General features: G+C 50.8%; 44 protein-coding genes and 1 pseudogene (1 of these 45 running past the window's edge). 32 read left to right on the top strand and 13 right to left on the bottom strand.

The genetic code is table 11. The features are described from left to right. Positions 1-163 carry the final stretch of a methylenetetrahydrofolate reductase [NAD(P)H] gene (gene metF, locus ACYU87_RS08755; protein WP_461133683.1) on the top strand. 797 nt of this gene lie to the left of the window's left edge, so the window shows 163 of its 960 coding nt (coding positions 798-960); the start codon falls outside the window, past its left edge; it ends in the stop codon at positions 161-163. 123 nt (positions 164-286) lie between these two features. On the opposite strand, the gene ACYU87_RS08750 is transcribed toward metF, so the two are convergent. After that, positions 287-1,411, bottom strand: coding sequence for a ligand-binding sensor domain-containing protein (locus ACYU87_RS08750; protein ID WP_461133682.1), 1,125 nt, complete (start codon positions 1,409-1,411; stop codon positions 287-289). 170 nt (positions 1,412-1,581) lie between these two features. On the opposite strand from ACYU87_RS08750, the gene ACYU87_RS08745 reads away from it, so the two are divergent. Together ACYU87_RS08745 and ACYU87_RS08740 are read left to right on the top strand one after the other, a co-directional pair. Continuing rightward, positions 1,582-2,430 (top strand): winged helix-turn-helix domain-containing protein, encoded by an 849-nt coding sequence (locus ACYU87_RS08745; RefSeq protein WP_461133681.1) that lies wholly within the window; start codon positions 1,582-1,584, stop codon positions 2,428-2,430. A 211-nt stretch (positions 2,431-2,641) separates the two neighbouring features. Next, positions 2,642-3,094: a nuclear transport factor 2 family protein gene (locus ACYU87_RS08740; RefSeq protein ID WP_461133680.1), complete on the top strand. Its 453-nt coding sequence runs from the start codon at positions 2,642-2,644 to the stop codon at positions 3,092-3,094. A gap of 117 nt (positions 3,095-3,211) precedes the next feature. Here ACYU87_RS08740 and rhaT read toward each other — a convergent pair whose 3' ends face one another. Then, positions 3,212-4,249 (bottom strand): L-rhamnose/proton symporter RhaT, encoded by a 1,038-nt coding sequence (gene rhaT, locus ACYU87_RS08735; protein ID WP_461133679.1) that lies wholly within the window; start codon positions 4,247-4,249, stop codon positions 3,212-3,214. A 190-nt stretch (positions 4,250-4,439) separates the two neighbouring features. On the opposite strand from rhaT, the gene ACYU87_RS08730 reads away from it, so the two are divergent. From ACYU87_RS08730 to rhaM, 5 genes are all read left to right on the top strand, one after another. After that, positions 4,440-6,545, top strand: a complete 2,106-nt coding sequence (locus tag ACYU87_RS08730; protein ID WP_461133678.1) for a bifunctional aldolase/short-chain dehydrogenase — start codon at positions 4,440-4,442, stop codon at positions 6,543-6,545. A 20-nt stretch (positions 6,546-6,565) separates the two neighbouring features. Beyond that, positions 6,566-7,840, top strand: a complete 1,275-nt coding sequence (locus ACYU87_RS08725) for a sugar isomerase (RefSeq protein ID WP_461133677.1) — start codon at positions 6,566-6,568, stop codon at positions 7,838-7,840. Positions 7,841-7,942: 102 nt separating this feature from the next. Next, complete coding sequence (locus ACYU87_RS08720) at positions 7,943-9,358, top strand: FGGY-family carbohydrate kinase (RefSeq protein WP_461133676.1); 1,416 nt, start codon at positions 7,943-7,945, stop codon at positions 9,356-9,358. A gap of 27 nt (positions 9,359-9,385) precedes the next feature. Then, positions 9,386-10,522, top strand: coding sequence for a glycoside hydrolase family 88/105 protein (locus ACYU87_RS08715; protein WP_461133675.1), 1,137 nt, complete (start codon positions 9,386-9,388; stop codon positions 10,520-10,522). Positions 10,523-10,650: 128 nt separating this feature from the next. Continuing rightward, a complete protein-coding gene (gene rhaM, locus ACYU87_RS08710) occupies positions 10,651-10,965 on the top strand; it encodes an L-rhamnose mutarotase (RefSeq protein ID WP_461133674.1) in 315 nt (104 codons plus the stop codon). Positions 10,966-11,063: 98 nt separating this feature from the next. On the opposite strand, the gene ACYU87_RS08705 is transcribed toward rhaM, so the two are convergent. After that, complete coding sequence (locus ACYU87_RS08705) at positions 11,064-12,008, bottom strand: YihY/virulence factor BrkB family protein (protein WP_461134356.1); 945 nt, start codon at positions 12,006-12,008, stop codon at positions 11,064-11,066. Positions 12,009-12,243: 235 nt separating this feature from the next. Here ACYU87_RS08705 and ACYU87_RS08700 point away from each other — a divergent pair, with 235 nt between their 5' ends. The 3 genes from ACYU87_RS08700 to ACYU87_RS08690 are packed head-to-tail and all read left to right on the top strand — an operon-like array spanning position 12,244 to position 16,066. Continuing rightward, the gene (locus ACYU87_RS08700) at positions 12,244-12,783 is read left to right on the top strand and encodes a (2Fe-2S)-binding protein (RefSeq protein ID WP_461133673.1); all 540 of its coding nucleotides are present in this window, start codon (positions 12,244-12,246) and stop codon (positions 12,781-12,783) included. Next, the gene (locus ACYU87_RS08695; RefSeq protein ID WP_461133672.1) at positions 12,780-13,820 is read left to right on the top strand and encodes an FAD binding domain-containing protein; all 1,041 of its coding nucleotides are present in this window, start codon (positions 12,780-12,782) and stop codon (positions 13,818-13,820) included. The genes ACYU87_RS08700 and ACYU87_RS08695 overlap by 4 nt, the downstream gene beginning before the upstream one ends. Then, positions 13,817-16,066: a xanthine dehydrogenase family protein molybdopterin-binding subunit gene (locus tag ACYU87_RS08690; protein WP_461133671.1), complete on the top strand. Its 2,250-nt coding sequence runs from the start codon at positions 13,817-13,819 to the stop codon at positions 16,064-16,066. The genes ACYU87_RS08695 and ACYU87_RS08690 overlap by 4 nt, the downstream gene beginning before the upstream one ends. A gap of 89 nt (positions 16,067-16,155) precedes the next feature. Here the strand turns inward: ACYU87_RS08690 and ACYU87_RS08685 are convergent, their stop codons facing one another. Continuing rightward, a complete protein-coding gene (locus tag ACYU87_RS08685) occupies positions 16,156-17,748 on the bottom strand; it encodes a serine hydrolase domain-containing protein (RefSeq protein WP_461133670.1) in 1,593 nt (530 codons plus the stop codon). 178 nt (positions 17,749-17,926) lie between these two features. Between ACYU87_RS08685 and ACYU87_RS08680 the strand changes: the two genes are divergently transcribed. Next, complete coding sequence (locus ACYU87_RS08680; protein WP_461133669.1) at positions 17,927-18,427, top strand: YybH family protein; 501 nt, start codon at positions 17,927-17,929, stop codon at positions 18,425-18,427. 9 nt (positions 18,428-18,436) lie between these two features. Here the strand turns inward: ACYU87_RS08680 and ACYU87_RS08675 are convergent, their stop codons facing one another. Together ACYU87_RS08675 and ACYU87_RS08670 are read right to left on the bottom strand one after the other, a co-directional pair. Next, complete coding sequence (locus ACYU87_RS08675; protein ID WP_461133668.1) at positions 18,437-18,883, bottom strand: DUF6036 family nucleotidyltransferase; 447 nt, start codon at positions 18,881-18,883, stop codon at positions 18,437-18,439. Between the two features lie 294 nt (positions 18,884-19,177). Continuing rightward, a complete protein-coding gene (locus ACYU87_RS08670) occupies positions 19,178-20,905 on the bottom strand; it encodes a glutamine--tRNA ligase/YqeY domain fusion protein (RefSeq protein ID WP_461133667.1) in 1,728 nt (575 codons plus the stop codon). A 376-nt stretch (positions 20,906-21,281) separates the two neighbouring features. Here ACYU87_RS08670 and ACYU87_RS08665 point away from each other — a divergent pair, with 376 nt between their 5' ends. The 8 genes and pseudogenes from ACYU87_RS08665 (at position 21,282) to ACYU87_RS08630 (ending at position 34,408) form a co-directional block, all read left to right on the top strand. Further along, positions 21,282-22,628 (top strand): TolC family protein, encoded by a 1,347-nt coding sequence (locus tag ACYU87_RS08665; RefSeq protein WP_461133666.1) that lies wholly within the window; start codon positions 21,282-21,284, stop codon positions 22,626-22,628. Between the two features lie 113 nt (positions 22,629-22,741). Beyond that, the gene (locus tag ACYU87_RS08660) at positions 22,742-23,902 is read left to right on the top strand and encodes an efflux RND transporter periplasmic adaptor subunit (RefSeq protein WP_461133665.1); all 1,161 of its coding nucleotides are present in this window, start codon (positions 22,742-22,744) and stop codon (positions 23,900-23,902) included. 114 nt (positions 23,903-24,016) lie between these two features. Then, a complete protein-coding gene (locus ACYU87_RS08655) occupies positions 24,017-27,238 on the top strand; it encodes an efflux RND transporter permease subunit (RefSeq protein ID WP_461133664.1) in 3,222 nt (1,073 codons plus the stop codon). 183 nt (positions 27,239-27,421) lie between these two features. Continuing rightward, positions 27,422-27,757, top strand: coding sequence for a PadR family transcriptional regulator (locus ACYU87_RS08650; protein WP_461133663.1), 336 nt, complete (start codon positions 27,422-27,424; stop codon positions 27,755-27,757). A 12-nt stretch (positions 27,758-27,769) separates the two neighbouring features. Next, entirely contained in the window at positions 27,770-30,397 is a 2,628-nt protein-coding gene (locus ACYU87_RS08645) for an ABC transporter permease (protein ID WP_461133662.1), read from the top strand. 13 nt (positions 30,398-30,410) lie between these two features. Beyond that, a complete protein-coding gene (locus ACYU87_RS08640) occupies positions 30,411-33,137 on the top strand; it encodes an ABC transporter permease (RefSeq protein ID WP_461133661.1) in 2,727 nt (908 codons plus the stop codon). A 194-nt stretch (positions 33,138-33,331) separates the two neighbouring features. Then, positions 33,332-33,523 carry a hypothetical protein gene (locus ACYU87_RS08635; RefSeq protein ID WP_461133660.1) on the top strand — a complete coding sequence of 64 codons (192 nt, stop codon included), beginning with the start codon at positions 33,332-33,334 and terminating at the stop codon, positions 33,521-33,523. Between the two features lie 9 nt (positions 33,524-33,532). Beyond that, positions 33,533-34,408, top strand: a pseudogene (locus tag ACYU87_RS08630) (DUF4421 family protein). 56 nt (positions 34,409-34,464) lie between these two features. Here ACYU87_RS08630 and ACYU87_RS08625 read toward each other — a convergent pair. Further along, positions 34,465-36,750 carry a GH92 family glycosyl hydrolase gene (locus ACYU87_RS08625; RefSeq protein WP_461133659.1) on the bottom strand — a complete coding sequence of 762 codons (2,286 nt, stop codon included), beginning with the start codon at positions 36,748-36,750 and terminating at the stop codon, positions 34,465-34,467. A gap of 299 nt (positions 36,751-37,049) precedes the next feature. On the opposite strand from ACYU87_RS08625, the gene ACYU87_RS08620 reads away from it, so the two are divergent. From ACYU87_RS08620 to ACYU87_RS08590, 7 genes are all read left to right on the top strand, one after another. Further along, positions 37,050-38,309 (top strand): efflux RND transporter periplasmic adaptor subunit, encoded by a 1,260-nt coding sequence (locus tag ACYU87_RS08620; RefSeq protein WP_461134355.1) that lies wholly within the window; start codon positions 37,050-37,052, stop codon positions 38,307-38,309. Positions 38,310-38,477: 168 nt separating this feature from the next. Beyond that, positions 38,478-39,914 carry a TolC family protein gene (locus ACYU87_RS08615; protein ID WP_461134354.1) on the top strand — a complete coding sequence of 479 codons (1,437 nt, stop codon included), beginning with the start codon at positions 38,478-38,480 and terminating at the stop codon, positions 39,912-39,914. A gap of 2 nt (positions 39,915-39,916) precedes the next feature. Further along, positions 39,917-40,594, top strand: a complete 678-nt coding sequence (locus ACYU87_RS08610) for an ABC transporter ATP-binding protein (protein ID WP_461133658.1) — start codon at positions 39,917-39,919, stop codon at positions 40,592-40,594. Between the two features lie 95 nt (positions 40,595-40,689). Further along, positions 40,690-41,937 (top strand): ABC transporter permease, encoded by a 1,248-nt coding sequence (locus ACYU87_RS08605; RefSeq protein WP_461133657.1) that lies wholly within the window; start codon positions 40,690-40,692, stop codon positions 41,935-41,937. A 5-nt stretch (positions 41,938-41,942) separates the two neighbouring features. Beyond that, on the top strand, positions 41,943-43,115 hold the full coding sequence (locus tag ACYU87_RS08600) for an ABC transporter permease (protein WP_461133656.1): 1,173 nt from the start codon (positions 41,943-41,945) through the stop codon (positions 43,113-43,115). A 104-nt stretch (positions 43,116-43,219) separates the two neighbouring features. Beyond that, complete coding sequence (locus ACYU87_RS08595; protein WP_461133655.1) at positions 43,220-44,596, top strand: sigma-54-dependent transcriptional regulator; 1,377 nt, start codon at positions 43,220-43,222, stop codon at positions 44,594-44,596. Beyond that, positions 44,593-45,873 carry a sensor histidine kinase gene (locus ACYU87_RS08590; protein WP_461133654.1) on the top strand — a complete coding sequence of 427 codons (1,281 nt, stop codon included), beginning with the start codon at positions 44,593-44,595 and terminating at the stop codon, positions 45,871-45,873. Before ACYU87_RS08595 ends, ACYU87_RS08590 begins: the two co-directional genes overlap by 4 nt. A 46-nt stretch (positions 45,874-45,919) precedes the next feature. On the opposite strand, the gene ACYU87_RS08585 is transcribed toward ACYU87_RS08590, so the two are convergent. Next, on the bottom strand, positions 45,920-46,423 hold the full coding sequence (locus tag ACYU87_RS08585) for a molybdopterin-dependent oxidoreductase (protein WP_461133653.1): 504 nt from the start codon (positions 46,421-46,423) through the stop codon (positions 45,920-45,922). 259 nt (positions 46,424-46,682) lie between these two features. Between ACYU87_RS08585 and ACYU87_RS08580 the strand changes: the two genes are divergently transcribed. Further along, on the top strand, positions 46,683-47,735 hold the full coding sequence (locus ACYU87_RS08580) for a spore photoproduct lyase family protein (protein WP_461133652.1): 1,053 nt from the start codon (positions 46,683-46,685) through the stop codon (positions 47,733-47,735). 93 nt (positions 47,736-47,828) lie between these two features. Here ACYU87_RS08580 and ACYU87_RS08575 read toward each other — a convergent pair whose 3' ends face one another. Continuing rightward, the gene (locus ACYU87_RS08575; RefSeq protein ID WP_461133651.1) at positions 47,829-48,224 is read right to left on the bottom strand and encodes a DUF779 domain-containing protein; all 396 of its coding nucleotides are present in this window, start codon (positions 48,222-48,224) and stop codon (positions 47,829-47,831) included. A gap of 108 nt (positions 48,225-48,332) precedes the next feature. Further along, positions 48,333-49,847 (bottom strand): aldehyde dehydrogenase family protein, encoded by a 1,515-nt coding sequence (locus tag ACYU87_RS08570; RefSeq protein WP_461133650.1) that lies wholly within the window; start codon positions 49,845-49,847, stop codon positions 48,333-48,335. Positions 49,848-49,965: 118 nt separating this feature from the next. On the opposite strand from ACYU87_RS08570, the gene ACYU87_RS08565 reads away from it, so the two are divergent. Continuing rightward, on the top strand, positions 49,966-50,901 hold the full coding sequence (locus ACYU87_RS08565) for a helix-turn-helix domain-containing protein (protein WP_461133649.1): 936 nt from the start codon (positions 49,966-49,968) through the stop codon (positions 50,899-50,901). 21 nt (positions 50,902-50,922) lie between these two features. Here ACYU87_RS08565 and ACYU87_RS08560 read toward each other — a convergent pair whose 3' ends face one another. The 3 genes from ACYU87_RS08560 to ACYU87_RS08550 are packed head-to-tail and all read right to left on the bottom strand — an operon-like array spanning position 50,923 to position 53,797. After that, entirely contained in the window at positions 50,923-51,639 is a 717-nt protein-coding gene (locus ACYU87_RS08560) for a LytR/AlgR family response regulator transcription factor (protein WP_461133648.1), read from the bottom strand. Then, on the bottom strand, positions 51,636-52,700 hold the full coding sequence (locus ACYU87_RS08555; protein ID WP_461133647.1) for a sensor histidine kinase: 1,065 nt from the start codon (positions 52,698-52,700) through the stop codon (positions 51,636-51,638). The genes ACYU87_RS08560 and ACYU87_RS08555 overlap by 4 nt, the downstream gene beginning before the upstream one ends. Continuing rightward, a complete protein-coding gene (locus ACYU87_RS08550; RefSeq protein WP_461133646.1) occupies positions 52,697-53,797 on the bottom strand; it encodes a DUF4932 domain-containing protein in 1,101 nt (366 codons plus the stop codon). Before ACYU87_RS08550 ends, ACYU87_RS08555 begins: the two co-directional genes overlap by 4 nt. Before the next feature lie 140 nt (positions 53,798-53,937). Here ACYU87_RS08550 and ACYU87_RS08545 point away from each other — a divergent pair, with 140 nt between their 5' ends. The 3 genes from ACYU87_RS08545 to ACYU87_RS08535 all read left to right on the top strand — a co-directional run bounded on the left by ACYU87_RS08545 (position 53,938) and on the right by ACYU87_RS08535 (position 56,583). Beyond that, the gene (locus ACYU87_RS08545; protein ID WP_461133645.1) at positions 53,938-54,648 is read left to right on the top strand and encodes a DUF2461 domain-containing protein; all 711 of its coding nucleotides are present in this window, start codon (positions 53,938-53,940) and stop codon (positions 54,646-54,648) included. Between the two features lie 653 nt (positions 54,649-55,301). Next, positions 55,302-55,844: a hypothetical protein gene (locus ACYU87_RS08540; RefSeq protein ID WP_461133644.1), complete on the top strand. Its 543-nt coding sequence runs from the start codon at positions 55,302-55,304 to the stop codon at positions 55,842-55,844. Positions 55,845-55,959: 115 nt separating this feature from the next. Then, entirely contained in the window at positions 55,960-56,583 is a 624-nt protein-coding gene (locus ACYU87_RS08535) for a hypothetical protein (protein ID WP_461133643.1), read from the top strand. Positions 56,584-57,671: the final 1,088 nt, after the last annotated feature.

The raw sequence follows: 57,671 nt of genomic DNA, 5'->3' as shown, positions 1-57,671 counted from the left end.
GGCCGTTGAAGCCTGCGAAAACGATCAGCAGGCCCGGCAGGTAGGTATTGAGTGGTGCACGCAGCAATGCCGTGAACTGATCGCGTATGGCTCACCCGTCATGCACTTCTACACCATGGGTAAATCCGACAACGTCATGAAAGTGGCGAAGGCGATTTTTTGATTGGTCGGTCCGCCGGAGCGGATGATTTTTTTGGGACTTTATCCAACCTTGATCGTTTTGTCCAGGATGATCAAGGTTAGATAAAGCCTCAACAATAGGGCGTTTTGAAGAGCCGCTTACACCTTATTTCTCGCCCCCTTTGCCTTTATAGTCTGAATAACTACTAAATATTTTTCCGTCGAAACGGTAGAGACCTGTTGCTCTTGTACCCACCCAAAGTTTTCCAGTTTTATCTTCCAGGATTGACCAAATCCAGGGATTGACAAGTCCATTCTTGAAACAGGTGAATGATTGGCCATCGTACCGGCAAAGCCCGGCAGCACCACCAAACCAAAGGTTTCCGTTCCTGTCCTCTATAATTCGCGTAATAGCACCAATCGTTAAGCCATCGCTTGCCGTAAAACTGGTAAATGATTGGCCATCATATCGGTAGGCACCACCCCAGTTGCTGAACCAAATAGCCCCGTTTTTGTCTTGCCATTGAGGCCAGGCCCAATTTTGACCAAGTTGAGTCGAATCCGTACCCCTGTGGTAACGTAGTTCGTTTGGTTTAAGGTTGATCACTGATTTACCATCATACCGGTACACCCCTTCGTTACCTCGCCCACCTAACCAGATAGTACCCGCTTTGTCTTCTAAAAGATGTTCTACGTTATTGTTGCTGCTCGTAAAGCCACCTGCGTCTTTATCAACGATAAACGGTGTAAAGGATTTGCCGTCGTAGATATAAACACCATCAATTGTTGCGAACCACAGTTTCCCGCTTTTTGCCTGCATGATACTGAATACCCAATGCGAGTTGCGATATAATTGATTCGTATTGGGAGGTAGGTTTTTTGGTAAGGGAATCTGGATGTTGGCAAAGGATTTACCATCGTAGAGACAAAGTCCCGCTTCAGTACCGATCCATATTTTTCCCGCTCTATCTTCCACCAGGCAACAGACATTATTACTGATTAACCCATCGATCACTAAAAATTGGTTAAACGATTTGCCGTCATATTTATAAAGTCCATTCTCAGTGGTGCCGAACCACAGGTTACCCGCTTTGTCCTGCAGCGCACACTGAACATTGCCATAGTTGGGTGAGCCGATGGTTTTTACAAGTTTTGGATGGTCACCAGATAGGAGGGTTGAATCACTTACGTTTTCCTTTTTAGCTGGTCCGTTGCAGGCTGGGATAAAGACAGCCAGCATCAATAAAGCACATACGTGCAGGAGATTAGCTCTTTTTCTCTTTATGTTCATACTACAGCAATACGATTGAGCAACCGCAGTGGACGTTTTTCCTGTCTGCGTTTACTGGTTCGGGTCAAACCTAACGGCCAACTTTGTTAAACGGGTAAATCGCTTGTAAAAAAGTGTTAACGAAGTGTAAAGGCTGAAATTTATCGCTGGGCAAGGCCTATTTTTGGGCTATGAGACACGTGATGCTGATCGTATTGATCTTACTAGTCACCGGCCTGCCTGGCTATAGCGACGGGGGAAAGGTGCTGGTAACCATGCGTACGATCGGTCATGAACTACTGCTGGCTTCAGGCGATTCCGTGTCCTGGGTAGCACCCATTGAAGAAGTCGATGACCGCACGTTTCTAATTCGGTTTCAACGACCTTTTGCCTTTAAACCAGCCTCACTCGTCGAGATCGTTGACCGGAAGTTGCGGCAAAACCAAGGTTCCCTAAACTACCTTGTGGAAGTCAGGCAAGAACAGCGGAACACCGTAGTGTACAGCTATGAAGTCCGTCAACCGCTCAATCACCGGGCCATTGCCTGTTTAACCAGAATACCTCCCCAGGGGGCTTACTATATCAAAATTCAGTTTGCCCAGCCGCTGGTTCAACTGGCCTCGACCAGTCGTGTAGCGCAGGTAGCCTGGCTTCTTCTCGCCATTCTATTGACCGGAATAGGCTGGCGTTTTATAGACCGGAAAACTCCTGGTCTACCCCCGGTTGCCGCTGCAACCCCGCTCAATTTGGTTCAATTAGGCCCCCTCACGTTTTGCCTGGACAAGCAGCTTCTGCGGTTGGGCGATGATCGCATTGAGCTATCGGCCAAAGAGTCCAAGTTGTTGACGGTATTCGCTACGTCTCCCAATGCTGTGATTGATCGGGACCGGCTGATGGAACAGGTTTGGGGGGAAGAGGGTGTGATTGTGGGGCGCAGTCTGGATGTGTTTGTGTCTCGGCTACGTAAAAAGCTCCAGCCCGCCCCCACAGTACGCATTGTTAATAGTCACGGGCGAGGGTATAAACTGGAAATCGACTAGCACCAGGAGAACTGTCTGGGCGAGCCGACAAACTGGCTGGGAGCAACCGTGAATGCCGGGTAACGATCGGGGGCTATTGTGGAATCAATAACGCTCTTTTAACCTACCAGTCAAACCGGCAGTTAACCCTCTGTCGACCCGCAAACCAAGTCTTTCTCTGGGTCAAAAATAGAATCGCTGGAAGTTACTTACCCTGTTACGTGCTAACCTCATGTATCATCGCATTGTCAAACAAATCGTCCTCCAGAACTTCGAGCGCTTAAGCCAGGGCGACTACGAATTCATGCTCAAGGGTATGTCGCCTTCGATCACCCATACGTTTAGCGGCCAGCATACCTTAGGGGGGACCCGCCATAGCGTTCCTGCCATGCGGGAATGGTTTGCCCGCTTGTTTCGGCTTTTTCCGGGGCTCAACTTTGAGATTCGTAGTGTAGCCGTTAGCGGATGGCCTTGGATGACGACGATCGCTGTAGAATGGACTGACCGGGCAACCCCCGCCGACGGATCTGCTTACGTTAATGAGGGGATGCACCTGATCAAAATGCGCTGGGGTAAAGTGGTGTACCTACGGGCCTATCTGGATACCGCCGTTCTGATAACAACGTGTGAGAGGTTAGCTGCTTATGGTCTTAGCGAGGCTGTAGCCGCCCCCATCGAAGATTAGTTGGGTTGTCTCCGTCTTCAGATGCGCCAACCTGAGACGAAGGAGATTCTAATCGTTCAAAAAAACGGCTGGCAATCTGCATTAAGGCTGGCATTGCTAATGGCCGGTATCTGAATTCTACTCGGCCAGATAGTTACCAATACCAACTACAACCGTTGAGAGCACAACCATCATGATTCCCAGTGTGATGGTGCGCATGGTGGACTTGTTGGCTCCTCGCCACTCGTGCAGGTATAAGCCCCAGAAGCTACTGAAAGCAATAATGAAGGCCATGTGAAGCGTCCAGCCCGAGAAGCGGTATTCACCCATCTTACTGTCGCCCATACCGTAGAAGAAAAACTGGAAATACCAGGTAAATCCAGCCATCGCGCAGAAAACGATGTTCCTGACAATGGGCGTCGACATGTTGCCGTAATCGGTATACGTACGGTTGCGGATGTTCAGATAAATCGTCCAGATGGCGTTCGTGGTCAGTCCGCCCAGCAGAATAATAACCAGAGCCGCATTGTTCATGTACAGCGGGTCGGTCCCGTTTTTAACGGCTAGTTCAGCGATGGGTTGCCCGGCCGTAAGCCCGAACGAAAAACAGGCGCTCATAATCCCCGAAAAAACAGCGACCAGCAACCCTTTGCGAATATCGAATTCGGCGATAACGGCTTTTTTCTGCTCATCCGACAACGAACGTTCCTTCATCATACCGGCAATACCGCAGATGGAGATACCCAACACGCAAACGCCCAGCCCAAGAATAATGACCTGGCCCGACGTCGTGCTGATCAAATGCCCGAACTGACCCAGCCAGATGGGGGGTACCAGCGTTCCGAATACGGCACAAAGGCCCAGTGTTACAGCCATACCGAGCGATAAGCCCAAATAGCGCATGGCCAGACCAAAGGTTAGGCCCCCAAAGCCCCACAGAACGCCCCAGAAATAAGTCCACAGAATTGTTTCGCGGGGAATCTGCCCCAGTACGCCAAACAGATTCGTTACGGTGAGTGAACCCAGCAGCAGCGGGGCGGCCAACCAGGAAAATAACCCACCCACGAGCCAGTAGCTTTCCCAGGCCCACCCGCGAACTTTCTGATACGGTATGTAAAAACTGCCGGAGGCAAAGCCCCCCAGCGCATGAAAAAAGACACCCAGTAATACAGCCACTTTATCTATGTTTTTTCAAATTTATTCCAGGCATCGTTAAAAACTTTCCTGTTCTCTCCTGTTTGATCAGTAAATAAGAGTCCCTTATTTTTTAATAAGGCTAACAGGAGAGTACATGAAGCAGGAGAAAAGCAAAAACGCTTACTTTGTCTAAAACAAGATCACGGAAGATACTACTTACTAACTATTTATGAATACGACGCAAGCGTTCAACTATGTGAGCTACCTCTGGGATGACAAAAAGGCGGCAGAACTGGCTGGTGACGAAGTTGCCCTGTTTATATACCGGTCTAATCTGCTTGGAGCCGATCTGCGCCTGACGAATTATGCCGGAGGAAATACGTCGGTTAAATTGATGGAAACGAACCCTTTAACCGGTGAGCCCGTCGAGGTGATGTGGGTAAAAGGGTCGGGGGGGGATATTGGTACGCTAACCAAAAAGGGATGTGCCAATCTTTATGTAGACCGTCTGCATGCGTTGAAAAACCGTTACCGGGGGCTGGAATTTGAAGATGAGATGGTTGGACTGTTCGATCATTGCCTGTTCGACCCCAAGTGCGCGGCTCCTTCCATTGATACTCCACTACATGGGTTGTTACCGTTCAAACACATCGACCACCTGCATCCTGATGCGCTGATCGCGATTGCGGCCAGCCGCGACGGCGAAGCCATCATGCACCAGATCTGGGGCGATCAACTCGCCTGGTTACCCTGGCAGCGGCCCGGTTTCGACCTGGGTCTGAAACTGGAGGAAACGGTTCGCAACAACCCGAACCTGCGCGGTGTGATTCTGGGTGGCCACGGGTTGTTTACCTGGGGAAATACGTCCTACGAGTCGTACATCAATACGCTGGAGGTGATCGAGCAGGCATCCGAATACCTGGCCGCCAACTACGGTAAGAAACGTGCGGTTTTTGGCGGACCGGCCCGTGAAAACACGGATGCGGATACGCGGAAGAAACAGGCGGCTTCGTTGATGCCCGTTCTGCGTGGACTGGCGTCGGGGCACCGGCGAATGGTGGGGCACTTCACCGACGACGAGCGTGTGCTGGAGTTTGTCAATTCGCACGATTTACCCCGTCTGGCCCGGTTGGGTACCAGTTGCCCTGACCATTTCCTGCGCACCAAAATTCGACCGCTGGTGCTGGACCCGATTCAACTGTCATCGGCTGACAGTGAGACCTATCTGGAAAACGCATTCGCTGATTACCGCGCTGATTATGCGGCTTACTACGAACGCAACAAGCACGATAATAGTCCGGCCATTCGTGACCCGAATCCGGTCGTTATTCTGTGGCCAGCGGTTGGCATGTTCACCTTTGCGAAGGATAAGCAAACGGCGCGCGTGGCGGCTGAATTCTACACCAACGCCATCAACGTGATGAAGGGAGCCGAAGCCGTATCGGACTATGTTGGTCTGCCCGAGCAGGAGGCTTTCGATATTGAATACTGGTTGCTGGAAGAAGCCAAACTACAGCGAATGGCAAAGCCCAAGCCGCTGTCGGGGAAGGTGGCGCTCATTACGGGTAGTGCCGGAGGCATTGGAAAAGCCATCGCCAAAACATTTCTGGCCGAAGGGGCCGTGGTCATTATCAACGACAACGACGCCGACCGGCTGGCCTCCGCCAACGAAGAGTTTCAGAATCAATATGGTAAGGATGCCTACACAGCGGTCCAGTTGGATGTTACCAATGCCGAGACCATTGCCAACGCGTATACGGCGGCTTCGCTGGCTTTTGGTGGGGTAGATATCGTCGTTAACTGCGCCGGGTTGAGTATCTCCAAGCCTATCGAAGAGCATACCGAAAGTGATTGGGATTTGCTATATGACGTACTGGTGAAAGGTCAGTTTTTGGTTACTCAACAGGCCGTGGCAGTTATGCGTAAGCAAAAACTGGGGGGCGATGTGATCAACATCGTCAGTAAAAATGCCCTGGTCTCTGGACCGAACAACGCGGGATACGGGTCGGCAAAAGCAGCTCAATTACATCTTAGCCGACTGAATGCCGCCGAGCTAGGTAAAGATCATATCCGGGTGAATGTCGTCAATCCCGACGCCGTTATTTCCGATTCCAAAATTTGGGCCGGTGCCTGGGCCGAAGGGCGCGCCAAAGCGTACGGAGTGACGGTCGCTGAATTACCCGCCTATTATGCCAAGCGTACCTTGCTGAACGAAGTTATTTTACCCGATGATATTGCCAATGCCTGCCTGGCGTTCGTCAATGGATTGCTGGCCAAATCGACCGGCAACGTCCTGAACGTTGATGGCGGGGTAGCCATGGCCTTCGTCCGGTAAACACATAACCCCTAAACCTAATGACTCTTAACCCCGAACATATCGATGCGTACAACCAGGCGCACCTGGAAGGCCATCAGCGGAAGCTATCCTACTGGACGCAGGAGGTCGCTCTGGCTGAGCCGATCATCAGAAAACTGATTGATTTTCAGATTGCCATTCCAAGCTGGGCGCTGGGAACGGGCGGCACCCGTTTCGGGCGGTTTCCGGGGGGGGGTGAACCCCGCAGCCTGGAAGAAAAGATTGCCGATGTGGGCCTGCTGCACGCCCTGAACCGCGCGAGTGGCGCGATCTCACTGCACATTCCGTGGGACATTCCAACCGATCCCGACGCGATCAGGCAATTGGCGGCTCAGTACGGACTGCGCTTCGACGCGGTGAACTCCAACACGTTTCAGGATCAGCCCGACGCCGGGCAGAGTTACAAATTCGGCTCGCTGCAACACACCGATCCGGCCGTCCGTCGGCAGGCTATTGAACACAATATTGAGGTGATCCGGCATGGCGTGGCACTGGGCTCCGACGCGTTAACCGTCTGGTTGTCGGATGGATCCTGCTTTCCTGGCCAGCTCAACTTTCGCAAGGCGTTCGACCGGACGCTGTCGAGTCTCGAAGAGATTTATGCGGCTTTGCCCAATGACTGGAAACTGTTTGTGGAATATAAAGCCTTCGAACCTAACTTCTATTCAATGACCGTTGGCGATTGGGGGAGTAGCTTCCTGTACGCCAACAAACTCGGGCCGAAAGCCTATACACTCGTCGATCTGGGCCACCACTTGCCTAATGCCAACATCGAGCAGATCGTCGCGATTTTGCTGCACCAGGGTAAACTGGGCGGCTTCCATTTCAACGACTCCAAATACGGTGATGACGACCTGACGGCGGGTAGTATTAAACCCTACCAGTTATTTCTGATCTTCACCGAACTGGTCGATGGACTGGACGCCCGGGGTATGAACCACGCAACCGACCTTGGCTGGATGATCGACGCCAGTCATAACGTAAAAGACCCCCTCGAAGATCTGCTTCAGTCGGTAGAGGCTATACAACTGGCTTACGCTCAGGCGCTGTTGGTTGATCGGGACGCGCTGGAAGATGCTCGCGAAGCCAACGACCCGGTTCGGGCGCAGGAAATTTTGCAGGACGCCTTCCGAACCGATGTACGCCCATTGGTTGCCGAAGCCCGTCGCCGGGCCGGTGCTTCACTAAACCCGCTGGGTCTGTATCGGCAGTTAGACGTTCGCCAGCAGCTTATTGGCGAGCGGGGTGCCAAGACGGTAGCCACAGGGCTTTAATTAAAAGCGAAAGAATGAAAGAGCGAAAGAGTGGGGAAGCGCTCCCGTGCGCCGAATCTGTAAATCGCTCTTTCGCTCTTTCATTCTTTCACTCTTTGTTACATGAAACAAACTTCCGCTATTGCCATCTTCGACATTGGGAAGACCAACAAAAAGCTGTTCCTCTTTGATGAGCATTACCGAATAATCCGGGAAAAGTCGGAGCAGTTTGTCGAGATAACCGATAACGATGGCGATGCCTGTGAAGATCTTGATCAGCTAATTAGCTGGATAACAGCCTCGCTGGCGGACGTGCTGGCCTTGCCTGATATCTCGGTTCAGGCGGTCAATTTTTCAACGTATGGGGCTAGCCTGGTCCTGATTGATCGGGAAGGAAAGCCGTTATGTCCATTGTATAACTACCTCAAAGCGTATCCGCCCGCTTTACTTCAGCAATTCTTCAGTACGTACGGCCCTGAATCAGAAATCACCCGGCAAACGGCTTCTCCATCGCTGAGCAGCCTGAACTCCGGGCTTCAGTTGTACCGGTTCAAATATGAGCAGCCCGATTTGTTTAAACGGCTGAGTTATGCCCTGCACCTGCCGCAGTATGCCGGCTATTTGATTAGCCACTGGCCGGTTTCAGATCTGACCAGCATCGGGTGCCACACCATGCTCTGGGATTTCGACCGACGAGATTATCATGACTGGGTAAAAAAAGAGAATCTTGATACAAACCTGGCACCCATTGTTCCGTCGGACTCCGCCCGCCTGGTTGTTATCAACGATACATCCATTCAGGTGGGCGTTGGGCTTCACGACAGCTCGGCGGCCTTGATTCCCTATCTGGCGTCGTTTCAGGAACCGTTCGTGCTGATCTCGACCGGAACCTGGTGCGTGAGCATGAACCCGTTCAACAGCAGTCCGCTGACTCCGGAAGAATTGCAATACGACTGCCTCAACTACATGCACTACAAAGGACAGCCGGTCAAATCGGCCCGTCTGTTTGCGGGCTACGAGCATGAGCACCAGGTGAAACGCCTGGCTGACCATTTTCAGGTACCCATCGATTCGTATGTTCGTGTAGCCTACGAACCGGCGCTGATCGAGCAACTGCGCCAGCATGTGAGCCAGGTAACAACGGAGAATGACGCCAAAGGAAAGCAACTGCTGTCCATGCAGGGGTCTTTGTTCGGGCAGCGTAACCTGGCCGATTTTGCTACCTACGCGGAGGCTTATCACCAACTGATGCTGGATATCGTGGCCCAGCAATTGATTTCGACGAACCTTGTGCTCGCCGACACATCAGCCAACCGGGTCGAGGTGAAACGACTTTTCGTGGATGGTGGCTTCGGAAAAAACTTTATTTATATGAACCTGCTGGCCAAAGCCTTCCCTGATATCGATGTGTATGCCGCATCGGTGGCTCAGGCATCGGCGCTGGGGGCGGCTTTGGCCATTCATACCTACTGGAATACGCAGCCGCTGCCGGGCGATTGTGTCGAACTGAAAAAGTACACGGTTTCGGTTGCTGCCTAGACAATCCTTTTTATCTACCTACCGCAAATGAAAGTCAACTCGTTGGTTGGTCGCCTTGTGCTCCTGCTTGTCGGTTTCGCGCAGGTCGCGCCCGCCCAGAAACTCCCGCCGAAAAAAGATATTCTGGCAAAGATGACGTTGGCCAACGCCTACTTCATGAAGACCTGGCCTGATCCCGGCAAAGACATTGTGACCAACAAAACACGGCCCAGCAATATCTGGACGCGGGCAGTTTACTACGAAGGACTGCTGGCCCTGTATGGCATTGATCAACAGAAAGCCTACTACGATTATGCCGTCGACTGGGGCAACAAGCACCAGTGGGGGCTGCGGAGCGGCATCGCCAGCCGTAACGCCGACGACCAGTGCTGTGGTCAAACCTACATCGACCTGTATCAGATTGATCGGAAACCCGACCGATTGCACGACATTAAGGCATCTATCGACGCGATGGTAGCCAGTGGCAAAGTAGACGACTGGAGCTGGATCGATGCGCTGCAAATGGCGATGCCGGTGTTTGCTCAACTGGGCGTTCTGGAAAAGAATCCGGCTTATTTCGAGACGATGTACCAGATTTACGTATACTCGAAAACCCGGCACGGTGGCAACGGCCTTTATAATCCGAACGATGGTTTATGGTGGCGGGATAAGGATTTCGTGCCGCCCTATAAAGAGCCAAACGGAAAAGACTGCTATTGGTCGAGGGGGAATGGCTGGGTCGTAGCCGCCCTCGTTCGGGTGCTCGACATCCTGCCGAAAGACGCTCCCCACCGGGACGAATACCAGCAAACATACCTGGAGATGATGAAGGCGCTGCCGCCGTTGCAACGACCGGATGGTTACTGGAATGTTAGTCTGCATGACCCGACAAACTTTGGGGGGAAAGAACTCACGGGAACGGCTCTTTTCATCTATGGCATGGCCTGGGGTGTCAGTCAGGGTTTGCTGGATGGTCGTGTGTACAAGCCCATTATCACGAAAGCCTGGACCGCCATGGCTACCGAGTCCGTACATCCGAACGGGTTTCTGGGCTATGTGCAGGGAACCGGCAAAGAACCAAAAGACGGCCAGCCCGTCACCTACGACAGTAAGCCGGATTTCGAGGATTATGGTCTCGGCTGCTTCCTGCTGGCCGGTACGGAATTGTATAAAATGAAGCGGTAAGAATGGCATTTGGTTTACGGTTTTTGGTTGCTGCCGCCGGTGCACTTGACGCGCCAGTCAACCGTGCGACGGACCGCCGTATACCAAAAACCGAATACCGTAAATGACAAACCGCAACCCAGGAACTGATGGAAGAAATAGCGTTTACGATGAAATTGAAGCCAGGTGTTGAGGCAGAGTACCAACGCAGGCATGATGAGATATGGCCGGAATTAACGGCGGCTCTCCAGGCAGCTGGTGTCCGGGACTATTCGATCTACCTCGCTCGCTCGTCGGGAACCCTGTTTGCCATTCAGAAACGCCTGCCAGGCCACACAATTGAAGCGTTACCCGAGTTACCCGTTATGCGACGCTGGTGGGCATACATGGCTGATCTGATGGAAACAAACCCCGATAATTCGCCGGTTACCGGACCATTAACCCGCGTGTTTCATCAGGATTAGCGTTGTTCGGGAGGTACTGCTTTACCTAAAAAAGAAAACGGGCCAGACACCTTGTGCCTGACCCAGAGAAAACGCCATACGTGAAGTCGCGCCGGTATCTATTTCTTCGTTGGCAACGCAGCCACATCCCGTTCCCGTTCTGTCTGTTCGACATAAACGGCATAATCGGCCGGTTCTATTTTTATACCTAGGTGGTTGGCGTAGGCCTGCGTAAACTCGGCACCAAAGTAGAGAATAGCGGATGTGTAGTAGATCCACGTCAGGATAACAATCAGGGAGCCAGCCGCTCCGTAGGCCGAACTGGTGCTGGTCGTTTCGATGTACAAACCAATCACGTACCGACCGAGCATAAAGAGCAAGGCTGTAAAAAAGGCTCCCCAGCGCACATCCTTCCAGGCAATCTTAGCGTCGGGCAGTACTTTGAAAATGATGCCGAAAAGGGCAGTCACAACCGCCGTACTGATCGCAAAATTAAGGGTAGTGATCAGAATGAACCCGATGCCGGGTATGTAGCGGGTGATGATATCGCTCATGGCCAGAATAAGTCCGTTGATAACCAGCGACACCAGCAACAGAAAACCCAGACTGACAACCAGGGAAGATGAGAGCAATCGATCTTTAATCAGCTTGAGCCAACCCCGCTTTGGCTTGGCTTTAACGCGCCAGATCATATTTACCGAGTCCTGAATTTCGACGAAAATACTCGTTGCGCCGATAACCAGGGTGACAATGCCGATTGCCAGTGCTGTGTTTGTTTTGCCGGATAACCCGACATTTTTGATCATGTCCTGAATTTGTTTGGCGGCTTCATTGCCCACCAAGCCATTTATCTGAGAAAAAATTTGTCCCTGAATAGCTTCCTGCCCAAGAAAAATACTCATCACCGAGATGATCAGCACGAGTAGGGGAGCCAGTGAGAAGACAGTATAGTAAGCCAGAGCAGCGCTTAGTTTTAAACATCGGTCGTCCAGAAAACCATTAAATGCATCCCGGACGATAATCCACAGGTCTGAAAAGAAAGATTTTTTTGTCGTGGCGGTCATATATAGTGAGTTGTCGTGTGTACCAGCCATAAGCACCAGCAGGCGACTGATGGCAACCGGTGTGTAGGGAAGACTGCTTAACCAAAATTCAGTCAAGTTGTTGGCGAAACCTCGGTTAAACCAGATAATGGGCCGGTCGGTTATATTTTCCCGTTTGACGGGATTTTGAAACAACCACTGCTCCATAGGGTTCTTAACTATACATTTCAACTAGACATAACGTACTCAACAGTCTATGAACCCTGCTGTAGAATCGTACCCAATCGACAAGCGACCTCCCTCGCTGCCGCCCATTCACTCCGTAAAGCTGACGGTCAATGGAAAAGACACTGAATTACAGATTGCTCCCTGGACAACCCTGCTCGACGCCCTGCGGGAGTACATGGATTTGACGGGTACCAAAAAAGGCTGCGACCACGGCCAGTGCGGAGCCTGCACGGTGCTGATAAACGGGAAACGCATCAATTCCTGCCTTACGCTGGCTATCATGCAGGAGGGCACCGACATCACTACCATTGAAGGAATAGCCCAACAGGAAGGTAGTTCGTCGGGCAGTCTTCACCCGCTTCAACAGGCTTTTATTGAGCATGACGCCTTCCAGTGCGGCTACTGCACACCAGGGCAAATCTGCTCGGCAGTCGGTCTGATGAATGAAGGGAAAGCCAAATCAACGGCTGATATCCGCGAATTAATGAGCGGCAATATTTGCCGTTGCGGAGCATACACGAATATCGTGGATGCTATTGAAGACGTCCTTAACCAGAAAACGGCATGAATAGCTTTACCTATACCCGAGCCGATGCCGTAGATACCGCTGTGCGCGAACGGGCATCCGAACAAACTGCCAAATTTGTGGCCGGTGGCACCAACCTCATTGACCTGATGAAGGAAAATGTGGAACGTCCCACGCGCCTGATCGATATTACCCGCCTTCCTTTAACCGCCATTTCTGACACCGTAAACGGTGGTCTTCGGCTGGGCGCGCTGGCAACCAATGCCGATACCGCGTACCATGAGCAGATCATTCAGCGATATCCGCTGTTGTCGCAGGCTATTCTGGCCGGTGCGTCGCCCCAGTTGCGTAACATGGCCACCGATGGGGGTAACCTGTTGCAACGGACGCGTTGTTATTATTTCTACGATACGGCTACGCCCTGCAACAAACGGGAACCCGGTTCTGGGTGTTCGGCCATCAACGGCTACAACCGGATCCACGCGATTCTGGGAACCAGTGATCAGGGCCGCACCGGCGGCTCAACGGAACTATCCTGCATCGCTACCCATCCGTCGGATATGTGCGTTGCCTTGGCGGCTCTGGAAGCAGAGGTTCGCGTGAAAGGCAGCAACGGTGAGCGGACCATTCCTTTCGCCGACTTTCATCGGCTTCCCGGTAATACCCCTCATCTGGACAACACGCTGGAGCCTGGCGAACTGATCACGTCGATTGACTTACCCGCCCGAGGATTCCCCGAATTTCATACCTACCTGAAACTCCGCGACCGGGCTTCGTACGCTTTTGCGCTGGTATCCGTAGCAGTTGGATTAGAAATGGATCAAAGCGACGGTCGCGGCAACACCATCACAACGGCCAGAATTGCCCTGGGTGGCGTAGCACACAAGCCCTGGCGCAAGCCCGAAGCCGAAGCTCTGCTGGTTGGCAAACCGGCAACCAAAGAAAACTTCCAAGCTGCCGCCGAGTTATTGCTGGCCGGTGCTCAGGGATTTGGTCACAATACATTCAAAATAGAACTGGCTAAACGCGCGATTGTCCGGGCGTTGGGACAGGCTGCTAAACTCGAACCTACCGCATGAGTACGCCACCAGTAGTAAATCAATCAATCGGAAAGCCCATTAACCGCGTCGATGGCGTGGATAAAGTAACGGGTAAGGCGAAGTATGCCGCCGAGTTCAATGTGCCTGGTCTGGCTTACGGCGTTGTTGTATCCAGCGCCATTGCCAAAGGTAAAATCAAACTCCTCGACGCGAGCGATGCGCTGGCGCTCGAAGGTGTTCTGGCCGTATTCACGCACGAAAACCGGCCCAAACTGGCCTGGTTCGACATTAGCTACAAAGATCAGGACGCTCCACCGGGTTCGCCCTTTCGGCCGTTGTACGATGCCACGATAAAATACAGTGGTCAGCCTATTGCGCTGGTCGTTGCTGAAACGTTTGAGCTGGCTCGTTATGCCGCTACCTTGATTCGGGTCGAGTACAAGGAGGAAGCCCATGAAACCAGTCTGGAAACCAACCTGCACCAGGCTCGCAAGCCAAAGTCGGGCATCGCATCGTTACTAAAGCCGCCACCACCAAAACCCCGTGGTGATTTTGAAAAGGCTTACGCGGAGGCCCCTGCGACCATGAACGGTCGGTATATTCATGCCGCCGAGCACCACAATCCAATGGAACTGTTTGCGACAACGGTAGCCTACGAGAAAGGTGGCAAGCTGACGATTTACGACAAAACGCAGGGCGTAACCAACAGCATTCTGTACGTAACGCAGGTGTTCAACATTCCTTTCAAGGATGTACGGGTACTCTCGCCCTACATGGGTGGCGGATTTGGTGCCGGCCTGCGTCCTCAATACCAGTTGTTTATGGCTGTTATGGCCGCTCGAGAGCTGAAACGCTCGGTACGGGTATCGCTGACACGCCAGCAGATGTTTACGTTTGGTCACCGTCCTGCTACGGTGCAGAATGTGGCGCTAGGCGCGTTATCGGATGGCACGATGAGCGCGCTTTATCATGACGCCGTAGGCGAAACGTCGCAGTTCGAAGATTATACCGAAGTTGTCGTTAACTGGGGCGGTATGCTTTACCCCACGGAGAACGTCAAACTGGATTATAAAGTGGTGCCGCTGGATATGTACAGTCCGCTCGATATGCGTGCCCCAGGGGGCGTAACGGGTATGTCGGCACTGGAGGAAGCCATGGATGAACTGGCGTACAGTGTAGGGATGGATCCGCTGGAGCTTCGGCTTAAAAACTACACGGATCTGGATCACAGTCAGCAGTTGCCGTATTCCAGCAAGGAGCTTAGAGAGTGCTTCCGGCAGGGAGCCGAACGATTTGGCTGGTCGGCCCGCCGTGCGGAACCTCGTTCCATGAAAAAAGACCACAACCTGATTGGGTGGGGGATGGCAACTGGGATCTGGGAAGCGAACCAGATGCCGGCCCGCGCCGAAGCTACCCTGATGGTAAATGGAAAACTACGGGTAAGCAGTGCCACCGCCGAAATAGGCACGGGTACCTACACCATCATGACGCAGATTGCGGCCGACACGCTGGGTATGCCGGTGAGTGACGTGCTGTTTAAACTGGGTGATACTGATATGCCGATTGCCCCGATTGCGGGTGGTTCCTGGACGGCTGCCACCGTAGGGTCCGCGGTGCAGGCTGCCTGTCAGGAGGTTGGAAAGACGCTGCTCAAGCTCGCGAAGAAGATGCCCAACTCGCCATTTAAAGGAGCCAAATGGGATGACATCACGTTCTCTGACAAGCACATGCGCCTGAAAAGCGACCCATCCGTTGCCCTGTCGTTGCAGACCCTCGTAGATCAGAACGGAGGCAAAGCGGTCCGGGAAACGACGGGTGCGTTGCCTAACATGCTGAAGCAAAAAAATTACACGCGCAGTGCGCACTCCGCTGTTTTTGTCGAAGTCATGATCGACGAAGAGTTGGGTACGGTGAAAGTGACCAGGGCCGTAACTGCCGTGGCCGGTGGCAGAATCCTGAATCCGAAAACAGCCCGCAGCCAGATACTGGGCGGTATGGTTTGGGGTATCAGTAAAGCCCTCGAAGAGGAGAGCGTTCTGGATCATAATTTCGGGCGTTTCATGAACCACAGCCTGGCCGAATACCACATGGCTGTCAATGCGGATATCCATGACCTCGACGTTATCTTCGTGGAAGAACACGATGACATTGTCAACCCGCTGGGGGTGAAAGGTCTGGGTGAGATTGGTATTGTCGGCATGCCCGCAGCCATCGCCAATGCTGTTTTTCACGCAACGGGCCGTCGTGTCCGCGATTTACCCATCACGCTGGACAAATTGTTGTAAGTAGCTTTCTGACAGGATTTACCGGATGAACAGGATTAGCTTATCGCCCAAAATCCTGTTCATCCGGTAAATCCTGTCAGAAAGCAAATTTAGGCCACGGCTTTGCCTGCCAGTACAGGACGTTTGTCCTTTGTTTTATTGATGACGCTCAAGCTACTTTGCCAGTCCACCTGAACGCCATCTTTGCCGAATCGGCAGGTAACGGTGTCATAGTGAGCCGTCTCAATAAAGCGCCAGATCATAACAAACGTGTTGGCGTCCTGCCAGCTACCACTGCCCGCTACTTTACGGACCGGACCTCCCGGAACAACCGTTGGGGTTAATAGAAGAGGAGCAATGGAAAACGTCGTTGTGCCGTCCCGAAAACGCCCAACGCCACATAACACTTGGTGATCGCCCTGATCATCGCGGAGTTTGAAAATACAACCATCTTTGCCGAATGTCAGCGAAACATCCTTGACGTGCAGGGAGTTTTCGGCAACCGCAAAGGTCTTGCCGCTTACCTGATTCATTACCGTCGATGTGGCTTGCGACGTTGGCGGGGGGAGCGCTAGAGTTGTCAGTTTCTGGGTTAGCGCGGCCTGTTTGAATTTGTCGGCGGGAAGGCTATTTTCCTGAAAAGCGGGCAAAATATGATCCCAGACTGCGTTCAGGATGCCCTGCATGTCGGCCGATTCGGACGTAATCGCCACGACGGCGTCTTCCTTGGGTAGCACGATGCAAAACTGCCCGAAAGCACCATCGCCCCGGTAGGCGTCGTGACGACACCGCCAGAACTGATACCCATATCCCTGAATCCAGTCGTTCACACTGGCGTCGCCTTTACCGCCTTTAGAATCAACCTCGGCACGGGTTGCCTCGGCGATCCAGTTTTCTGCGATCAGCCGTTTTCCGTTCCAGATCCCTTTTTGCAGATAAAGCTGCCCAAATTTGGCAATATCTTCGGTACGCAGCCGAAGCCCCCACCCGCCGGTATTGATGCCATTGGGATCGACTTCCCAGTCTTCACCTTCAATGCCTAGTGGTCCAAACAGGCGGGGCTTGAGGTACTCGACTACGGGCATCCCTGCGAGCTTCTGCACAATGGCCGAAAGCATGTAGGTGGCTCCGCTGTTGTACACAAAAAATGTTCCGGGCTTGTGGTCAACGGGTTGGGCCAGAAACGACTTTATCCAGTTGGTATCCGTGCCGTTACGGAGCGATGGGGTTGTGTCTTTATCATGACCAGTCGACATGGTCAATAAATCCTTTACCCGCATAGCTGCCAGGTTGGCACTGATCTCAGCCGGTACATCGTTCGGAAAAAACGAAACGACCTTATCTTCCACCGTCAGTCGTTTTTCGGCCACCGCCATGCCAACAGCAGTTGACGTAAAACTTTTACTCAGGGAATACAGCGTATGTTTCAGTTCGGGCGCGTAGGGAGCCCACCAGCCTTCGGCAACGACCTGCCCGTGCCGCAAGACCATAACACTGTGAACGTTAAGCTTTTTGGACTCGATGGTATTGATAAAATCCAGTAGACCACCGGGGGCAACGCCTTGTTTTTCGGGTGAGCTACGGGGCAACTTGCCTGACTTTGTCGGAACTGTCCAGGCGCTAACGGGCAAGGTCGTGGCAATGCTCAGGCCAATGGCCCCGAAGCCAAGTTGCCGAAGGAAATCTCTGCGGTTGAGGTTCATTGGTTCACAATGGAAATTTTGCTAAAAAATGGCTCACCAACGTAAATTGGGTGGCACCGTTTTCTCAAAAGTAGAAAGTGGGGTAGGAGTTACTATCCGCCGTGTAGAATTTAATCGATCGTTGGAAGCAACGCAGATCGCTGGCCTGTACAGACGGTTTATGTACTATCTTCATTCCATGAAGAAAACCTCTCCGCCGTACTTGATGCTAGTTCTGGCCTTACTCCTGGCTCCCCTGCATGCCCTGGCGCAGTACGGGGCCGACGCCAAAGCCGATGAAACGATAATTCGTAGCCAGCGCACCCAGTCGAATAAAGCCATACAGGCACGTGACCTGACTGGTTTCGGAAAAACAATGCGTCCGGATATGGTCGTAACCCGGGGAAGCGGCTCGCACGTATCAGGTCGTGATGCTGTGCTGGCATCAGTCTCGGTACAGTTTGCCGACAAGTCGTTTCTGGGCTATGAACGAATAACGGACAGTATACAGATTAGCACCTCCACGCCCCTGGCTGCCGAACGGGGCCATTGGATTGGCCGTTTTCAGCGCCCCGATGGTATTCAAACCATAACCGGGGTTTATCTGGCTATGTGGCAAAAAGACGGTGAGGGCTGGCGAATTCGTTCGGAGCTGTTCGTCAGTCTGGCCTGTACGGGCAGTGCCGCCTGCGGAAAGTGAGGGTCCGTACTAATCGGTAGAGCCAGGCAGGTTTTCTAAGTCTTGAATGTCTTGGGGACGACCAATGGCCTGCTTGTTACGAATTAAATCGGGAAGGCTGATCACGTTAGTTGGTACATCCTCAATCATTAATACAATTCGATTCGTATAACATTCTTCAAACGTCACACCCAACGTGAATGTCATTAAATCAACCCACTCATTATATCGGTTAAACGAGAGATAGTTTGGGACTTTTGTAAAATCGCCATGCTCAAATTCATCGTTCTTAAAGCCATATCGATACAACGCCCGCAGTAGCCGATCTGCATTATCATCACTTGGCCGTACAAAAATGTCAATATCACCTGTCGTTCTGAGATAACCATGGGCGATTACTGCGTGGCCTCCCAGAACCACATACTCAACGTTCTCTTCGTTGAATAGGCTTATCAGATTTAAGTACTTGTCCTCCATTGCCTAGTGGTGGGTTTGCCGGATTTGAATAGTAGATTACTTTAGCCCGCCGGATCAGTTTTAGCGCAGCCGCCAGTCGTTCCTGCGGAGTTTTAGCCCACCAATACGCCTTATCGTAAGATGGAATGTCGGTGAAGTTTTGAGATTTACGGATCGTATCCATTGTGAGTTGCCACAAATTTTAACTCGTTTACATCCATCCTTCGGTGTCAGTTTATCCAGAAACCGACGTTACCAATAAAAATCAGTTGGCCATAACTCCTGACTAAAAATTATGGCCAACCAGTTTTCGTATTACCCTTTCTTCTGCTCTTTGGCCCAGGCGTCTTTTAGGGTGACGGTCCGGTTGAAAACGGGCCGCTCGGTGGTCGAGTCAGGATCGCTGATAAAGTAGCCTTTGCGCATAAACTGCACATTGGCGGGGGAACCCAACCGGATAGACTCAACGAGTGATGGCTCGACAAAAGCACGAACGACCGTTAGCGAATCCGGGTTTAACAGCTCTTTGAAATCCCGCTCGTCGGCGGCAGGATTCTCGACCGAGAACAGGCGGTCGTATAGGCGAACTTCGGCTTCTACCGCGTGCGGCACCGATACCCAGTGAATCGTTCCTTTCACATTAATCCCCGACGTATCGGAACCGCTTCGACTTTCGGGAATGTAGGAGCAGCGCAGTTCGATGATCTCGCCCGCGTTATCTTTCACGACTTCATCGCACTTGATGATATAGGCTCCTTTGAGCCGAACCATACCGCCCGGAAACAGCCGGAAGAACTTCTTGGGTGGGTTTTCCAGGAAATCATCCCGTTCGATATACACCTCCCGGCTGAACGGAACGTCACGCTCCCCTGATTCAGGATCCTCGGGGTTGTTCTCGATGCGCATGATCTCTTCGCGGCCAACCTCATAGTTGGTTATAACGAGCTTGAGTGGCTTCTCATCCAGAACGGCCATGACGCGATGGGTTGTTTTGTTGAGTTCTTCGCGGATGCAAAACTCGAGCAGGCCCACATCGATCAGGTTGTCCCGTTTGGCAATGCCAATGCGGTCGGCAAATTCGCGAAGGCTGGCCGGGGTATAGCCGCGCCGACGTATACCCGCAATGGTCGGCATCCGCGGATCGTCCCAACCGGTTACGTGTCCTTCCTCCACCAGCAGTTTAAGCTTACGTTTGCTCATGACCGTATACGTCAGGTTTAGCCGGGCAAACTCAATTTGACGGGATGGGAATATGCTTAGTTTATCGATGAACCATTCGTACAAGGGCCGGTGTACCTCAAACTCCAGCGTACACAACGAGTGGGTAATGTGTTCAATGGCATCCGACTGCCCGTGGGCAAAATCGTACATGGGGTAGATGCACCAGGTGTCGCCCGTGCGGTGGTGATGTGCGTGTTTGATGCGGTAAATGATCGGATCCCGTAACTGCATATTCGGCGATGCCATATCGACCTTTGCCCGCAGCACTTTCGCCCCGTCGGGATAGTCGCCCGCTTTCATACGCCGAAACAGGTCGAGATTCTCGTCTACGCTCCGGTCGCGGTACTGATTCGATTTTCCTGGTTCGGTAGGCGTGCCCTTCTGAGCTGCTATTTCTTCAGACGTTGAGTCATCTACGTAGGCTAACCCTTTCTGAATCAGTGTTTCGGCAAACTGGTAAATCTGATCAAAATAATCCGATGCGTAGAATTCATTCTCCCAGTTGAAGCCAAGCCAGCGCACGTCATTCTTGATGGAGTCGACGTATTCAGTGTCTTCGGTAACGGGATTCGTATCGTCAAAACGAAGGTTTGTCTGTCCGCCGTATTTGTCTGCCAGGCCAAAGTTAAGGCAGATCGATTTGGCGTGACCAATATGGAGGTAGCCGTTCGGCTCGGGTGGAAAACGGGTATGGACCCGGCCTCCGTTCTTACCCGAAGCTAAATCGTCTTCAACAATCTGTTCAATAAAATTCAATGATCCTCCGGCGTTGTTGCGGTCTGCCGCACTGTGTTCGTCGGAGTCTGTCGTTACTTCAGTCATGGCGCTTAATCGATGCTGATAAAGCGCCGAAATTACGGGCTTTGAGCGGGTTTGGCAAACCCGAGCCGAGTTGTTTTAACGCGGATGCCTGCTTGCCAAAATACCCCTAACTGACCAGGCATTAGGCTTTACACTTTTGGTAATAAACCGGTCGGTAAGCGATTCTCTGTACTACCGTGAGAGTATGACTACTGATTATCAGTATTATAGCTTTTTTCTATAGAGTGAGTTTAGTGAAGGAAAATTACTTAAGTAATCAACAATCCTTAATTAATTTATTATTAGGCGTGAACAAAAGGGCGATCAGAAAGAGTTGTTAGATAGTACACGTTGTTGACTAATATCGCCATCGGGTGCAATTGCCACTCATTGTTTTATGAAGAATTGTTTGTTCATCCTCCTCTTTGGGGTTGTCAGCGCATTATCGGGTGCGGTTTTCGCGCAAAAAACATCAGATTCGTTAGCCCGTCAGGCTTACCTACCCGATTGTATTCAGTATGCGCTGGGTCATCAGCCCCTCGTCCGCCAGTCGATAATTGACCAGGAAATCGCGGAGCGTACGGTTCAAAGTTCGCTGGCGGCCTGGTATCCGCAAATCACAGCGGGCTACAACCTTATTCACAACCTTAAGCTACCGGTAACGATCTTTCCCGATCCGACGACTGGAGAGAGTGTTCCCCGGGCCATTGGGGCAAAAAACACATCGACCGCTTCGTTCTCCGTGTCGCAAAGTATTTTTAATCGGGATGTGCTGCTGGCGAGTCGGACCGCCGATGCGTATCGCGCTCAGGCAACGCAAAATACCATCAGGAATAAAATTGACGTGGTTATTAACGTCAGCAAGGCGTTTTATGACGTAATCCTGACGCAGCGACAGGTGGATATTCTGAGCGAAGATATTGTACGGCTGCAACGAAGCCTTCAGGATGCTTCCAATCAGTACCAGGGCGGAATCGTTGATCGAACGGACCCCCAGCGGGCCAAGATCGCGCTCAATAATTCCCGCGCTCAGCAAAAGCAGTACCGGGATCTGGTCGGGGCCAAAGTGCAGAACCTCAAGCAGCTCATGGGGTATCCGCCCAATCAGACGCTTAACCTGACCTACGATACGCTTCAACTGGCAAATGAGGTGGTTATGGATACGATGTTGCTGGCCAATCCGAAAAGTCGGATCGAATACCAGTTGCTGCAAACCCAGGGTCGCCTGTTGAACGCTAACGTACGTTACAATCGGTGGGCTTACCTGCCATCCGTATCGGCTTTCGGCAATTACAACTTCTTATATCAGAACAATGCGTTTGGTCAGCTCTACAGTACGGCTTTCCCAAACTCAGCCGTTGGGTTAGCCCTTATACTGCCCATTTTTCAGGGAGGGCGACGCATCCAGCAGACGAAGATTGCGGAATTGCAGGTCCAGCGGCTCAACTGGGATCTAGCCGCGCTGACCAGTGCTGTCGATGCCGAATACGCCCAGGCGCTGGCCAGTTACAAGGGTAATCTGGCAAACTATTTGGCCCTGCGGGAAAATCAGCTGCTGGCCGAGGATGTGTACCGAATCATCAACCTCCAGTACCGATCCGGCATCCGAACGTATCTGGACGTAACCGTTGCCGAAGCCGACCTGCGAACGGCCCGGCTAAACGTATTCAACGCGCTGTATCAGGTCCTGATCAGCAAACTGGATGTTCAGCAGGCATTGGGCGTTATTCAGTTCCAACAATAGCATACTATTCTAACACTCATTTGTTGCTTGTCAGTGAACCGCAATGGACCACCTGACTTCTTCCAGCAAACAGTCTATAGTAATTCGTACCGGCGACCCGGAACAAACCACTTATGAAGCCTTTCAATCACCTGATTTTACTTACCGGAGGAGTGATCCTGATTGCCTGTGGCGGCAAGAAAGACGAACAGCAGGCTCCGCCACCACCAACGGCCGTTTCGGCGGTGAAAGCGGAGCGGGGAAACGCCACTTATTACGATCAGTTTCCGGCTACCATAACCGCTTTGGTCGAAGTAGAAATTCAACCCCAGGTATCGGGTAACATCACCGGTATTTTCTTTCAGGATGGGCAGCCTGTTCGCAAAGGACAAAAGCTCTATTCCATTGATCCTCAACAGTATCGGGCCGGCTACGATCAGGCGGTGGCTAACCTGAACGTTCAGAAAGCCAACCTCAACCGGGCTCAGAAAGACGCCGACCGATACAATACACTGGCGCAACAGGACGCGGTCGCCAAGCAACTGGTCGATAACGCCAATGCGTCGCTGGAGGCCACCCGGATGCAGGTCGAAGCGGCTCAGGCAACGATTCGGCAGGTAGGTACAAATTTGAAATATACCACCATTTATGCTCCACTGGACGGCACGATCGGTATCTCACAGGTGCGCCTGGGGGCAGCAGTCGCACCAGGATCAACCCCGCTGAACACGATTTCGTCCGACAACCCCATTTCTGCCGATCTTCAGGTAGATGCGGCTGAAATACCCCGGTTCATCCGGTTGCAGGGGCAAAAGAACGCTGCGCAGGATTCAACACTTCAATTGGTAATGACCGACGGAAGTATCTACAAGTACCCCGGTACCGTGCGCATCATCGACCGCGCGGTTGATCCCCAAACAGGAACATTACGGGTTCGGGTGGCTTTCCCGAATCCAAACAAGGAACTGAAAGTAGGGATCAACGCCAACGTTCGGGTAAAAAACAGCACAGGTCAGCCTCAGCTGTTAATCCCGTACCAGGCCGTAACCGAGCAGATGAGTGAGTACTTTGTTTTCGTGGTTGGCGACAGCAGTAAAGTTACCCAAAAGAAAGTAACGTTGGGTGCTCGGATCAATGACAAAGTGATCGTTAAGAATGGTCTGAACGAAGGGGAAGTCGTGGTAACCGAAGGAACCCAAAAGGTACGTGAAGGCGCTAAAGTGCGGGTCACCTCGTCGGGTCAGGAAAACAGTGCCAAAGGTGATTCCAGCACCCGGCAGACAGCAGCAAAATAAAAATAAATGAGTGAAAGACTGAAAGAGCGAAAGGGTGACTGGAAGCAACAAGCAACTAATTCACCGTCCAGACGAATCACTCTTTCACTCATTCGCTCCTTCACTCTTTGACTTATGTTCGCAGAAATATTTATAAATCGGCCAGTTACTGCCATCGTCGCGTCTATCGTGATCGTTATCATGGGTGTGCTGGCCTTGCTGAGTTTACCCGTCAGCCAGTACCCGGACATTACGCCCCCGGTGGTGCAGGTGACTGGTACGTACACCGGGGCCGATGCGCAAACGGTGGAACAAACGGTTGCCACACCCATTGAAACCCAGGTGAATGGTACGCCCGGTATGGACTACGTGCAGACCAATGCGACCAACGATGGGCGGATGTCGATGAACGTGACGTTCAAAGTGGGTACCGATGTGAACATTGCCGCTCTTGATGTGCAGAACCGGGTTGGCATTGCCCAGCCGCAGTTGCCGCAGGAGGTTACGCGTCTGGGGGTTGTGGTACGGAAACGGAATCCATCGCTGTTCATGCTGGTGGCTATGTACTCCCCCAAAGGAACGCACAACGTATCGTTCCTGGATAACTACACCAATATTTACATTCGCGATGCGCTGTTACGGGTGCCGGGGGTGGGCGATATTTTCAGCCGGGCCGATGATTTCAGTATGCGTATCTGGATCAAGCCCGATCGGTTGGCCCAGCTGGGCATGACACCCGACGATGTGGTGGCCGCCTTGCAGGAGCAAAACCTGCAGGTAGCGGGCGGTTCCGTGGGCGCATCTCCGCAGCCAGCATCTCAGGCGTTTGAATATTCCGTTTTTACCAACAGTCGGCTCAGTAAGGAAGAAGATTTTCGGAAGATCATTGTCCGCAGTGATCCGGCCAAAGGGTCGCTCGTGTATCTGTCCGATGTCGCCCGGGTGCAGCTGGGTAAATTCTCCTATGCCAGTAACTCGTTCGTTGACGGCAAACGGGCCTCTTATCTGCTTGTGTATCAGTTGCCGGGCAGTAACGCGCTCGAAACCGCAAAGGGCGTTTATGCCGCCATGGACAACCTGAAAAAGACCTTCCCGAAAGATGTTGAATACGTCGTACCCTTCGAATCGGTATCCGTAATTCAGGTATCGATTGGCGAGGTAGTTAAAACCCTCCTCGAAGCCCTGGTACTGGTTATTCTGGTGGTTTTCCTGTTTCTGCAAAGCTGGCGCGCTACCTTGATCACGCTGTTGGCCATTCCAGTATCCATCGTTGGTACCTTCGCGTTGTTCGTACCGCTTGGTTTCACCATCAATACCTTAACGCTCTTCGCGTTCGTGCTGGCCATTGGTATTGTGGTGGATGATGCCATTGTGGTGGTGGAGGCCGTTCAGGTGAACCTCGACAAAGGCATGACGCCCAAAGAGGCTACCAAAGAGGCCATGCGCGAAATTTCGGCACCGGTCATCGCCATTGCTCTTATTCTGGCGGCTGTATTTGTACCGGTAGGCTTTATTCCGGGTATCGTAGGGCGACTTTATCAGCAGTTCGCCATCACCATTGCCGTATCGGTACTGATCTCGGCGTTTGTTGCTCTATCGCTGACACCGGCTTTGTGTACGCTGTTACTGCGTCCGATGCACATCGATGAGAATGCGAAAGGACTGAACAAGTTTTTCTACAAGTTCAACCAGTGGTTCGAGCGGGTGACCAACGCGTACTCGAACGGAGTTCAGCGCCTGATTAAGGCGACTCCGCTGGTCATCGTCGGGCTTGTCGTGGTGTATATCGGAACCGGCTTGCTGTTCCGGGCGAAACCAACGGGATTTATCCCAACAGAAGATGAAGGGCGATTGATTGTTACCTACGAGATTCCGGAAGCTGCTTCGACAACCCGTAGCCTTGAGGTGCTGAACAAGATAATGAACATTCTGAAGCAGCAGCCCTACGTGGATCACTTCGCGGCTCTGGGTGGTCTGAACGCCATCACATTCGCATCGAAGTCGAACAGTGGGACGGTCTTTATGCAGTTAAAGCCCTGGGAAGAACGCAAGGAGCGAAACATGCAGGCTGACTCGCTGGTGGTGAAGCTACAGAAAGCATTGGCTGGCTTAAACGATGCCCGCCCGCAAGTGCTGCAACCACCGGCTATTCCGGGGCTGGGCCAATCGTCGGGTTTTACCTTCGAGATCCAGCAGCGCGAATCCAACGACGATGTACGCGCGTTCGATAACGTGGTACAAAACTTCCTGGCTGAGGCCAATAAGCGCCCCGAAATTTCGCGTGCTTTCACCTATTTTACCGCCAAATCACCTGCCTATCGGGTTGACGTTGATCGGGATAAATGCAAAAAGCTGGGCATCTCGGTCAGTTCGGTGTACACGACCATGCAGACGCTACTGGGCAGTCAGTACGTCAACGACTTTATCATTTACGGACGGAAGTTCCGGGTGGTGGCGCAGGCCGACACCATGTACCGGGCCGATATCAAAGCGCTTAATCAGTATTACGTCCGGAATGGGGCGGGTCAGTTAGTGCCGATCAGTACGGTTATCAAAACCAGCGTTATTGAAAATGCTCCTCTGATTTCACACTTTAACCTGTTCCGCTCGGTCGAGCTGAACGGGGGCGCCAAGCCGGGCTACAGTACCAGTCAGGCCAACGACGCCCTGCGCGAAGTGGCGGCCAAGGTGTTACCCGCCGGATACTCGTATGATTTTAGTGGCTTGAGCCGTGAGGAGATTAACGCGGGCAGCAGCTCTATTTACATTTTCATGCTGTCGATCGGATTTGTATTTCTCTTTCTGGCGGCTCTGTACGAAAGCTGGTCAGTGCCGTTCTCGGTACTATTGTCAGTACCCATTGGTGCTTTGGGGGCTATTATTGCCTTGATTATATTTCCATACCTGACCAATAACGTTTACGCCCAGATTGGGTTAATTACCCTGATTGGTCTGGCGGCTAAAAACGCCATTCTGATCGTGGAATTTGCCAAGGAGCGCGTCGATAAGGGGGAGGACTTGCTGGAGTCGACCATTGAAGCGGTTCGCCTTCGCTTACGCCCGATCCTGATGACGTCGCTGGCGTTTATTTTAGGGGTATTCCCGCTAGCTCTGGCCAGTGGTGCCGGTGGAGTAGCCCGTTCGACCATTGGCCGTACCGTATTGGGTGGTATGCTGGCGGCTACGTCGCTGGCCATCTTCGTGGTTCCTGTCCTGTATGTTGCCATTACGAAACTCGCCTATGGCAAGAAAGGGCTGGAGAAACTGAAGGAGAACGCCAAAAAGAACGAAGAACCTGAAACGGCACCTAAACCCGCCGTTCAGGCAGTCTCGACCAACGGACGTAACCACGAGTAAAACGGTCTAAGCTCCCTGTCCAAAAACGTACGGAAAGTGTCCGTTTCTGGACGACATATGAGTTTTTGATTACCATGAAAAGGCCATTCCGCTAAGGAATGGCCTTTTTTGTAGTTTGGCAAGGCATTTGACATACAGAAATAGAAGAAATGAAACGAGCATATAAACTCAACAGCTAACCCCATGCGTCGGAGTGATTTAGGTGAGTTTGAAGAGGTCGTTTTGCTGGCCGTGGCTGCTTTGTCTCCTGCGGCCTATTCGGTGGTGATTGCGGAGGAACTGGAGCAGGAAACGGGTAATCTGGTTAGTACGGGGGCAGTTCATGCAGCCCTGCAACGACTGGAACAGAAAGGCTACCTGACTTCGCTGCTCGGCGACGCAACCGCCGAGCGGGGTGGGCGACGGAAACGCCTGTTCACCGTTACGCCCCTCGGCGGACGGGTTTTGAGTGACGTGCGTGCCGTTCGAAACCGGCTATGGGATCGTATTATCCCACAAACCATACTTAAATGGGGCTAGCAGCCAATGCGTATGGATCCTACCAAACAGACTACACCGCCCCAATGGCCTGACAAACTGCTTGGCTGGCTGGTGGCTCCGCACCTTCGGGAAGAGGTGCTGGGCGACATCCACGAACGCTATGCCCGCCGTGTGCAGCGGCTGGGCGAGCGCCGGGCCCGCCTAACTTACTGGCGTGAGGGGCTGGCCTATATAAGACCCTCGTTCATTCAACGTAAACAAACCGATCCGGTATACCGGCAATACCCCCAACCAGCCAACACAGACATGCTACGGAATTATCTGAAAATCGCCTGGCGAAACTTGATCAAACAAAAAGGCTACTCGTTCATCAACATCGCGGGTTTATCGGTCGGTATGGCCGTTGCCATGCTCATTGGTCTGTGGGTACGTCATGAATATTCGTACGACAAGTTTCTCCCAAACTACGAACAGTTATACCAGGTAAGACGGAATTTCAACAGCAATGGCGATACCCTGACGTTTACATCGACATCGCTTAAGCTGGCCGATGCCCTGCGCAATCAGATTCCCGAAATTGAACACGTCGCCGAGAGCGATTATATAGGTTCGCATGGACTCAGGGTAGGGGATAAAAAAATCTATGTCGATGGAGCGCAAATTGGGAGCGACTTTCTGAAGATGTTTCAGTATCCGCTGATCGAAGGAGAGGCCGGTATGGCTCTGAACGATCCCTATTCAATTGTGCTGACCGAAGGGACCGCCCGATCACTCTTCGGAGACGAAAATCCGATGGGTAAGATCGTTCGGTTCGACAACCAGAACGATTTGAAAGTAACGGGCATTCTGAAGAATCTTCCTGATAACTCGTCATTAAAATTCAATTACCTGGTTCCATTCAGTTATCACGAGGCAACGGTAAACGGCGTGCGACTGTCCCGCAGCGGTAGCTTTGGCGAGAACGCATATCAAATTTTCGTTAAGCTCAAACCCCACGTCGCATACGCACAGGTCTCCCGCAAAATCGCTCCGATTGAACATATTGAGCGGAACAACAGCAATGCCATGAATTCGGTCGTTATTTTACAACCGCTGCAAAACTGGCATCTGTACTCAGCCTACCAGAATGGAAAAGAAACGGGCGGGTTTATTGAATACGTGCGGATGTTCAGCATCATTGGCGTTCTGGTTGTGCTGATTGCCTGCATCAACTTTATCAATCTGACCACCGCCCGGTCGGCCAAGCGAGCCAAAGAAGTAGGCATCAGGAAGGCGGTTGGCTCCCAGCGGCAGCAACTCATCAGCCAATTTCTGACCGAATCATGCCTGCTTACGTTTGTGGCTTTCCTGTTCTCCTTGCTCTTGGTGCAACTCCTGTTGCCTGCATTCAACGTGATGATCGATAGTCAGGTCGCCATTCCTTACGCTGACGCCGGGTTCTGGATGGCTCTGCTGGGATGCCTCCTGGCAACGGCTCTGCTGGCTGGTAGTTTACCCGCCTTTTACCTGTCTTCTTTTCAACCCGTAAAGGTGCTCAAAGGCATGATGCAAGTTGGGAAAGCGGCTTCGTTACCTCGCAAAGTTTTGGTGGTTGCGCAGTTTAGCTGCTCCATCGCCCTGATCCTGAGTGCCGTTATTGTGTACAGGCAAATTCAGCACGCCAAGGACAGACCGACCGGTTACAATGTCAACCGGTTGCTGATGACCAACATGAACAGGGAGTTAGGGCAGAATATAGCCATTCTAAAAGATGAGTTAATCAAAAACGGAATCGCTGAATATGTGTCGCAGGCATCGAGTCCGGCCACTGAAATCTGGCGGCATTCCGATCTGGACAAATGGCCGGGCAAAAGTGCAGGTGAAACGGTAGAAATGGGTGTCATACGGGTAGCCAGCGATTACCTGAAAACGGTGGGAATGACGTTGGCGCAGGGTCGGAATTTCAGCAGTGAAACCGATACCAACAGCGTTATCGTCAATGAAGCAGCCATCAAGCGGTTTCGATTGCTGAACCCGGTTGATCAGGTTGTTACGTGGCAAGGCAAACCGTACAGAATCGTTGGGGTGGCTAAAGACGCCTTGATGCAATCGCCATTTACCAAAGCAGACCCAACGATGTTCGTTTGTACGCCGGGCCCGCTCAACGTTGTCCTCTATCGCATCGCTCCCCAGATGGCCACTCAGGACGCCCTTACGCAGATGACGGCTTTGTTTAACAAATACAACCCGTCTTATGCCTATAGTTATCGGTTCGCCGATGTAAGCTATGCCGCCAAGTTTAAGCTGGAATCGCTCGTTGGTAAACTGGCCGGTATTTTTGCGGGACTGGCCATCTTTATTTCCTGTCTGGGTCTGTTTGGGTTGGCGTCGTTCATGGCCGAACGACGCACCAAGGAGATCGGCGTTCGCAAAGTACTTGGCGCATCGATGGTGAATCTCTGGGGATTGTTGTCCAAAGAATTTGTCTATCTGGTTGGTATCGCTTTTCTCATCGCCACACCCATAGCGTACTACCTTCTCGCAAACTGGTTGCAGAAATACGAATACCGGACGGAACTGTCCTGGTGGATCTTTGCCCTGACGGGCCTGGGCGCCATGGTCGTTACACTGCTGACTGTCAGTTTCCAAAGCGTTAAAGCGGCTTTACTGGACCCGGTGAAGAGTCTGAAAATTGACTAAGGTCATCCATCCGATGAAATCCAGAATACCCCGTAACCATACCGGGCCACCCAACTGGCTCAATAAACTGCTTGGCTGGCTGGTGGCTCCGCACCTTCGGGAAGAGGTGCTGGGCGACATCCACGAACGCTATGCCCGCCGTGTGCAGCGGCTGGGCGAGCGCCGGGCCCGCCTAACTTACTGGCGTGAGGGGCTGGCCTATATAAGACCCTCGTTCATTCAACGTAAACAAACCGATCCGGTATACCGGCAATACCCCCAACCAGCTTACACTGACATGCTACGCAACTATCTGAAAATCGCCTTCCGGACCTTGAGTCGGAATAAACTATACACGACTCTCAACGTGGCTGGTCTGACCTTCGGTACTACGTGTTTTTTGCTGATCGGCCTGTACCTGTTCGATGAAGTGACCTTCGATCAGCAACACAGCAAAACGAGCCGCCTTTATCGCGCTATTCAACATAAAAAAACGCCGACCGAAGAGCTGACCATCGCAGCATCGAGTTATAAAGTGGCCGAAGAAGCGAAGAAACGCATCGGCGAGATCGAAAATGCCGCTCGCATTATCCGGGTTGGACGGGCGAATCTATCAAACCCGGAAAACAAAAACACGTTTCAGGAAACAACCGCCTTTGGGTCCCCAGGTGTACTGGAGTTGTTTGACTTTGAGGTTGTTGATGGCAACGCTAAGTCAGGCTTAAGCGAGCCAAACGCCATTATTATCGTCGAAGAACTGGCCCTGCGGCTTTTCAATACTACCCAGGTCGTTGGCAAAACCGTTGATTTTGAATTTGGATCGGGCAAACCGTTAACGATCACCGCTGTTCTGAAAAACCATCCCCGCAATTCCAGTTTTGATTTCAACTCGATCGTTTCGGAAGCGACCATCAATAGCGACGATGAATTTAAGGGGTGGACAGCCGACTGGGATTCCCAAAATTTCACGACGTTTTTTCTCTTAAAAGAGAAAGCCAATCCGCAGGTTGTGGCTAAGAAAATCACGGATTTACTGCATGCCAATGCCAGACTGGAGCCGGGTGTTTCCCTGAGTTATGCGCTGCAACCCCTGGCGGATATGCACCTGTATTCGGAAGGTATAGTCGATGGGGCCAGAAATGGAAATGTAGAAGCCATGAGCCAGGGAGGACTGCTCTACATCAAAATCTTTGCCGTTGTGGCATTGTTTGTCCTGCTCATCGCCTGCATTAATTACATGAACCTGGCTACGGCGCGGGCCTCCAACCGGTCGAAAGAAATAGGAGTTCGCAAGGCGAGTGGCGCTTTTCAACGCCATCTCATCGATCAGTTTCTAACCGAATCGCTCGTTGTTACGAGTATCTCGTTTTGTCTGGCTGTGGTGCTGGTTAATGTACTTCTTCCGGCTTTTAATGAATTCACCCACAAAGAACTGTCGCTGGGCATGCATAGCGATTACCGGATCTGGCTGTTTATCCTGCTGACGCTTGTGGCAACGGGTTTACTATCCGGTAGTTACCCGGCGTTTCTATTGTCCAGCTTCAGCCCGCTGCTGTTGCTGAAGAACCTGAAAATTCAGGGCAAAAGCGATTTTTCAATACGGAAAGGCTTGGTCGTTTTTCAGTTTACGATATCCATCGTGATGATGATCGCTACCATAGTGCTTTTCCAGCAAGTGCGGTTCGCGAACACGAAAAACCTGGGATTTAACAAAGAGCTACTGCTGGTCATCGACATTAACAGCGGCAAAGTGCGCAGTAGTGCTGAAACGATTAAAACGGAATTTGGGCGAATCGCAACAGTCAAGCAGGTGTCAGTTACCTCCCGGGTGCCGGGCGAATGGAAGACCATTCCCACCGTTAAGATAAGGCCCGAGGGACATAATGACGACTATAAAGTCGCTTACCTGATTGGTGCCGACGAGAACTTCACCCATACGTTCGAGGTGCCGCTGGTGAGTGGCCGGAATTTTGGGGGTGCGAACGATTCGACATCCGTCATGCTAAACGAAACAGCTGCTAAACTACTGGGCATTACCGAAGCTTCGTCGCAACGGGTTACCATACCCTCCCGATCAATGGGGGGCAATTACAGGCCACTCAACGAGGCCAACCAGCCGTTTACCGCGCGGGTGATTGGCATCGTGAAGGATTTCCATTTTCAATCACTGCGCGAAAAAATTGCCCCTATGGTATTAGCGTACCAGAACAATCCGGTGCATAATATAGATTATTTCACTGCCCGAGTTGACGGTAATGATATACCGGCAACGTTGACCAGGCTGAGCGACGTGTTAACAAAAATAGATCCTACGCATCTGCTGGAGTACCACTTTCTGAATGAACAATTAGCCCGTTTCTACGCCGAAGATCAACGCCGGCAAACCTTGCTGATTTGGGTAGCGCTGGCTACCATTTTCATTGCCTGCCTGGGCCTTTTCGGGTTGGCCACGTATGCCGCTGAGCAACGTGTTAAGGAAGTGGGTGTGCGCAAAGTGCTGGGAGCAGGCGTCCTGAATCTTACCACGTTGCTGTCAAAAGATTTTCTGAAACTGGTCCTGATTGCCAATGGCATTGCCTTTCCGTTGGCCTGGTGGGCTACGAATCAATGGCTGCAGGAGTTTGCGTATCACATAGAGGTGGAGTGGTGGGTATTTGTCGTTTCCGGGATTCTGGCGCTCGCCGTTGCCCTGGCAACCGTGAGTTACCAGGCCATAAAAGCGGCCCTGATGAATCCGGTGAAAAGCTTACGGAGCGAATAAAAGCAGGAACGAGGCCATGCCGGAAACCGGAGAGATCCTGGTTCGCGTTGACGATGGAAAAACAGACTACGGTTGCCACACGGTCGATGACCGGCATGCCGGAATGCAGGGTAGAAGGTAGTTAGGGTAACGTAGGAAATTAAACGCATTTTATTGGTATCCTTGCAGCGAGATCGGCTATTTCGAGACGAGGAATGCGACGCAACAACAAATGGCTGGGATGGATTGTACTCCTGCTGTTTCCGCTCATCAGTAACGGGCAGGACTTCGGCTTTCTCGGCATTCTATTGGATACCCTGCTGAAAACCAGAACACCCAGAGTGGATCGGGCTTACATCGCAACGTATTATCGACAGTTGCACCTGTATCTGGTCAGTGATCGCTAGGACTACAGCCTGCAGGTTGTGGGAAACGCCTTTCCACTGCGGTACAAACCCAATCTGCCCTGGGCGGTTGGACTTGGGATCAACTACCGATGGATCGGGACCGAGCTATCAGTTAAGCTGCCCTTTTTTGGTTACACCACCGAACGACGCGGAAAAACTAAGCCATTCGGCATTACCATCAACGTCAACAACCGTCGGTTCTGGTTTTCGACGCAGTATCAATTCTATCGGGGTTTTTACCTGAGCAACCCTAATGTGTTACAGCCCGACTGGTTCGAGCAGGCAACGGCATATCCGTACCGAAACGATATGCGTAGCCAGACGGTAACCAGCCGATTGCTGTATTAATTCAATCCTCTTCAATTGTCGGTTCCGGCTACATTGCTTCAGCGGGAGGCACAGCGCCGAAATGCCCGGTCATGGAGTATTGGCGGATCAGTCGCCTACCAGTATATTCGGGCCGATTCGTCTCTCGTTCCGTCAGCGTTGGTGGCTGATTTCCGTCCTGAAGCCCAGTTGGTAAGCCTTCAGTCGGTATCGCTGGGTATTGATGTAGGCTACACACAGACGATTGTTTTTCACCGGCATTACTTTGCCAATTTCACGGCCCGACCCGGCCTGAATCTGCTCTTGCGACAAACGAAGACTACAGGAAGCGAGTCAGGAAATCAGCTACTGCCTGGTTGGCAGGGAGTTGCTTCCGTAACCCTGGGGTACAGTTCCGCCACTTTTTACGGAGGAATCTACGCATCTACGACGAAGGTTAATCGCACGTTTTATCAGGGCCTGATCAACACAGATGCAGACTTTGTTAAACTGGTATTTGGCAAGCGGATCCGCTACCGACCCAAAGGAATACTAAAGCAAGTGCCTGGTTTAGAATAGGGTTGGTGCCGGCCGATTCAGAATTGCACTGAACCGGCCGATACGTCAGAGAACGCTTATTTCTTCGCCGGCCTGGCGCTCATGTAAAAGGTTAGCGTGCCTCCCTTGAGAATGTCTGAATGGGTAATGATGGGCTGGGTCAGCAACTTGCCATTTAGTAACACCTTCTGCACATAGACGTTTTTGTCACCTTGGTTAACCGCTTCGATGGTAAACGTTTTGCCGTTTTCGAGCGTAAGCCGGGCATTTTTTACCGATGGGCTTCCCAGCGAGTACTCTTCCGAACCCGGTGCTACCGGATAGAAACCCATCGACGAGAACAGGTACCAGGCGCTCATCTGCCCACAGTCGTCGTTGCCACCCAGTCCATCGGGGGTGGGTTTGTACTGCATGTTCAAAATCATGCGCACGCGTGCCTGCGTCTTCCAGGGCTGGTCGGTCCAGTTATAAAGATACGCGATGTGGTGCGCCGGTTCGTTTCCGTGAATGTAGCCGCCAATGATTCCTTCGCGGGTAATGTCTTCGGTTTCGGCGAAAAACTCATCCGGGAGGTGCATCGAAAACAACGTATCGAGACGGGCCGCAAACGGTTTCGGGCCGCCCATAGCCTGAATTAAGGAGGCCGGATTCTGGGGAACGAAAAAGCTGAAATTCCAGGAATTGCCTTCGATAAAGCCCTGCCCGTCGGTCTTATACACGTCGAACTCCTTTTTGAACGACCCATCCGTTAAGCGGGGCCGCATGAAACGAATCGATTTGTCGAAGACATTCTGCCAGTTTTGGGAGTGTTTCAGGTAGGTTTCGTAGACGTCGGACCGATTCAGTTTTTTGGCCAGTTGGGCAATGCACCAATCGTCGTACGCGTATTCCAACGTGTTCGATACCGACGTGCCGTTACTGGCCGAAGGCACGTACCCGTTGTCGATATACGCCCCGATGCCTTCGTAATCACGGTGGTTGGATGTAGCCATACAGGCCTCCAGCGCTTTCTGGGCATCCCCTTTAAATACGCCTTTCACAACCGCATCCGCCAGTACCGACACGCTGTGGTACCCACTCATGCACCAGTTCTCATTGGCGTAGTGCGACCAGACGGGCAACATCTTCAGCGTACTCTGGTCATAGTGGTTCAGCATGGATTGTACCATGTCGTTGTTACGGCCCGGCTGAATCAGGTTGAAAAATGGGTGCAGCGCCCGGTAGGTGTCCCAGAGAGAAAAAGTCGTGTAGTTCGTGAAACCGGTTGCCGAATGAACATTCTGGTCCAGTCCTTTGTACTGGCCGTTCGCATCCATGTAAGTTGTCGGGTTGATAAAGGAATGATACAGCGCCGTATAAAAATTTACTTTGCTGGCTTCCGACGCGTCGATCTGTATTTTGTTTAACTCCCGGTTCCAGTCGGCCTGGGCTTTGGCTTTGGTCTGGTCAAAATCCCAGTGAGGTATTTCGGCCTGCATGTTGGCCAGGGCGTTCTCCTGACTAACCGGCGACAGGGCCATTTTGAGTTGTACTTTTTCACCGGCTTCCGTATCGAAATCGAAGTACATCCGAATGCGTTTGCCCGCTATCTCCGGGAAGTTTTTGGTTTGATCGAACTTCCGCCAAAATCCCTTGTAAACCTGTGCTTTATCCAGATTTTTCTGACCATAAGCCTTAAACGGCTTGGAAAACGACAGAGCGAAATACACCGTGCGGGTACGCGCCCAGCCGTTGGTTTGCCGGAAGCCTGTGATCAGCGTATCATTAACGACCCGGACAAACGTCCAGACAACTTTATCGTCGTAGTTGTAAATGCCGTGGGTCAAATCCAGAATGATGTGCGACTGATCTGATTTGGGAAAGGTGTATTGGTGAAAACCCACCCGGTTGGAAGCTGTCATCTCCGCCAGAATCCCGTCATCATCGAGCTTGACTTTATAATAGCCCGCTTCGGCAACCTCATTCGCGTGCGAAAACGCGGACCGATAGCCCGTCCTGGGGTTTGACGCGACACCCGGATTAAGCTGTAAAGCGCCCTGGGTAGGCATAATCAGAAAATCGCCCAGATCGGAGTGGCCAGTGCCGCTGAAGTGCGTGTGGCTAAACCCCACAATCGTTTTGTCTTCGTACTTGTAGCCCGCACAGTATTTATAAACATCCTTGTTGTACTTGCCATTGAGCTCGTACGACAGGGTGTCGGTATCGGGGCTCAACTGCACAGACCCAAAGGGCACGGTAGCGCCGGGGTATGTATGGCCCATTTTTTCGGTACCAATGAGTGGATGTACATAAGGAACAAGGTTTTGCTGGGCGTAGGAGAGGAGAAAAAGAGATTGGAAAAGAACTGTAAAAAGTAATTTCATCGTGTTGGTTTGGTTGCTTTACTCAATTGAGCTAGGGGCTAAAAAGGTACGAAAAGCTTTCGTAAGCACCTCGGTATGCCACCAGATTCTTTGCGTACTGTGCGCTTTTGTGCTGGCCTACCCCGTGCTCCCCGTGCCGTCGATTACGTATAACCGACGGCACGGTAGTGCGAAATCGTAAAAAACTGTGCGATTTCGCACATATAATTTCTTCCTGCATTGTATAATCGTCTGATGGTTAATGGGTTAGTCTTTGGCATGTTGTTTGGCTATCTATAAACAAGATCGATAACAGGATGATGGATAAAGAACTTGCCCCGGAGATAACCAATCGTAGTCGTACCCGAAGCCTGCTAATCGGGGTGGTGGGCGTCATTACCCTGGCCATTGCCATTACCTGGCTGCGGGATGCCGTAAAAACATCCGTTGAGGGGGCAAAAATTCGTACGGCGACGGCAGAAATAGGACCCGTCGAAAACTCGCTGAATGCCACGGGGGAGGTGATACCGGCTTATGAGCAAATCATCACCAGCCCCATTCGGGCTAGTATCCGGCGGGTGCTGCTTACTCCGGGCACCGCCGTCAAATCGGGACAGGCGATCCTGGATCTCGACAAATCCCTGACCGAAATTGAACTGGAAAAACTAAACGACCAACTGGCGCTGAAACGAAACGGTATTGATCAACTGCGGATGAAATTGAACAAGAGCCTGTACGACGCTGAGGTAAACGACCAGATCAAACTGCTAAACATCAACCGGCTGCGCGCTGAACTGGAGGGATCAATGCGCCTGAAGAAAGTGGGCGGGAGCACGGGCGAAGACGTGACGCGGGCTGAAAATGCCCTCCGTGTGGCGGAACTGGAGAAAAAGCAACTGGAAAATGATCTTGCTTACAATCGTCAGTCGATGGGGGCCAGCCTGCGCGAAACGACCTTACAGGCGCAGATCGAAGAGAAAAATTTGAAGGAATTAACGCACAAGCTGAAGCAGGCTGATATTATCGCGGATCGGCCGGGTGTACTGACCTGGGTGAATGAAAACATTGGCTCGGCTGTGAACGAGGGGGAGATGCTGGCCAAACTGGCCGATCTGGCTAGTTTCCGGGTCGAGGGCTCCTGCTCGGATGTCTACGCGGAGCAGGTGAAAGTGGGCCTGCCTGTCATCGTCAAAGTAAATGAAACCAATCTGCGGGGGCTCATTACGCAAGTAAAACCGGCCATCAAAAACGGTATCGTTCAGTTTGTGATTCAACTGGACAATAGTCACCATGCGTCGCTTCGACCAGACATGAAAGTGGAGGTATTCGTTATCACCGACCGGGTGGCAAAGGCCGTTCGCGTTCCTAATGGGCCAGCGTTTAAGGGCAAACGGAAACAGTTCGTGTATGTATTGCCAAAAGGAAGCCCGGTTGCCCATCGGCGGGAGGTGTCCCTGGGTTTGTCAAACTTCGATTATGTCGAAGTAAAGTCGGGCCTTCAGGCGGGCGAACAGGTTATCCTGACCGATTTGAGTGCGTATGAGCATCTGGACGAGATCACTATTGACCCGAAACAATAACGCCAGACCGCTATGATTCACTATTGGTTATATTCATCTCCATGGCTTGTGAGGACACAAGCCACTCGTCTGGATGGCCGAAGTTGTCTGGTGCAGCTGTGGCCTGGGAGGACACAGGCCGTGGACACGCCGTGCCGGTTGCGTAAATACCTTTTTCTTAGTTGCTTTATCATTCTCCTGATCAATCGACAACTTGTCGCTCAACCCCAAGTGACCACGTTAACGGAGGTTGTTCAACTGGCGCAGGCGCAGTCGGTGGCGGCCAAACGAGCCAGTACCCAGCAGCGAACGAACTACTGGCAGTACCGTTCCTTTCTGGCGCAGTTCAGGCCGCAGCTAAGTCTGGATGGATCTCTGCCCAATTTCACGCGGTCATACGTGCAGGTGACCCAGCCCGATGGCAACATCCGTTTTGAGCCGGTATCGTATAATAACTCTATTCTGAACCTGTCGCTCAGCCAAACGATTGCGCCCACGGGCGGAACCATTTTTGTGCAGAAACAACTTCAGCGGTTCGACAACTTTATTCAGAACAGCACCTTGTACAATGGTATACCCTTCGGAATCGGAATAACGCAACCGCTGTTTCAATTCAATCAGATGCGCTGGGACCGGAAGATACAGCCGTTGTTGTATGCCGAAGGAAATCAGCAGCTGATTGAATCATTGGAGCAGGTATCCTTAACGGCGACAACTCTGTATTTCGATCTGCTGGTGGCCCAGGTGAACCTGCAAATCGCCGAAACCAACCGAGCTAATAACGACACGCTGTATCGCATTGCGCAGCACAAACTCGACATGGGTAAGATCTCGCAGAACGACCTGCTGCAATTGCAGTTAAGCGTGCTGAACGCCGAAAAAGATCTGGCATCGGCCCGGCAAACGGCGGCAGTGGCGTCACTCAGATTGAAAACGTTTGTGGGCTACCGGGAGGAAAGTGCCAGTCAGCTCCGCCCGCTGGAACTGGCCATACCCAACCAGATTCCCGATCTGGTTGTCGATGTGAAGCGCGCCTTCGAGGAGGCTATTGCGAACCGGGCGGGGTCTATCGGGTTCCGGCGACGATTACTGGAAGCGCAACGGGACCTGGAAAAAGCCCGAAAAAACAACGGCCTCAACGCTACCCTGACGGCGGGTTACGGGCTATCGAACCAGGGACCGAATCTGGTTGATGTCTACGTCCGCCCGCAGAACCGCGAATACGTTTCCCTTCAGTTTACGTTACCCATTATGACCTGGGGCCGGGCGCAGGCGATCGTGGAAACGGCCAAAGCGAACCGGGAACTGGCGCAGCAAACCGTCGAACAGGATAAACTCACTTTCGAGCAGGAAATTTTTACCCAGGTAACGCTGCTCCAGATGTTGAATCAGCAGGTAACGCTTACCGCCAAAGCCGATCAGATCGGGCAAAATCGCTACCAGATTGCGCAGGACCGCTTTAAACTCAGTGATCTCAGCGTGACCGACTTAGGCATCGCTACGCAGGAGAAAGACCGTGCCCGTCGGGATGCCATTCTAGCCCTGCGCGACTACTGGCAGGCATTTTACACCCTTCGCTTATTGACCTTATTCGATTTTGAAACAAACCAGAAAATAAAGTACTGACCATGATTACGCTGCAAAACATCGAAAAAGTCTACCGAACCAGTACCATCGAAACGCTGGCGCTGAATAACATCAACCTCAACATCAAAAAAGGCGAATTTGTCTCCATTATGGGGCCATCGGGCTGCGGTAAGAGTACGCTGCTGAACGTCATGGGGCTGCTGGACGAACCCTCGAAAGGAACCGTTCAACTGGATGGGCAACCCGTAAAAACGTATTCGGATAAGGAACTGGCCCAATTGCGTAACCAGAAAATTGGCTTCATTTTTCAGAGTTTTCACCTGATCAACGACCTGACGGTACTCGATAACGTCGAAATTCCACTGCTCTATAGAGCCCGGAATGGAAGTTCGGCCAATGGCAAGTCGCGTCAGGAGTATGCCAAAGACGCGTTGACCAAAGTGGGCCTGAGCAACCGCATGAAGCACTTTCCAAAGCAATTATCGGGCGGTCAAAAGCAGCGCGTTGCCATTGCCCGGGCCATCGTCGGTAACCCCGACATCATCCTGGCCGATGAGCCAACCGGCAACCTCGACAGCGCCATGGGCAATGAAATCATGAACATTCTGCAACAGCTCAACAATGAAGGAGCCACCATTGTGATGGTGACCCACGACGAGCAAATGGCCAAGCGTACCCATCGGTTGGTGAGGTTATTTGACGGGACGCAAGTGTTGTGAATGTTGAATGATGGAATGAGTGAGTGATAGAATAATGTCTATCCCGCCGTTCTATTCATTCAATCATTCTATCACTCACTCATTCACCATTAATCATGCTTCTAAACTACATAAAAATCGCCTGGAAGGTGTTGCTCCGGCATCCGTTCTACACCTTCATTACCCTCTTCGGCATCAGCCTGACGCTGACCGTATTGATGGTGCTGACTTCGTTTGTTGATCACCTGGTGGGGAGCCATTATCCCGAAACCCGGCGTGACCGCTCGCTCTACATTGATCAGATGGTTCAGACCGATTCGGGCCGGACATCCAGTTCATCGGGGCCCCTGAGTTTTAAATTTCTGACGGAGTATGCTAAATCCCTTAAAACGCCGGAACGTGTATCCGTTTTTTCGACGATGAGTAGTTCAAACGCCTACGTGGGCACCCAAAAAGTTAAGTTGACTAGCAAATTTACCGATGCTGATTTCTGGGAAGTCACGAAGTTCGACTTTCTGGAAGGCAAACCATACACTCAGCAAAATGTAGCGAATGGTGATTTTGTCGCGGTTATTACGGATGGTTTCAAAAAGCAGTACTTTGATGAGCCGACAGAATCTGTCGTGGGTAAACCGATTGAGATTGAGAATATCACTTATAAAGTGATTGGCGTTGTGAGGGGTAGCCCGATTACGCGCCTGTTCAGTTATGCCGATGTTTATTTTCCGTATACCACGCCTAAGAGCAATTATCAGAATGCTGGGTTTCGGGGTGATTATCAGGCTATTGTACTGACAAAAAAGCCGGAAGATTTAGCTGCCGTCCGGGCTGAATTTCAGGATCGTATTCGCCGAATTCCGGTGCCTGGTGTTGAGAACGGGTTTAAATATGCCCTTGTCGATGTAAGAAGCGAATCATATTGGGGCTTCTTCCTGGGTATACTTTCGGGTAATAATGCCGCGCGCCTGGCCCTTTTTTATGGCGTAGTCGGTTTCCTTCTGCTCATGATCATGGGCCTTCCCGCTATCAATCTGGTCAATCTGAACGTGAGTCGTATTCTGGAACGGTCGTCGGAAATCGGTATCCGGAAGGCCTTTGGTGCACCCGTGCGCACGTTGCTGTGGCAATTTATTCTGGAAAACGTATTTATCACTTTCATTGGTGGGGCTATTGCGTTGGTTCTCAGTATTATCGTCATTCAGCTCATCAATCGTAGTGGGTTGATTCTTTACGCCGATCTCACGGTCAATGGCAGCGTACTGACTGTCAGTATGCTTGTATGCCTGGTTTTCGGGCTATTGTCCGGGGTATTACCCGCGCTAAGAATGTCCAAGCTAACCATTGCTGATGCCTTAAAATCTTAACGAACATGATCAGACACCTTATTAAATTAATCTGGAATAAGAAGGGTACCCATTCGTTGCTGATCGTGGAGATTCTAGCTTCGTTTCTGGTTATTTTTGGGTTAAGCACGCTGCTTATTTCCAACATCAGTAAGTACCTCGAACCACTAGGCTTTACCTATGAAAATGTATGGGCTGTCAATTTGGCAAACAATCAGGATACAACGGAGGTATCTCAGAAAGCCCAGGCAATTTTCCGGCGGCTGAAAAGCTATCCGGAGGTAGAGTCGGTATCAAGAACGAGCGACAATACGCCCTTTTCCAATTACCATAACAGCATGGGTGTGTCGTATAACAAGACCGTGACGCAAGTAGAATTTTATGTCGCAGATGAGCATTTCGCTGAAACGCTGGGCCTACCCCTGATAAAGGGCTCTTGGTACCGAGCTCCCGATAGTGTAGCTAAATATAGACCTGTTGTGATTAATCAGAAAGCCAGTGAAAGCCTGTTTGGTAATGCGAACCCAATTGGTAAAATCATTAAAGATTACGAAGATAAGAAAGGACTCTGGCGGGTAGCGGGCGTAGTCAGTATATTCAAAGGCAGGGGGGAGTTCGCCAAAAACGAACCGATGATGGTTGAACTCCTCGACGAAAAGGCCACCTGGAACAAAACGATGCTTATCCGCGTAAAGCCGGGTACCGATGCGGTTTTCGAAGCCAAAATGGTACGCGACATCGCCTTAATGGCCAAAGGCTGGAGCGTTGAAGCCAGTTACCTGGTCGATTCGCGCAAATTACAGCATAATATTACGCTGGTTCCTGTTATTATTTTCTTCATTATCAGCACGTTTTTGCTAATTAATGTGGCCCTCGGCCTGTTTGGGGTACTGAACCTGAGCATTGCCAAACGCCGGGGAGAAATCGGCCTGCGCCGGGCGCTGGGAGCCACCGGCGGAGGAATATCGACGCAGTTCATTGGGGAAATATGGGTGCTGGCTACCTTTGCCATGCTGATCGGCTTATTGTTTGCTATCCAGTTTCCACTCCTAAACGTCTTCGACATGCCATCTGGCATTTATGTATCCGCCATTGGTCTATCGATCCTGATCATTTACGGGCTCGTTACCCTGTGCGCCCTTTTCCCAAGCCGGCAGGCAGCCATGATTCAACCGGCCACCGCCCTGCACGAGGAGTAGAGACGCGACCCTTCGCGTCTCTACTCCTATGTGTCAGCAAAAAAACCATCAGGTTCTGAGACACGAGGGATCGCCGGTCCGCCAGTGCGGTCCCTACACAAAATATGCTATTAATCATTGACGACGATATTGCCATTCAAACCTCTCTTTCGCTGTTGTTCAGGAAGGAGGGGTTTGTGGTGCGTCTGGCCGACGGGCCGTTTGAGACGTTGGAGATACTGGCCGAAGAAACGCCCGAGTTGATTCTACTCGACATGAATTTTTCGGTGGATACCTCCGGCGACGATGGCCTGCGCCTGTTACGGCAGATCCGGGAGCGGTTGCCTGTGGTGCCGGTTATTCTGATTACGGGATGGGGGAGCATTGACCTCGCCGTGGAGGGGATGAAGGCGGGTGCCCGGGATTTCATCACCAAGCCGTGGCAAAATGATCACCTCGTTCAGTCGGTACGAACGGCCCTGAATTTGGCGCAGGCAACACCCGCATCGCCCAATCGACGTAAACTCGACCAGCAATTCGACTTCGATAACATTGTTGGCGAAGACCCGAACCTGCTGGCTCTTCTGACCACCATCGGGCGGGTAGCGCCAACCGATGCGCCCGTTTTAATTACGGGGGAGAGTGGCACCGGTAAAGAACTCATTGCCGAGGCCATTCATCAGAATAGCCGTCGCCACCGGCAGCCGTTTGTGAAAGTGAACCTGGGTGGCATTTCGTCAACCCTGTTCGAAAGTGAACTGTTCGGACATGTGCGGGGGGCGTTTACCGACGCCAAAACAGACCGCGCCGGACGATTCGAACTGGCTAATAAAGGATCGATTTTTCTGGATGAAATCGGCGACCTGGACCCGGCCAGCCAGGTGAAACTGTTACGTGTCCTGCAGGATCGGACGTTTGAGCCGTTGGGCAGCAGCAAGTCCCGAACGGTGGATGTACGGGTGATCTGCGCCACCAACCGGAATCTGGAAGAAATGGTCAGCAAAGGGCTGTTTCGGGAAGATTTATTCTATCGGATCAACCTGATATCCGTTCGGTTGCCCGCGTTGCGCGAACGTCCTGGCGATATACCGTTGCTGGTCAACTACTTCGTCGACAACCTGAAAGTCATTTATGGTCGGCCTGATCTGCGGGTGAGCACGTCGGCCCAGAAATGGCTCAAGACCCTGCCGCTACCCGGTAACATCCGCCAGCTTAAGAATGTCGTGGAGCGAACGGTTCTCCTTTCTTCGGGAGATGAGTTGCAGGTAGAGGATTTTGAACGGAACCTAACGTCAAACGCGATGACCGCATCATCCGGGGCTACGAACTGGCCCCCGGTAGGCAGCATGACGCTGGAAGAAATGGAGTATCAGATGATTCACCGGGCTATGGCGTTCCACCAGAATCACGTAGCCAAAGTAGCCCGTGCGCTGGGCATCACCCGGTTTGCACTCTACCGACGATTAGAGAAATTTGGTATTCCCTACACAACCGAAGAATGAAGCTGCCCCTTCGCACCCGTTTTCTGATGTATATCATTGCGGTTCATCTCGCGCTGATCGGGTTGATCTGGTGGGTATTGCGCGAAAGTAAAGCCGTATTTATTGCGTCAGAATTGCTTGTGCTGATTTCTGTACTGATTGCCATTCGATTATACCAGGCATTTCGGCAACCATCGGAGTTTATTGCATCCGGGATTGAAGCCATTCAGGACAAAGATTTTACCGTTAAGTTCGTGCCGACCGGTAACCAGGAAGTTGATGACCTGATATCGGTTTACAACCTGATGATTGACCAGCTTCGGCAGGAGCGGACCCGGCAGGTTGAGCAGCAGTTTTTTCTGGACAAACTGATCGACGCTGCGCCCATTGCCATTCTGATCTTTGATTTTGATGACCGTATTGCTTCCGTTAATCCGAAAGCCAGCCAGTTGCTGGGGATGCATTCCGACGAAATGCTGGCCAAACGCTTGTCTGAACTGGGGTATTCGTTACTGGCTCAGGTGGCCGATCTGGCCGATGGTGAAGCGCGCGTTATGAAGCCGAATGGCATTGAGACCTATAAAGTGCTGCGTTCCTATTTCATGGATCGGGGATTTCGCCGGTCGTTTCTCATGATTGAGGAACTGACTCCTGAGATACTGGCTACCGAAAAGAAGTCGTACAGCCAGGTTATCCGAATGATGGCGCATGAGGTTAATAACTCGATCGGGGCCGTAAACTCCATTCTCGATAGTACGCAATCCTATGTAAATGAACCGGATGTAAAACACGCCATCCGGGTTGCGATCGAGCGAAACGATCGGTTAAATCGCTTTATGAGCCGTTTTGCTGACGTGGTGCGCTTGCCCCAACCCCAAAAACGACTTGTCGATTTAGGGGAACTCGCCCGGAACGTAGTACAACTAATGCAGCCGCAAGCGGTAGGACGAGGGGTGTCGCTAACCGAAACCACTACCGAACGGAATAGCAAATGGGTTGATGTCGATCAATTGGAGCAAGTGCTGATCAACGTGGTCAAGAACGCCCTCGAAGCCTGTCAGGCGGGCCAGCGAGTCGAGGTAATCACGATGGGCCATTCTCTGCTCATTCGGGATAACGGCCAGCCCATTCCCGACCTGACTGCGGCCAATTTGTTCAATCCCTTTTATAGTACCAAGCCGGAGGGGCAGGGCATTGGCCTAACGCTCACCCGCGAGATTCTGCTCAACCATAAACTGTCGTTCTCGCTTCGGACGGAGGAAAGCGGCTGGACGGAGTTCCTGATCCACTTTGATTGAGTTTTGTAGCGTAACTGCGAAGTGTGCACAATCCCTGTAATCCAGACTATTCATTGGCTGTCAGTATAGTTAAGGCCGTTACCTGCCGAACCCAGCGAGCCTGCCTGGTTTCCTGTGGAACAACGATCCGGTAAGGCCCCTGTTCTGCGGATATAGGCTGTCCATCCCGTCGATCAGCCAGGAAAATAACCTGTTTCGTGAATGCGGAATCTAATTCCGGCAGAGCAAAAACGACTTTATAACCGTCTGCAGCACTAACGAGCAGGTAGTTTGCCAAAGCCTTGCCCCGTAACTGACCGCCCAGCGGAGCGCCTGCCTGCTTCAATAGCGCGGCCAGAGGTACACCTGCGTAGGTATGCTCCTGACCATCATGCTCTTTGCCCCGATGTTCTACACGAGGAAGCCTATTGACTTCACCAGCTGTTAGCCTAACCGACTTTCCGTCTGAGCCTTTTATTAATAAATCCGTTGACTTGGACTGAGCCCGTGTCTGGACTAGTAGTATAAACGATAAACAACTGATTAAAAGCGTGATTCGTATAAAAAACATGGTCGATATAGTTGAAAGGAAATAACGGTATAAAAGTAGCACTTTTGGTGTATAGACAAAACTGGCAGCTCATCTGAAGTAGTGAGAAATGCAGTAGAAGAAATAGTTAATGTCTGTGAGGTCAGCTTAAAGAGTCAGACTCCAAAAAATTGTAAAAAATAAGTGTAAGTGATTGATTTTCAGTAGATTTGCTGGGTTGGCTGATGAACAATAATCGTTTGTTTACTGTTACATAAACACGAACTCTTACCAGTACTTTATGCCCGATTTCAATCCGTCGATTATTCTTTACACGGCCGACTCGCTCAACGAACGGGGTGAAGCGGTGCTGGCACAGTTCCCGAATGCGGAAACACTGGAAGTGAAGCAGCACAACCGGTTGCCAGAATTGGGGTTGAACCATTTTAAAGTCAAGTCTGATGTATTGGTATTGGGACGGCTTAAAAACCAGGACATTAAGTGGAGTGGCCGAAGTTCGGACTACATTGCGCCGAGTCTGGCCAATGGCTGCTTCGGGGCCTGTACCTACTGTTATGTTGACCGCCACAAGACCGTTAATCCGATTACGCTATTCACGAATATTGACGAAAATCTAGCCAGTATCGATACCCACGTTAATTCGCTGGCCTGGCCCAAACCGGTCAACCAAACGGATGCAACCTACTGGACGTATGACATTGGCTGTAACTCGGACATCTCGGTCGATTACGGGTTGACAGACGGCATTCAGCAGGTGTTTGAGTTTTACCGCGATCACCCCCGCGCCAAGGCCACCTTCGCAACCAAATTCGTCAATCCGCTCTTACTGGACTTTGACCCGAAGCGAAAAATTCGCATCCGGTTTAGTCTGATGCCCAGCCACGTCAGCAAACTAGTCGATGTGCGAACGGACAGCATTGAAAAACGAATTGCCGCCATCAATGACTTTTACGACGCGGGGTACGAAGTTCACGTGAATTTCTCCCCCGTCATTGTGTACAGCGGCCCCGATGGCGATAAGAAAGCGTGGCGGCATGATTACCGGGCGTTGTTTCAGCAACTCGACGCAGCCCTTCGGCCTGAGGTTCGGGCGCAGCTCAAGTGTGAAGTTATTTTCCTGACCCATAACCAGTGGCAGCACCAGGCTAATCTGGCCATTAACCCGAAGTCGGAAGAATTGCTGTGGGTACCCGAATTGCAGGAGAGTAAGGTAAGTCAGTTTGGCGGCTGGAATATCCGGTACAATCATCAACTGAAGCGAAAAATGATTGATGTTTTCGAGGATATAGTCCGTGAAGAAATTCCGTGGTGCGAGATCCGGTATATATTTTAACGCAGAAGGCCCGTTTCGAAACGGGCCTTCTGCGTTAGGAACTGACGCTATTCAGATCGGCAAGCGTGTTGGTTAACCTACCTGTCCAAACCATTATACTTCCTCCAGCGGACCAACATGCACCGGTGCCATATTGACCAGCTCGTCGGGTTCAAACATCCGTGACCGAATTAGGAACCGAACGCCCATCGGAATTTCGAGGGAGAAACTAGCTCCTCGTCCGGGCGTTACATCGATGGTCAGATGCGTATGCTGCCAGTACTCAAACTGATCGCTCGACATCCAGAAGTCGCATCCGTCAATTTGCCCCAGCAAAATATCGGACTGGCCAATTCGGAACTCGCCTTTAGCAAAGCACATCGGTGAGGAGCCGTCGCAACAGCCTCCGCTTTGATGAAACATCAAAGGTCCATGCTCCGCCCGGACTTTCTCGATTACGGCAGCAGCCGCCTGTGTAACATCAACGCGGGAGGTGGTTTGAGTTGTCATAGGAAAATAAAGAGTGAATAAGTGAAAGAGTGCCCAGCAAAGAGCGAATGAAAGAAAAGGCTAGTCATAGCATAACGCTCTTTCGCTCATTCACTCTCTCGCTCTTTATCAAAAGAAGCCCAGCTTATTCTTGCTGTACGAGATTAGCAAGTTTTTGACCTGGCGGTAGTGGTTCAGCATCATCAGATGGTTCTCACGCCCGAAGCCGGATTTTTTATAACCCCCAAACGGCGCATGGGCGGGGTAATCGTGGTAGCAGTTTACCCACACCCGACCCGCCTGAATCTGACGGGGAATGGTATACAGCTCATGCGCGTCTCTCGACCAGAAACCGGCTCCCAGACCGTACAACGTATCGTTGGCAATGGCAATGGCTTCGTCGGCATCTTTGAAGGTCGTAACCGACAGCACGGGCCCGAAAATTTCTTCCTGGAAAATCCGCATCTTGTTATTGCCCCTGAAAATGGTAGGCTGGATGTAGAAACCGCCTTCGACACTATTGGCCGGACCACCACCTGTTAGTACTTCGGCCCCTTCCTGTTTGCCAATGTCGATGTACGACAGAATTTTCTCGTACTGATCGTTGCTGGCCTGCGCGCCCATCATGGTGTCCGGATCGAGCGGATGCCCTAGTTTGATGGCTTTGGTTCGGGCAATAACCCGCTCCATGAATTTGTCGTAGATGTCTTCCTGCACCAGCAGACGAGACGGACAGGTACATATTTCGCCCTGGTTGAGCGCAAACATAACCGCACCTTCTACGCATTTATCAAAGAATTCATCATCCTGATCGGCCACCGATTTCATAAATATGTTCGGCGATTTACCGCCCAGTTCCATGGTTACCGGAATCAGGTTTTCGGAGGCATACTGCATAATCAGCCGTCCCGTTGTGGTTTCGCCTGTAAACGCAACCTTGTTGATGCGCTTGTGCTGGGCGAGGGGCTTACCGGCTTCGGGGCCGAATCCCTGGATGATGTTGACCACACCAGCGGGCACGATTCCTTCGAGCAACTCGAACAGCACCGCCAGCGATGTTGGGGTTTGTTCGGCGGGTTTGATCACGACGCAACAACCGGCGGCCAAAGCGGGGGCCAGTTTCCAGGTAGCCATCAGCAACGGAAAATTCCAGGGGATGATCTGTCCGACCACGCCAATGGGCTCCTTAATAATCAGGGATAAGGTATCGGCGTTGAGTTCGGTTGCCGACCCTTCTTCAGCCCGGATGACACCCGCAAAATAACGGAAGTGATCAACTACCAGCGGCATATCGGCCGCCATCGTTTCGCGCAGTGCTTTGCCATTCTCGACCGTTTCGACACGGGCCAGAAATTCCAGATTCTGCTCAATGACATCGGCAATCTGCAACAGGACTTTACTCCGTTCGGTTACCGATGTTTTTCCCCAGGTTTCAAATGCCTTGTGAGCGGCTTCAACGGCTAAGTCCACGTCGGCCGCCTTGGAGCGGGGCATTTTAGCAATCAGACTGCCATCTACTGGTGATTCGTTGTTAAAATACTCACCACCAACGGGTGGTACCCATTTTCCCCCAATGTAATTTTCGTACTGAGTCTTGAATATCGGCCGGGGCATAATCTTGCTCGGTGCTTCTGCAGTTTGCATGGCTGAAAAAAGGTTTTTTTGTGATCAATTAACTTATTCACAAATTTTGCCGAAATTGTACAAGATTAGTTGCGTTATCGTCTCATTAACTTACGAAATACTACCATCGGCTCATCGTATGAAACAACTCGGGAAAGTAGGTAAGAACGAAGCGGTTAGTGCGTGGGGTAACCGATTAGACACGTTGGTGGAGAATAAACTGACCCTCAACCACGACTCGGCTGAACTGCATTTATACGAAACATTTCAGCAGGCGCACCTAATTCAGCTGCGGTTCAATGCCCCCGTTATGACGAGCATGCTGAGCGGACGCAAAGTGATGCACCTGCGCGAGATGGAGCCGTTTGACTACCAGCCCGGTGAGTCATTACTGCTGCCTTCTGATCGGCTGATGCAGATCGATTTTCCCGACGCTACCACCCATGAACCGACGCGTTGTCTGGCTCTGACAATCTCTGATGAATTTATTCGGGAAACCATTGCCGAGCTCAATGAACAGGTCCCCCGGGTTGAGGCCGTTACGGAGTGGCAACTGGACGTTGACAATTACCTGCTGCAAAACGATCCTGAAATCAGTTCGCTGACCGACAAGCTCATTCGGCTATTCCGGGAAAACAATCCGTTTAAGCCTTTCTTTATCAAGAATACGCTCCGTGAACTGATTGTCCGGCTCTCGCAAACCCAGATCCGAGCGGGGCTTCTTCACCAAACCAATCAGCATGTCAATACAAACCGTCTGGCGTACGTGGTGGCGTATATCCGGGAAAATTTAACCCGTGCTTTGTCCGTCGATGAGTTGAGTGACAAGGCCTGCCTGTCGAAATCACACTTTTTCCGGCTTTTTAAAAATGAACTGGGCGTTTCACCGGCCCAGTTCATTTTAACCGAGCGCATTCAGCTGGCAAAAGCGATCTTGAGTAATCCAACCAAAACGATCACGGATGCCTGTTATGAGTCGGGATTCAACAGCCTGACGCATTTCAGCAGCGCGTTTCGGTCCGTCGAGCATGTCTGCCCCCGTCAATTCAAGCGGCAGCTTTTTGGGGTGAATTGACCGGGAGATCCAATTGGCTTATTACGTACCTAATCGCTGATAGAATTGATCCCGGTAGGCATCGCCAATTGGGATGACAACATCGCCACTGCGCTGATTATTTAGCAGATAGATACGGCTTCGTTCGACCGTAGAAATGTGGGCCAGTGCCACAATAAACGATTTATGGACGCGTGCAAACGTGGACACGGGTAAACTGTTTTCGACACTGCTCAACGTTTGGCGGGCCATCACTTTTTCGGCTACGGTATGAAAAATCGTGTAGTTCTGCAGCCCCTCTACATACAGAATATCCGCCATATCTATCCGCTGCAATCGGTGTTCGGTGCGAACAAAAAGAAACGAACGTGAGTTTGGCGCGACTTTAGGCGCCACTTGCAGTCGGGCCTGCGCTTTCTGAACCGATCGGTAAAACCGTTCAAACGAAAACGGTTTCAGCAAATAATCCACCACATCGTGCTCAAAACCATCCAGCGCATACTCGGAGTAAGCCGTCGTTAAAACCACCAGGGCACGACCATTGAGTGCGTGCATGAACTGAAGCCCGGAAAGTTCGGGCATCTGAATATCCAGATAGATCAGATCTACCGGCGTTTCGACTACCTTGTTCAGGGCCTCCAGCGGATTTGTCATAACCCCCGCTAACTGTAGAAAAGGTACTTTGCTGATGTAGTCAGCCAGTATGTCAAGGGCTAAAGGCTTATCATCGACAACCAGACAGCGGATAGGGGACGTCATAGATCAAGGTGTAAGATCACACGGTACTCCGTTTCCTGGTCGTCCACGTGCAGTCGATGGTGACCGGGGTACAACAAGTTGAGCCGACGCTGGACATTGGCTAGGCCTATACCACCCGTATGGTCTTTTTGCTGCTGGTTTTTGCGGTTGCTCAACTGAAAACTAAGCGTGGCTTCGGTCAGGTCGAGATGCAGTTTAATGGGATGTAGTGCATCGGACACTACCCCGTGTTTGAACGCGTTCTCGACAAAAGAAACCAGCAGTAAAGGAGCAATCAGTTGTCCGTCAAGCTGGCCCCGTAACTGATAATCCACGTGTAAATTCTCCTTAGTGCTAATGCGTTGTAACTCAATCAGGCTATGCAGGTAAGCCAGTTCTTTCGCTAACAGAACCCGGTCATGCCGGGCATCGTGCAAGACATAGCGGAGCAATTCAGACAGTTTAAGCAGAGCGCCCGGTGCGTCGTCAGACTTACAGTATACCAACGCATAGATGTCATTGATGGTGTTGAACAGAAAATGAGGATTTAACTGGGATCGCAGAAACGCCAATTCGGCGGTCGTTCTGGTTTGCTCGATCTCCCGACGCTGTCGTTCGTTGATAAAATGGCGTTTGATGAAACTGTAGAGTAGCCCATAGGTGATGAAATCAGCATAATAGAGCACACTATTGCGCACAAACCAGACCAGTGTAAACGATTTGCTGCGGCTATAATTATCGAAACCCAGTAGGGGTTTGAACACCAGCATCTCCAGCACATAGCGCCAGGCAGTGATGCCTGCCAGAGTGACCAGCAGGCCCCCCGTCGCGAAGCCATAATGCCGCCAGGTAAGGGTTCTGTTCAGTAAGGGCCGGGCAATCAGGCCGACAGACCCATAAAAAGCCCCCGCGCTGATGGAGGTGTATCCGATGACGAGAAGCCAGTACGTAGCTACCGCCGTTTTGGGTACCGGGTAAGTCGGATTGTAGTACATGCCTGATACATCCTTGATGACAAACAGTACCCATATTACCGCATGAATAGTCCATTCGGGCAGTGTACGCACTCGGAGTCGACTCATCGATTTGTTAACTGATTTTTGGGATACGTTTGGGCTAAATAGGTCAAAATTTTGGGGAAGAACTCAGAAAAGTCGCGATAAGTCGAATAGCCTGTATAATTCCTGGTAATCGCATTGGCTATATCTTCCGCATATTGAAAGTCACCGATTGTTTCACGGGCTATCTGTTTACGGGTCTCCTTCGGACTTTGGTATTGCCGGAAGAGCGCAATAACGATACCCCGGACCAGGTTCTCATCGAAGCAATGCGCCCAGGTGTGAATGTTGTTACGCTTCATGCCTTCATCATCTTTGTTGAACAAGTAAGCTAACTTGTCAATATCCTTGGCGTAGCGTTTTTGTAACGCACTGGTGTAAATGTGGCTTCCCTCGTGCCACACCATCATGACTGATTCAGAACCTACTTTAAAAGCCGGCGAATCGGTCTCTTTTGACTCCTGGTTGAAGAAACCAACATTGTACACCACGCGATCGGCATACCGTGGGTTGAGGGTTTTAGTCATAATGGCGTGGGCACCCCAGCTATTGAGCGGGTCCAGGCAAATTGTCCAGCTGGCGTGACCGGCAAACCGGTAGAATGAGTCGAGCTTTGTGACTAATCCCTGTTTGATTAAACTGGCCTGCACGGGGGATGCCCAGTTTGCATACTCTGCCTGGTGCTGTTGATAGAAATCCCAGAAGTGAGTATCCTCGAAGAATTGTTTACACAACCGCATGTACGTTTGTACCGTATCTTTGCCATACAGTTTGTACCAGTGCAGGCTGTCGGGATAATGAATCCGGATGGCTGGGAACTGGTCGAAGCAATACCCTAATTCGGCTAGATCAGGGTAGACCTTTCCCATTTTCTTTACCTGCTCCACCGCCGGGTGACTGGCATAGGGCTTGAAGTAGGTTTCGGCTGCTTTGGCATACGTAGAGGAATTTGGTTGCCTGTACTGACCAGCCAATAGCTGAACCACGGTAAACAGCTCAATGCCCGGATGAACAGTAACCTCAATTCGTTTGGGGGCCGCCGGGGTCGGAGCAGTAGGTACCTGAGCCAGTGAAGCTTGGACCAGCACCGATAAGAACAAACAGAAAGCCAGTGTTTTCATTGTATAAACAGTAAGTAGGGTTGAGCGTCAAACCTAATCATCTGGCTGTTTTAGTTTATAAAGCGATTGACCAACGCACAAATTTTGATGACCAACAACCGGGGTTTATCCTTGGTTACTGGCTCTTCCAACTAGTACTCATGGCAACAAAACCTGCGTCAAAAGCGGCCTTTACGGCACCTACCCTGGAGTTCATGCGCGAACTCGTTCAAAACAACAACCGCGAGTGGTTTCAGGCCAACCGACCTCGCTATGATGCGGCCAAGGTCGAACTTTGTGGCGTCGTGGAGCGGGTACTGGCGGCAATGAGCTCCTTCGAACCACTGGCTAACACGGCCGTTAAGGACTGTATTTTTCGGATCAATCGGGATATTCGTTTTTCGAAAGACAAGGCTCCGTATAAATCGAACCTGGCCTTTGCCATTGGACCCGGTGGTCGGCACTCGGGACGAATCGACTACTACGTACACATTCAACCGGGTAACCAGTCGTTTCTGGGCGCGGGCATGTGGCAGCCGACGCCCGCTAACCTGGCTAAATTTCGGCAGGAGGTAGATTACAATGTTGACGAACTAAAAGCAATCATTGAGACCGACGCGTTCAAAGCCTATTTTCCGGAGGCATCGGGCGAGGTGATGAAAACAACGCCTAAAGGCTACCCCGCCGATCATCCGGACATCGAGTTACTCCGCCGGAAGGAGTTGTTCTTTATGCACCGGTTTACAGATAAGGAAGTGCTGAAACCCAACTTTGCCGATGAAGTTGTGAAAGGGAGCCGGATCATTAAGCCCTATTGTGATTTACTGAACTACCTGTTTTTCGATGAAAAAGAAGAGCCGGTCGGTTTGTAGCTCAATAGAGCTATGGAAGGCTCCCGAGTGTAAAGGCGTTTTGTACAGCCTCTTTTACTTCGGGAATGTCATCGACTATGATCAGCCTATTAGGCTGATTATTAATGCCAAAATACTCATGTACTGAAAGGTGGCGCATACCAGTAATTCAGCGCCGTTGCCTATCTGTAAACTTACTTTTGGTTCCTTCGAAGATGTAATTAGCGGCTTCCCCAATAAGACCAATCGGCTTTACAGAGGCAAATCGCGTTATCAAATTTTCGAGAAAATGCTCAATGTGAATACCTGATGTTCTCTTGAGAATTCGAAATTTTCTTGGCTTACCAACTACTTCTTGAAAAGAATTGATTCATATGCCATTCTACAGCCAGGAATGGGCGATATTCTACTAAGCTTTCGACAAATTGATTGTTTTAAAAATGGTACTTTTCTTAGCCGAGTTGCATAGGCTATCTTATGTTATGTGAAATTTCTCAGATTGGCCCCTCCATACGAGCCCTGAAAATAGATGCAATTGTCCTTTGGAAAGGGAGGAAGAAAGCACTGTATTATGTTAAGATATTATATGTAGGTTAAAGCTTATTGACTGCGAGTAAAAGACTATTATAAACGGCTTCATAGTTGACTGACTTTTGATCTAACAACAGTAAATTATGAAGCTAACGGTAAGATGGTTACCTAGTTTATTGATCGTCGCAACGGCTTGTTCAAGGCCATTTACCATGACGGCTTCAGTAAATAATGCGCCCTGGTATGGATCCGGACAAATTCGGCAGGCTTTAAGTCAAGACAATAAAAGCTGTTTTGGTAGCCGCTTCAGTGTTGGAGCCAGGACAGATATACCCTACCCTAAGACCGGATCAACTGCTAAAAAACCGACCGGTTGTGTGCAGGATTGTTTGCCCACCCAATGGTTAGACTTTTATAATCTACCACTGCAAAAGGGGAAGCATTATTTGACTCTTGCTGATTCTTGCCTATCACCGACGACTAGACGAGCTCAACTTTTGATCGAGCAGTTCTCTATTACGACAAGCTACCAATTTTTGGCTGGTGACCAAGGTTGGGTTGAGCTAGTGAAGTACAATCCAACTACTGGTCTCATTAAAGGGCGGTTCGATCTGACTGTGACGAATTCGAAAGGGCAGTCAATTCACTTGAAAAAGGGGAAGTTTAATGGCATGATTAACAGATAATAGTAGACCCTAGTTAACATAAAGACACTTATACAACAAAAGAGAGGTAACCGTATCTGTGTTAGAAAATAGGGGAATTGCTCTTCTATAGCTATCCAATCATATCTTCTCACATATGAAATACTTATTCTTTTTGTTGACGTGTAGCGTCCTGTTCTCTGCAAATGCTCAAAAAAGCGATAGCACAACGATCAAAGCTGTTTTTGGTTCTACTAACTCCGAGATGCAGGAACTAATGGGGTTCTTAGGAGTAGAGCGCTTTCATGTTGAATTAGACGATCCAAAATTAGCGGGTAAATACTTTCATCTAATTAGCCAAGAATTTCGAAACGGAATAGCTCAACCTGAGCAGGATATGTTCGGCTTTGCCAGACGCAAAGAACCTTTACAATTTGACCAGACAGGTAAGCTTGCCTTCGATGTTTATGCGAGAGCGGTTGACCCAACCACAATAGAGGCATTCTTCAAACTTCCCAGAGTTAGCCAACGCAAAACTTATAAGGTAGAAGCTGATGATTCAAGACGATACAGCTTCAGAACAGATATTTTGAGCTATAAAAATCAGAAGACGGTTGTGCCTATCGGGCAAAGGTTTCCCTTCCTAGTTCACACATTACCTTACGATAAAGATGGTTTTTCTTACTACTGCACAGTTGCACAAAGCCGTGTACCCGTTGCTGATTGGTATAAACAATTCGGAGTAAAGCATTTCATTGCCTACCAGCTCGTTTTAGAATAAATTCAAGACTTGGCTATTATAGGCTCAAACAGTATTTCCCACTTTAATCACTTTACATAAAATTAGTTATACAACTGAGATAAGAATAATTCAAAAAATGTATTCTCTGAATTTTGTATTTTTCTAACATTAATGACTAAGCCACAAAAGATTGGAGTTACTATTTCCATAGTCGTTGTAATCTTTCTTATCCTTGTCTATTTAATACAAAACAAAAGACTAAGTGAGAAATTAGCCCATTGTTCTAGCTATACAATAGCAGAAGTTACTCGTGTATACAGGTTAAGAGGGATGGCTCACGTAGTTTATTGGTACAAGATTGGTACACAAAAAGTTGAAAATGATAAAAGTGTAAATGTGTACGATACAGGCGAGTCTTGGATGGTTAATTTACACAACCTACAGAAAAGACGTTTACTCATACAAGTGTACTGTGCTGACAAAACAGAACACCGTATCCGATGGGATATACAAGTACCTGACACCTTACGCTATATTCCCGTCGAAAGTTGGAAGGAGTTGCCATTTAAAACATCTAGATAAAAGACAAAAACAGTTCGAATATTTATACACTGATAACTATAACTTTTTGTGATTCAGTTGTATAACTAATCTTATGTTAAGAGATCAATCTCATTTATTTACATTATTGAATTTATATCTTATCAGATAATATCCAGTTTAGATAGGCAATTTCTTTGTTAGAAGAAACCATAGGAGCCATAAAAATAGAATAACACATAGGCTTCCGGATGTAAATTTTTCAAACCTATTGTAATGTTTATCTAGGATGGCTCTAAACAAGGGGCTTCTCATTCTTAGAACGATACCCTTAGGCTCAGTATCATCTAGGGTAGCCTTTAATAGTTGTATAGCAGAATAAAGTAGGTAGCATTCAATAGCGACAAATAATAAGTATTTTAGAATCATTATGAGTGTACATTAATGCTGCCTTACTTTCTGTTATATAAGTGGTATTATGTAAAGAGAGCAAGCCAATCCACATCATTGAATATCTTGTTAGAAAGATAGTACTAGCCGTTCGGGTTGTGTAAAAAAAGTATAGCTCACTAGAAGATCCAGATTAT

Source organism: Spirosoma lituiforme, assembly GCF_054776635.1.
This window is presented reverse-complemented; position numbering and strand designations above follow the sequence as displayed.

What these genes read in the sequence shown, in the direction of transcription:
- ACYU87_RS08550 (WP_461133646.1), bottom strand. Translation starts at nt 53,797, where the DNA reads ATGAAAACACTGGCTTTCTGTTTGTTCTTATCGGTGCTGGTCCAAGCT.
- ACYU87_RS08575 (WP_461133651.1), bottom strand. Translation starts at nt 48,224, where the DNA reads ATGACAACTCAAACCACCTCCCGCGTTGATGTTACACAGGCGGCTGCT.
- ACYU87_RS08535 (WP_461133643.1), top strand. Translation starts at nt 55,960, where the DNA reads ATGAAATACTTATTCTTTTTGTTGACGTGTAGCGTCCTGTTCTCTGCA.
- ACYU87_RS08680 (WP_461133669.1), top strand. Translation starts at nt 17,927, where the DNA reads ATGAAGAAAACCTCTCCGCCGTACTTGATGCTAGTTCTGGCCTTACTC.
- ACYU87_RS08605 (WP_461133657.1), top strand. Translation starts at nt 40,690, where the DNA reads ATGCTTCTAAACTACATAAAAATCGCCTGGAAGGTGTTGCTCCGGCAT.
- ACYU87_RS08705 (WP_461134356.1), bottom strand. Translation starts at nt 12,008, where the DNA reads ATGACCGCCACGACAAAAAAATCTTTCTTTTCAGACCTGTGGATTATC.
- ACYU87_RS08665 (WP_461133666.1), top strand. Translation starts at nt 21,282, where the DNA reads ATGAAGAATTGTTTGTTCATCCTCCTCTTTGGGGTTGTCAGCGCATTA.
- ACYU87_RS08640 (WP_461133661.1), top strand. Translation starts at nt 30,411, where the DNA reads ATGAAATCCAGAATACCCCGTAACCATACCGGGCCACCCAACTGGCTC.
- ACYU87_RS08560 (WP_461133648.1), bottom strand. Translation starts at nt 51,639, where the DNA reads ATGACGTCCCCTATCCGCTGTCTGGTTGTCGATGATAAGCCTTTAGCC.
- ACYU87_RS08725 (WP_461133677.1), top strand. Translation starts at nt 6,566, where the DNA reads ATGACTCTTAACCCCGAACATATCGATGCGTACAACCAGGCGCACCTG.
- ACYU87_RS08595 (WP_461133655.1), top strand. Translation starts at nt 43,220, where the DNA reads ATGCTATTAATCATTGACGACGATATTGCCATTCAAACCTCTCTTTCG.
- ACYU87_RS08555 (WP_461133647.1), bottom strand. Translation starts at nt 52,700, where the DNA reads ATGAGTCGACTCCGAGTGCGTACACTGCCCGAATGGACTATTCATGCG.
- ACYU87_RS08540 (WP_461133644.1), top strand. Translation starts at nt 55,302, where the DNA reads ATGAAGCTAACGGTAAGATGGTTACCTAGTTTATTGATCGTCGCAACG.
- ACYU87_RS08625 (WP_461133659.1), bottom strand. Translation starts at nt 36,750, where the DNA reads ATGAAATTACTTTTTACAGTTCTTTTCCAATCTCTTTTTCTCCTCTCC.
- ACYU87_RS08610 (WP_461133658.1), top strand. Translation starts at nt 39,917, where the DNA reads ATGATTACGCTGCAAAACATCGAAAAAGTCTACCGAACCAGTACCATC.
- ACYU87_RS08620 (WP_461134355.1), top strand. Translation starts at nt 37,050, where the DNA reads ATGGATAAAGAACTTGCCCCGGAGATAACCAATCGTAGTCGTACCCGA.
- ACYU87_RS08695 (WP_461133672.1), top strand. Translation starts at nt 12,780, where the DNA reads ATGAATAGCTTTACCTATACCCGAGCCGATGCCGTAGATACCGCTGTG.
- ACYU87_RS08580 (WP_461133652.1), top strand. Translation starts at nt 46,683, where the DNA reads ATGCCCGATTTCAATCCGTCGATTATTCTTTACACGGCCGACTCGCTC.
- rhaM (WP_461133674.1), top strand. Translation starts at nt 10,651, where the DNA reads ATGGAAGAAATAGCGTTTACGATGAAATTGAAGCCAGGTGTTGAGGCA.
- ACYU87_RS08700 (WP_461133673.1), top strand. Translation starts at nt 12,244, where the DNA reads ATGAACCCTGCTGTAGAATCGTACCCAATCGACAAGCGACCTCCCTCG.
- ACYU87_RS08655 (WP_461133664.1), top strand. Translation starts at nt 24,017, where the DNA reads ATGTTCGCAGAAATATTTATAAATCGGCCAGTTACTGCCATCGTCGCG.
- ACYU87_RS08730 (WP_461133678.1), top strand. Translation starts at nt 4,440, where the DNA reads ATGAATACGACGCAAGCGTTCAACTATGTGAGCTACCTCTGGGATGAC.
- ACYU87_RS08565 (WP_461133649.1), top strand. Translation starts at nt 49,966, where the DNA reads ATGAAACAACTCGGGAAAGTAGGTAAGAACGAAGCGGTTAGTGCGTGG.
- ACYU87_RS08660 (WP_461133665.1), top strand. Translation starts at nt 22,742, where the DNA reads ATGAAGCCTTTCAATCACCTGATTTTACTTACCGGAGGAGTGATCCTG.
- ACYU87_RS08650 (WP_461133663.1), top strand. Translation starts at nt 27,422, where the DNA reads ATGCGTCGGAGTGATTTAGGTGAGTTTGAAGAGGTCGTTTTGCTGGCC.
- ACYU87_RS08545 (WP_461133645.1), top strand. Translation starts at nt 53,938, where the DNA reads ATGGCAACAAAACCTGCGTCAAAAGCGGCCTTTACGGCACCTACCCTG.
- ACYU87_RS08670 (WP_461133667.1), bottom strand. Translation starts at nt 20,905, where the DNA reads ATGACTGAAGTAACGACAGACTCCGACGAACACAGTGCGGCAGACCGC.
- ACYU87_RS08745 (WP_461133681.1), top strand. Translation starts at nt 1,582, where the DNA reads ATGAGACACGTGATGCTGATCGTATTGATCTTACTAGTCACCGGCCTG.
- ACYU87_RS08590 (WP_461133654.1), top strand. Translation starts at nt 44,593, where the DNA reads ATGAAGCTGCCCCTTCGCACCCGTTTTCTGATGTATATCATTGCGGTT.
- ACYU87_RS08635 (WP_461133660.1), top strand. Translation starts at nt 33,332, where the DNA reads ATGCGACGCAACAACAAATGGCTGGGATGGATTGTACTCCTGCTGTTT.
- ACYU87_RS08585 (WP_461133653.1), bottom strand. Translation starts at nt 46,423, where the DNA reads ATGTTTTTTATACGAATCACGCTTTTAATCAGTTGTTTATCGTTTATA.
- ACYU87_RS08685 (WP_461133670.1), bottom strand. Translation starts at nt 17,748, where the DNA reads ATGAACCTCAACCGCAGAGATTTCCTTCGGCAACTTGGCTTCGGGGCC.
- ACYU87_RS08690 (WP_461133671.1), top strand. Translation starts at nt 13,817, where the DNA reads ATGAGTACGCCACCAGTAGTAAATCAATCAATCGGAAAGCCCATTAAC.
- ACYU87_RS08645 (WP_461133662.1), top strand. Translation starts at nt 27,770, where the DNA reads ATGGATCCTACCAAACAGACTACACCGCCCCAATGGCCTGACAAACTG.
- ACYU87_RS08675 (WP_461133668.1), bottom strand. Translation starts at nt 18,883, where the DNA reads ATGGAGGACAAGTACTTAAATCTGATAAGCCTATTCAACGAAGAGAAC.
- ACYU87_RS08715 (WP_461133675.1), top strand. Translation starts at nt 9,386, where the DNA reads ATGAAAGTCAACTCGTTGGTTGGTCGCCTTGTGCTCCTGCTTGTCGGT.
- ACYU87_RS08750 (WP_461133682.1), bottom strand. Translation starts at nt 1,411, where the DNA reads ATGAACATAAAGAGAAAAAGAGCTAATCTCCTGCACGTATGTGCTTTA.
- ACYU87_RS08720 (WP_461133676.1), top strand. Translation starts at nt 7,943, where the DNA reads ATGAAACAAACTTCCGCTATTGCCATCTTCGACATTGGGAAGACCAAC.
- ACYU87_RS08740 (WP_461133680.1), top strand. Translation starts at nt 2,642, where the DNA reads ATGTATCATCGCATTGTCAAACAAATCGTCCTCCAGAACTTCGAGCGC.
- ACYU87_RS08570 (WP_461133650.1), bottom strand. Translation starts at nt 49,847, where the DNA reads ATGCAAACTGCAGAAGCACCGAGCAAGATTATGCCCCGGCCGATATTC.
- ACYU87_RS08600 (WP_461133656.1), top strand. Translation starts at nt 41,943, where the DNA reads ATGATCAGACACCTTATTAAATTAATCTGGAATAAGAAGGGTACCCAT.